The organism is Streptomyces sp. NPDC059816, assembly GCF_042732055.1.
Taxonomy (GTDB): domain Bacteria; phylum Actinomycetota; class Actinomycetes; order Streptomycetales; family Streptomycetaceae; genus Streptomyces.
This window is the reverse complement of the sequence record NZ_JBHWIQ010000017.1, coordinates 114257-168078: the sequence shown is the minus strand read 5'-3', so window position 1 is coordinate 168078 and position 53822 is coordinate 114257. Positions and strand designations below refer to the sequence as shown.

Genomic DNA, 53822 nt, shown 5'->3' with positions numbered 1-53822 from the left:
CAGCGGACCCCGAAGAAGATGAAGGCCGCCGCCCTGCGCGGTGCCCTCACCGACCGGGCCCGCAACAACCGCATCCACGTCGTCACCGGCGTGATCGAGGGCGACAACCCCTCCACGAAGGCCGCCCGGACGCTGTTCGGCAAGATCAGCGAGCGCAAGAACGTGCTCCTGGTCGTCGACCGTGCCGACGAGGCCGCGTGGCTGTCCGCCCGCAACCTGCCCCAGGTTCACCTCCTGGAGCCGGGCCAGCTGAACACGTACGACGTGATCCGCTCCGAGGACGTGGTCTTCACCCAGGCCGCCTTCGAGTCCTTCGTGTCCGGCCCCGCCACGGCCACTGAGACCGAAGGGAGTGACGCCTGATGGCCACGCGTCACCCGAGCATCGCCCCCAAGGCGGCCAAGGCCGCCAAGGCCGCGCGCATCGCCAAGGCGAAGCGTCACGCCACCGAGGGCAAGAACACCGTCGAGACCCCGCTGAGCAAGTCGTTCACGGACCCCCGTGACGTGCTGATCAAGCCGGTCGTCTCGGAGAAGAGCTACGCGCTGCTCGACGAGAACAAGTACACGTTCGTCGTTGACACGCGGGCCAACAAGACCCAGATCAAGCAGGCCGTCCAGGCGGTCTTCGAGGTCAAGGTCACCGGGGTCAACACGATCAACCGCCAGGGCAAGCGCAAGCGCACCCGCACCGGTTTCGGCAAGCGCGCGGACACCAAGCGCGCCATCGTGACCCTCGCCGAGGGCGACCGTATCGACATCTTCGGCCAGGCCTCCTAACGGAGCGCCCTGGTCCGATATCGGACGAGGACTGAGAAATGGGTATCCGCAAGTACAAGCCGACGACTCCGGGCCGTCGTGGCTCCAGCGTCGCCGACTTCGTCGAGATCACGCGGTCCACGCCGGAGAAGTCGCTGGTCCGCCCCCTGCACAGCAAGGGCGGCCGTAACAACGCCGGTCGTGTGACCGTTCGCCACCAGGGTGGCGGACACAAGCGCGCCTACCGCGTCATCGACTTCCGTCGGCACGACAAGGACGGCGTGCCGGCGAAGGTCGCGCACATCGAGTACGACCCCAACCGCACCGCGCGCATCGCGCTGCTGCACTACGCGGACGGCGAGAAGCGTTACATCCTCGCCCCCCGCAACCTGTCGCAGGGTGACCGCGTCGAGAACGGTCCCGGGGCCGACATCAAGCCGGGCAACAACCTTGCCCTGCGCAACATCCCGGTCGGTACCACGATCCACGCGATCGAGCTGCGTCCGGGCGGCGGCGCCAAGTTCGCCCGCTCCGCCGGTGCCTCCGTGCAGCTGCTGGCGAAGGAGGGCGCTATGGCCCACCTCCGCATGCCGTCCGGAGAGATCCGCCTGGTCGACGTGCGCTGCCGCGCCACCGTCGGCGAGGTCGGCAACGCCGAGCAGTCGAACATCAACTGGGGCAAGGCCGGTCGTAAGCGCTGGTTGGGCGTTCGCCCGACCGTCCGCGGTGTGGCGATGAACCCGGTTGACCACCCGCACGGTGGTGGTGAGGGTAAGACCTCCGGTGGTCGCCACCCGGTCTCCCCGTGGGGTCAGAAGGAGGGTCGTACTCGCTCGCCCAAGAAGGCGTCGAGCAAGTACATCGTCCGCCGCCGCAAGACGAACAAGAAGCGCTAGGAGCGGGTTCAGATGCCGCGCAGTCTCAAGAAGGGGCCCTTCGTCGACGACCACCTGATCAAGAAGGTGGACGTACAGAACGAAGCCGGCACCAAGAACGTCATCAAGACCTGGTCCCGTCGCTCGATGATCGTCCCGGCCATGCTCGGCCACACGATCGCGGTGCACAACGGCAAGACCCACATCCCGGTGTTCGTCACCGAGTCGATGGTCGGCCACAAGCTCGGCGAGTTCTCGCCGACGCGCACCTTCCGGGGTCACGTCAAGGACGACCGGAAGTCGAAGCGCCGCTAACAGCGGGTGAACGACCTATGACGAACGTGTCAGACACTGAAGGGACAACCATGGAAGCCAGGGCCCAGGCGCGGTACATCCGCGTCACGCCCATGAAGGCCCGCCGAGTGGTGGACCTGATCCGTGGCATGGACGCCACGGAGGCTCAGGCGGTCCTGCGTTTCGCCCCGCAGGCCGCGAGTGCGCCGGTGGGCAAGGTGCTGGACAGCGCCATTGCCAACGCCGCGCACAACTACGACCACACGGACGCCACTTCGCTCGTCGTGAGCGAAGCGTACGTCGACGAGGGCCCGACCCTGAAGCGGTTCCGTCCGCGTGCTCAGGGCCGTGCCTACCGGATCCGCAAGCGGACCAGCCACATCACCGTGGTCGTCAGCAGCAAGGAAGGAACCCGGTAATGGGCCAGAAGGTTAACCCGCATGGGTTCCGGCTCGGCATCACCACGGACTTCAAGTCCCGTTGGTACGCCGACAAGCTGTACAAGGACTACGTCAAGGAAGACGTCGCCATCCGTCGGATGATGACGTCCGGCATGGAGCGCGCCGGCATCTCGAAGGTGGAGATCGAGCGCACCCGTGACCGCGTCCGCGTCGACATCCACACCGCGCGTCCGGGCATCGTCATCGGCCGCCGCGGCGCCGAGGCCGACCGTATCCGCGGCGACCTGGAGAAGCTGACCGGCAAGCAGGTCCAGCTGAACATCCTCGAGGTCAAGAACCCGGAGACGGACGCTCAGCTGGTGGCCCAGGCCGTCGCCGAGCAGCTGTCCTCCCGCGTCTCCTTCCGCCGTGCCATGCGTAAGAGCATGCAGTCGGCGATGAAGGCGGGCGCCAAGGGCATCAAGATCCAGTGCGGTGGCCGTCTCGGCGGCGCCGAGATGTCCCGCTCGGAGTTCTACCGCGAGGGCCGCGTGCCCCTGCACACGCTCCGTGCGAACGTGGACTACGGCTTCTTCGAGGCCAAGACCACCTTCGGTCGCATCGGCGTCAAGGTGTGGATCTACAAGGGCGACGTCAAGAACATCGCCGAGGTCCGCGCCGAGAACGCCGCCGCCCGTGCCGGCAACCGCCCGGCCCGTGGCGGTGCCGACCGTCCCGCCGGTGGCCGTGGTGGCCGCGGTGGCGAGCGCGGCGGCCGTGGCCGTCGGCCGCAGCAGCAGTCCGGTGGGGCTGCCGAGGCTCCCAAGGCCGAGGCTCCCGCCGAGACCGCCGCTCCGGCCGCTGAGAGCACCGGAACGGAGGGCTGACCCATGCTGATCCCCCGTAGGGTCAAGCACCGCAAGCAGCACCACCCCAAGCGGCGTGGTCAGGCCAAGGGCGGGACGACGGTCGCGTTCGGCGAGTACGGCATTCAGGCGCTTACCCCGGCCTACGTGACGAACCGTCAGATCGAGGCCGCTCGTATCGCGATGACCCGTCACATCAAGCGTGGCGGCAAGGTCTGGATCAACATCTACCCGGACCGCCCGCTGACGAAGAAGCCCGCCGAGACCCGCATGGGTTCCGGTAAGGGTTCGCCCGAGTGGTGGGTCGCGAACGTTCACCCCGGCCGGGTGATGTTCGAGCTGTCCTACCCGAACGAGAAGATTGCGCGTGAGGCGCTTACCCGCGCTGCTCACAAGCTTCCGATGAAGTGCCGCATTGTCCGGCGCGAGGCAGGTGAAGCGTGATGTCGGCCGGTACCAAGGCGTCCGAGCTGCGCGAGCTGGGCAACGAGGAGCTCCTCAACAAGCTCCGCGAGGCCAAGGAAGAGCTGTTCAACCTCCGCTTCCAGGCGGCGACGGGCCAGCTCGAGAACCACGGCCGGCTCAAGGCCGTCCGCAAGGACATCGCCCGGATCTACACCCTCATGCGTGAGCGTGAGCTCGGCATCGAGACGGTGGAGAACGCCTGATGAGCGAGAAGAACGTGACTGAAGAGAACGCCGCCCGCGGCTTCCGCAAGACCCGTGAGGGTCTTGTCGTCAGCGACAAGATGGACAAGACCGTCGTCGTCGCCGTCGAGGACCGCGTGAAGCACGCCCTGTACGGCAAGGTCATCCGCCGTACGAACAAGCTCAAGGCGCACGACGAGCAGAACGCCGCGGGTGTCGGCGACCGTGTCCTCCTGATGGAGACCCGGCCGCTGTCCGCGACGAAGCGCTGGCGCATCGTCGAGATCCTCGAGAAGGCCAAGTAAACAACTCGTCGGGGGTAACCCCACGAGTACCGTTCCGCCAGGCTCGGCGAGCTCCGTAGAACGTTTTACGGAGCTCGCCGGGAACCGGCAGACAAACAGGAGATAGACGTGATCCAGCAGGAGTCGCGACTGCGCGTCGCCGACAACACGGGCGCGAAGGAAATCCTTTGCATTCGTGTTCTCGGTGGCTCGGGTCGTCGCTACGCGGGCATCGGTGACGTCATCGTCGCCACCGTCAAGGACGCGATCCCCGGTGGCAACGTGAAGAAGGGTGACGTCGTCAAGGCCGTCATCGTTCGCACCGTCAAGGAGCGCCGCCGTCCCGACGGCTCGTACATTCGCTTCGACGAGAACGCCGCCGTCATTCTGAAGAACGACGGCGACCCCCGCGGCACCCGTATCTTCGGCCCGGTCGGCCGTGAGCTGCGCGAGAAGAAGTTCATGAAGATCATCTCGCTCGCGCCGGAGGTGCTGTAAGCATGAAGATCAAGAAGGGCGACCTGGTACAGGTCATCACCGGTAAGGACAAGGGCAAGCAGGGCAAGGTCATCGCGGCCTTCCCCCGCGAGGACCGCGTCCTGGTCGAGGGTGTCAACCGGGTCAAGAAGCACACCAAGGCCGGTCCGACGGCCCGCGGCTCCCAGGCCGGCGGCATCGTGACCACCGAGGCCCCGATTCACGTGAGCAACGTTCAGCTCGTCGTGGAGAAGGACGGCACGAAGGTCGTCACCCGCGTCGGGTACCGCTTCGACGACGAGGGCAACAAGATCCGCGTTGCCAAGCGGACGGGTGAGGACATCTGATGACGACCACCACCATCCCGCGTCTCAAGACGAAGTACCGCGAGGAGATCATCGGCAAGCTGCGTGAGGAGTTCTCGCACGAGAACGTCATGCAGGTGCCGGGCCTCGTCAAGATCGTGGTCAACATGGGTGTGGGCGACGCCGCCCGCGACTCCAAGCTGATCGAGGGTGCCATCAAGGACCTCACCACGATCACCGGTCAGAAGCCCGCCGTGACCAAGGCCCGCAAGTCCATCGCGCAGTTCAAGCTGCGTGAGGGTCAGCCGATCGGCGCCCACGTCACCCTCCGTGGTGACCGCATGTGGGAGTTCCTGGACCGCACCCTGTCGCTCGCGCTCCCGCGCATCCGCGACTTCCGTGGCCTGTCGCCGAAGCAGTTCGACGGCCGCGGCAACTACACCTTCGGTCTCACGGAGCAGGTCATGTTCCACGAGATCGACCAGGACAAGATCGACCGCGTCCGGGGTATGGACATCACCGTGGTCACCACGGCGACCAACGACGCTGAGGGCCGCGCGCTCCTCCGTCACCTCGGCTTCCCCTTCAAGGAGGCGTGAGCGAGATGGCGAAGAAGGCTCTGATTGCCAAGGCCGCCCGCAAGCCCAAGTTCGGTGTGCGTGGCTACACGCGCTGCCAGCGCTGCGGTCGTCCGCACTCCGTCTACCGCAAGTTCGGCCTCTGCCGCGTGTGCCTTCGTGAGATGGCTCACCGCGGCGAGCTGCCGGGCGTGACCAAGAGCAGCTGGTAGTTCCCCCTTCGGGGAACGACCGGACGCTCTCGGTAGGCATAGGGCAGGCAGGGGCCCGGCCCTCCATGGCTTAGGCTAGGAGGGTTGGGCGTCTGCCGCCCGTACACACGCGGGCCTCACGGCCCGCTGACAACGCTTACTACGCCGTAGGTCCCCGCGCCGCACCCGTCCCGCCCCTGTGTGGGGAGAGGGATGGCGCATACAGGAAACCCCGGCGAGAGAGGCCGAAGGCCAATTCATGACCATGACTGATCCGATCGCAGACATGTTGACGCGTCTGCGTAACGCGAACTCGGCGTACCACGACTCCGTGGGCATGCCGCACAGCAAGATCAAGTCTCACATCGCGGAGATCCTCCAGCAGGAGGGCTTCATCACGGGCTGGAAGGTCGAGGACGCCGAGGTCGGCAAGAACCTCGTCCTGGAGCTGAAGTTCGGCCCCAACCGTGAGCGCTCCATCGCGGGCATCAAGCGGATCTCCAAGCCCGGACTCCGGGTGTACGCGAAGTCCACCAACCTGCCGAAGGTGCTCGGCGGCCTGGGCGTGGCCATCATCTCCACGTCGCACGGGCTCCTCACCGACAAGCAGGCCGGCAAGAAGGGCGTGGGTGGGGAAGTCCTCGCCTACGTCTGGTAGCGGAAGGGAACGGAGGAAACAGCTATGTCGCGTATTGGCAAGCTCCCCATCACGGTTCCCGCCGGCGTGGACGTCACCATCGACGGTCCCACGGTTCAGGTGAAGGGCCCCAAGGGTTCCCTGACCCACACCGTTGTGGCCCCGATCGCGATCGAAAAGGGCGAAGACGGCACCCTCCAGGTGACCCGCCCCAACGATGAGCGGCAGAACAAGGCCCTCCACGGCCTGTCCCGCACGCTGGTGGCGAACATGATCACCGGCGTGACCCAGGGCTACGTGAAGAAGCTCGAAATCAGCGGTGTCGGTTACCGCGTCCAGGCGAAGGGCTCCAACTTGGAGTTCGCGCTGGGATACAGCCACCCGATCACGGTCGAGGCGCCCGAGGGCATCACCTTCAAGGTGGAGTCCCCGACCCGTCTCTCGGTCGAGGGCATCGACAAGCAGAAGGTCGGCGAGGTCGCGGCCAACATCCGCAAGCTTCGCAAGCCCGACCCGTACAAGGCCAAGGGCGTCAAGTACGAGGGCGAAGTCATCCGCCGCAAGGTCGGAAAGGCGGGTAAGTAAGCCATGGCATACGGAACGAAGATCGCCAAGGGCGACGCCTACAAGCGCGCCGCGATCAAGCGCCGTCACATCCGGATTCGCAAGAAGGTTTCCGGTACGGCCGAGCGTCCTCGCCTGGTCGTGACGCGCTCGAACCGTCACATCATCGCTCAGGTCATCGACGACCTCAAGGGTCACACCCTTGCGTCCGCGTCGACCCTGGACACCAGCATTCGTGGTGGCGAGGGTGACAAGTCGGCGCAGGCCAAGCAGGTCGGTTCCCTGGTCGCCGAGCGCGCCAAGGCCGCCGGCGTTGAGACCGTCGTGTTCGACCGCGGCGGCAACCAGTACGCCGGGCGCATCGCCGCCCTGGCCGACGCCGCCCGCGAGGCCGGGCTGAAGTTCTAGCCAGCCCTCGTAGCTAGCGGAAACAGAGAGAGGTAATTCCAATGGCTGGACCCCAGCGCCGCGGTGGCGGTGCCGGTGGCGGCGAGCGGCGGGACCGGAAGGGCCGTGACGGCGGCGCAGCTGCCGCCGAGAAGACCGCGTACGTTGAGCGCGTCGTCGCGATCAACCGCGTCGCCAAGGTTGTGAAGGGTGGTCGTCGCTTCAGCTTCACCGCGTTGGTCGTGGTGGGCGATGGTGACGGCACCGTGGGTGTCGGATACGGCAAGGCCAAGGAGGTGCCGGCCGCCATCGCCAAGGGCGTTGAGGAGGCCAAGAAGCACTTCTTCAAGGTCCCCCGCATCCAGGGCACCATCCCCCACCCGATCCAGGGCGAGAAGGCTGCGGGCGTCGTCCTGCTCAAGCCTGCTTCCCCCGGTACGGGCGTTATCGCCGGTGGCCCGGTGCGCGCGGTGCTCGAGTGCGCCGGCGTCCACGACATCCTGTCGAAGTCGCTCGGCTCCGACAACGCGATCAACATCGTGCACGCCACCGTGGCGGCCCTCAAGGGCCTCCAGCGTCCCGAGGAGATCGCGGCCCGCCGCGGTCTGCCCCTCGAGGACGTGGCCCCCGCGGCCCTGCTGCGTGCACGTGCGGGAGCGGGTGCGTAATGGCTCGCCTCAAGATCACGCAGACGAAGTCGTACATCGGTAGCAAGCAGAACCACCGTGACACCCTGCGTTCGCTCGGGCTCAAGCGCCTGAACGACGTGGTCGTCAAGGATGATCGTCCCGAGTTCCGCGGCATGGTGCAGACCGTCCGCCACCTCGTGACGGTCGAGGAGGTCGACTGATCATGGCGGAGCAGAACCCGCTGCGGCTCCACAACCTCCGTCCCGCCCCCGGCGCCAAGACCACGAAGACCCGTGTCGGTCGTGGTGAGGCGTCGAAGGGTAAGACGGCCGGTCGTGGTACCAAGGGCACCAAGGCCCGTTACCAGGTTCCGGAGCGCTTCGAGGGTGGCCAGATGCCCCTCCACATGCGTCTCCCGAAGCTCAAGGGCTTCAAGAACCCCTTCCGGACCGAGTACCAGGTCGTGAACCTGGACAAGCTCGCCGCCCTCTACCCCGAGGGTGGGGAGGTCACCGTTGCCGACCTGGTCGCCAAGGGTGCCGTCCGTAAGAACAGTCTCGTCAAGGTCCTCGGACAGGGCGAGGTCTCCGTGGCGCTGACGGTGACGGTTGACGCCGTCTCCGGATCCGCCAAGGAGAAGATCACCGCTGCCGGCGGTACCGTCACCGAGCTCGTCTGAGCCACGATGACCTGATCGATCCCGACCGGGGATACCCCACAAAAGGGGTATCCCCGGTTGGTCGTTCCAAGGGGCGTGCGGTCGCCGGTAAGGTGGCGAGCGTTGTTGTCTATCTGTTCCTTACCCATACGTCGAAACCTCAAGACCGTCACCTCTGACGCACGTGCGCGGGGGTCGCAGGAGGCACCGTGCTCAGCGCGTTCTCCCGGGCGTTCAAGACGCCCGACCTGCGCAAGAAGCTGCTCTTCACGCTCGGCATCATCGTCATCTACCGGATTGGTACACACGTGCCAATTCCCGGCGTCGACTATCAGAGTGTCCAGATCTGTGTAGACCAGGCCAAATCCAGCCAGGGCCTTTTCGGACTGGTCAATATGCTCAGTGGCGGCGCGCTGCTGCAGATCACGGTCTTCGCGCTAGGCATCATGCCGTACATCACGGCGAGCATCATCCTCCAGCTGCTGACCGTGGTCATCCCGCGGCTGGAAGCCCTCAAGAAGGAGGGCCAGGCCGGTACGGCGAAGATCACGCAGTACACCCGGTACCTGACGATGGCTCTGGCCGTCCTCCAGGGCACCGGACTCGTCGCCACCGCGCGCACTGGCACCCTGTTCCAGGGTTGTGCCGTCGCCGGGGACATCGTCCCCGACCAGTCGATCTTCACCACCGTCACGATGGTCATCGTGATGACCGCCGGAACGGCCGTCGTCATGTGGCTCGGTGAGCTCATCACCGACCGCGGCATCGGCAACGGCATGTCGATCCTCATGTTCATCTCGATCGCCGCGACCTTCCCCGGGGCGCTGTGGACGATCAAGGAGCAGGGCAAGCTGGCCGACGGCTGGATCGAGTTCGGCGTCGTCATCCTGGTCGGCCTGGTGATGGTGGCCCTCGTGGTCTTCGTCGAGCAGGCCCAACGCCGCATCCCGGTGCAGTACGCGAAGCGGATGATCGGCCGCCGGTCCTACGGCGGCACCTCCACATACATTCCGCTGAAGGTCAACCAGGCGGGTGTGATCCCGGTCATCTTCGCCTCGTCACTGCTGTACATCCCGGCACTCGTGGCCCAGTTCGCGGGCGGCACGTCGGGTTGGAAGACCTGGATCGAGCGGAACCTCGCGGAGATGGACTCTCCGATGTACATCACCACGTACTTCCTGCTGATCGTCTTCTTCGCCTTCTTCTATGTCGCGATCTCGTTTAACCCCGAGGAAGTCGCGGACAACATGAAGAAGTATGGTGGCTTCATCCCGGGCATCCGGGCTGGCCGACCGACCGCTGAGTATCTGAGCTACGTACTCAACCGGATCACCTGGCCGGGTTCGCTGTATCTGGGGCTGATCGCTCTGGTGCCAACAATGGCGTTGGCGGGCTTCGGTGCCAATCAGAACTTCCCGTTCGGTGGCACCAGCATCCTGATCATCGTCGGCGTGGGCCTCGAGACGGTGAAGCAGATCGAGAGCCAGCTCCAGCAGCGCAATTACGAAGGGTTCCTCCGCTGATGCGAATCGTCCTCGTCGGGCCGCCCGGTGCAGGCAAGGGTACGCAGGCTGCGTTCCTCGCCAAGGACCTGTCGATCCCGCACATCTCCACGGGCGACCTCTTCCGTGCCAACATCAGCCAGGGCACGGAGCTCGGCAAGCAGGCCAAGTCGTACATGGACGCGGGCAACCTGGTTCCGGACGAAGTCACCATCGGGATGGCCAAGGACCGCATGGAGCAGCCGGACGCCGAACGCGGCTTCCTGCTGGACGGGTTCCCGCGGAACGTCTCGCAGGCCGAGGCGCTGGACGAGACCCTCGCGGCCGAGTCCATGAAGCTGGACGCGGTCCTGGACCTTGAGGTCCCCGAGGACGAGGTGGTCAAGCGGATCGCCGGGCGGCGCATCTGCCGCAAGGACTCCAGCCACGTCTTCCACGTGACGTACAAGCAGCCCGCGACCGAGGGCGTCTGCGACGTCTGCGGCGGGGAGTTGTACCAGCGTGAGGACGACAGCGAGACCACCGTGCGCAAGCGGCTGGAGGTCTACCACACGCAGACCGAGCCGATCATCGACTACTACCGGGAGCAGGGGTTGGTCGTGACCATCTCCGCGCTCGGGAAGGTCGAGGAGGTCACTGCGCGGGCGATGTCCGCGTTGACCTCGCGGTAATGCGTTGACGTTTGCTCCGTCCGGGCCCCGGCGCGGGAACCCTCCCAGGTTCCCCCACCGGGGCCCGTTCCGTTCCCGCTGCGGTTGCCTGTGCGCTGTTCTGCGGGGTGCGTCCCGCTGTCGCGCAGTTCCCCGCGCCCCTTGTCGGGTGCGTCCGGATCCCGTGCGTGGTTCGGCTCACGTGCGCGGTGCGATTCGCGCAGTTCCCCGCGCCCCTGAAGGGGCGCTCCTTCCCGCCGCCGTCGTCCGCAGGTTGGGCCCCGACAGGGGCGCGGGGAACTGCGCGAGCAACCCCCACGCACCCGCAGGGGACAGCGCACCCGCGCTGGGTCGGGCCCCGATAGGGGCGCGGGGAACTGCGCGAGCAACCCCCACGCACCCGCAGGGGACAGCGGACCCGCGCCGGGTCGGGTCCCGATAGGGGCGCGGGGAACTGCGCGAGCAAGCACAGCGCACCCGCAGGGGACAGCGCACCGCCAGGTGGAGGTACCGGAGGGGGCGCGGGGAACGGCGCGGGTCACCACAGCGCACCCGCCGACGAGCCCCCCGGAGGGAACTATCGTGGGGAGGGACCGAGAACCGTTGCAGAAAGGCCCCTGCCGCCATGGTGCAGATCAAGACCCCCGACCAGATCGCCAAGATGAGGGCGGCGGGCCTGGTCGTAGCCGCGGTGCACGCGGCCACGCGTGAGGCCGCGGTCCCCGGGGCCACCACCAAGGACCTGGACCAGGTGGCCCGCAAGGTCATCGCCGAGCACGGGGCCACCTCGAACTTCCTCGGCTACGGCGGCTTCCCGGCCACCATCTGCACCTCGGTCAACGAGGTCGTCGTCCACGGCATCCCGAGCGACGAGGTGGTCCTGAAGGACGGCGACCTGATCTCGATCGACGCGGGGGCGATCGTGGACGGCTGGCACGGCGACGCCGCGTTCACCGCGTTCGTCGGGTCCGGACACGCTCCGGAGCTGGTCGAGCTGTCCCGGGTGACCGAGGAGTCCATGTGGGCCGGGATCGCCGCGATGAAGGCGGGGAACCGCCTGGTGGACATCTCCCGGGCGATCGAGACGTACATCCGCCGCCAGCCGCGGGTCGGCGGCGGCAAGTACGGCATCGTCCAGGACTACGGCGGGCACGGCATCGGCACCGAGATGCACATGGACCCGCACCTGCTGAACTACGTGGAGCGCCGCCGGGGCAAGGGGCCCAAGCTGGTGCCCGGGTTCTGCCTGGCCATCGAGCCCATGGTGTCGCTCGGCACGCCGAAGACCGCGGTGCTGGAGGACGAGTGGACGGTGGTGTCCACCGATGGCACCTGGTCCTCGCACTGGGAGCACTCCGTGGCGCTGACCGAGGAGGGTCCGCTGGTGCTCACCGCCCCCGACTGCGGACGGGCGAAGCTCGCCGAATACGGGATCACGGCCGCCCCGGACCCGCTGGCCTGACCGCCCGGCCCGGCCCCGCGGGGGTCGTGACGTGCACGTCCACGGGAGTGGTGGCCCCGTGTCGGTTCGCTTAAGGATCTCCGTCGTGGGGCATCATTCCTCGATTCGTCTTTCCTGGGGCGCTGACGTAGACTGACTCGTCGGCCCTCTTGTACCCGCATGTCTGCATGTCCGCATGTGGTCGCCGGGGGAAGTGGGGCCGGCCAAGGTAGTCGATTCGAAGGGCGAAGCGTGGCCAAGAAGCAAGGTGCCATCGAGATCGAGGGCACTGTCGTCGAGTCTCTTCCGAACGCCATGTTCAAGGTCGAGCTCCAGAACGGCCACCAGGTCCTGGCACACATCAGCGGCAAGATGCGCATGCACTACATCCGCATCCTCCCTGACGACCGGGTCGTGGTGGAGTTGTCTCCGTACGACCTGACGCGTGGCCGGATCGTCTACCGCTACAAGTAGATCTTGCCCTACCCCCGGGATCGGACCGTTCGGTCCGCGTTCGGGGTGATGGCACTGACCCGGAGAACCTCACACCCATGAAGGTCAAGCCGAGCGTCAAGAAGATCTGCGACAAGTGCAGGGTGATCCGCCGTCACGGTCGGGTCATGGTCATCTGCGACAACCCGCGCCACAAGCAGCGCCAGGGCTGACGCACGACCGCACCTTCTGCACCCGCAGAACTCGCGCGACGCAGCAGACATGTACATACGCAGGACCCGGGCCGTCAGCGGTCCGACACCCCCGGTCGGAGGCCGGGGACCCGCTCCGTACCACCCGAAGGGGTCGGCGGAGGGGACCGGTCCTGCGGAAGACCTCCGAATATCAACTGGAGCCATTGAATGGCACGCGTTTCCGGTGTTGACATCCCGCGCGAAAAGCGCGTGGAGGTTGCCCTCACCTACGTGTTCGGCATCGGCCGGACCCTTTCCCAGCAGACGCTGGCCGAGACCGGTGTGAACCCGAACACCCGCGTTCGCGACCTCTCCGAAGAAGAGCTGGTCAAGATCCGCGAGTACGTGGACAACCACCTCAAGACCGAGGGTGACCTCCGTCGCGAGATCCAGGCGGACATCCGCCGCAAGGTCGAGATCGGCTGCTACCAGGGTCTCCGTCACCGTCGCGGCCTGCCCGTCCACGGACAGCGCACCAGCACCAACGCCCGCACCCGCAAGGGCCCGCGTCGCGCCATTGCCGGTAAGAAGAAGCCGGGCAAGAAGTAGTCCTCAGCGGACGCTAGTCAGCGGTCTTCGCTGTAGGACCGACCACCTCCCGTAGGAGAAACAGATGCCCCCCAAGGGTCGTCAGGGTGCCGCCAAGAAGGTGCGCCGCAAGGAAAAGAAGAACGTCGCTCACGGCCACGCGCACATCAAGAGCACGTTCAACAACACGATCGTCTCGATCACGGACCCCACGGGCAACGTGATCTCCTGGGCCTCCGCCGGCCACGTCGGCTTCAAGGGCTCCCGCAAGTCGACTCCGTTCGCCGCGCAGATGGCCGCCGAGTCGGCCGCCCGCCGCGCGCAGGAGCACGGCATGCGCAAGGTGGACGTGTTCGTCAAGGGTCCCGGCTCCGGCCGTGAGACCGCGATCCGTTCGCTCCAGGCCACCGGTCTTGAGGTCGGCTCCATCCAGGACGTCACCCCGACTCCGCACAACGGCTGCCGTCCGCCCAAGCGGAGGCGCGTCTGACCTCAGGTGCGTCACGCATCTGTGGTTGGTGAGGACTTCGGGCGACACGCTGCCTTCCTGGGGCGTGCCGCCCGTACCCTTGTTCTACGCAGTAACCGTCGGACGTCAAATAGCGGGCGTCCACGACAGAAGGATCTGATCACCCCATGCTGATCGCTCAGCGTCCCTCGTTGACCGAAGAGGTCGTCGACGAGTTCCGTTCCCGGTTCGTGATCGAGCCGCTGGAGCCGGGCTTCGGTTACACCCTCGGCAACTCCCTGCGCCGTACGCTCCTCTCCTCGATCCCCGGTGCGGCGGTCACGTCCATCCGGATCGACGGGGTCCTGCACGAGTTCACCACCGTGCCGGGCGTCAAGGAGGACGTCACCGACCTGATCCTCAACATCAAGCAGCTGGTCGTCTCCTCGGAGCACGACGAGCCGGTCGTGATGTACCTGCGCAAGCAGGGCCCGGGCCTGGTCACCGCCGCCGACATCGCGCCCCCGGCCGGTGTCGAGGTCCACAACCCCGACCTCGTCCTCGCCACGCTCAACGGCAAGGGCAAGCTGGAGATGGAGCTGACCGTCGAGCGCGGTCGCGGCTACGTCTCCGCCGTGCAGAACAAGCAGGTCGGCCAGGAGATCGGCCGCATCCCGGTCGACTCGATCTACTCGCCGGTCCTCAAGGTCACGTACAAGGTCGAGGCCACCCGAGTCGAGCAGCGCACCGACTTCGACAAGCTGATCGTCGACGTCGAGACCAAGCAGGCCATGCGTCCCCGTGACGCCATGGCGTCGGCCGGCAAGACCCTGGTCGAGCTGTTCGGTCTCGCCCGCGAGCTGAACATCGACGCCGAGGGCATCGACATGGGCCCGTCCCCCACGGACGCCGCCCTGGCCGCCGACCTCGCGCTGCCGATCGAGGAGCTGGAACTCACCGTCCGCTCCTACAACTGCCTCAAGCGCGAGGGCATCCACTCCGTGGGTGAGCTCGTCGCCCGGTCCGAGGCGGACCTGCTGGACATCCGCAACTTCGGTGCGAAGTCCATCGACGAGGTCAAGGCGAAGCTGGCCGGCATGGGCCTGGCGCTCAAGGACAGCCCGCCCGGATTCGACCCGACCGCCGCTGCGGACGCGTTCGGCGCGGACGACGACGCGGATGCCGGGTTCGTGGAGACCGAGCAGTACTAGTCGCCGTCCGGCGGGGCCCGGGGGTACTCGGGCTTTCCGCCGGTGGGTGGTTCTGTTCCGGCCCGGCCTGCGGCCTTGTCCTCAAGCGCCGGACGGGCTGGAACACACCACCACGCTTCCGTGGGGCGGCCGCCTCGCGGGAACTGTCATCGGTACCTGACACGGCCGGTGCAGCACACAAGGAGAAACACCATGCCGAAGCCCGCCAAGGGTGCCCGTCTGGGCGGCAGCGCCGCGCACGAGAAGCTGCTGCTGGCGAACCTCGCCAAGTCGCTCTTCGAGCACGGCCGCATCACCACCACCGAGGCGAAGGCCCGCCGTCTGCGGCCCTACGCCGAGCGTCTGGTCACCAAGGCGAAGAAGGGTGACCTTCACAACCGCCGCCAGGTGCTCCAGGTGATCACCGACAAGAGCATCGTGCACACGCTCTTCACGGAGATCGGCCCGCGTTACGAGAACCGCCCGGGTGGCTACACCCGTATCACCAAGATCGGCAACCGTCGGGGCGACAACGCGCCCATGGCGGTCATCGAGCTGGTGGAGGCGCTGACCGTGGCGCAGGAGGCCACCGGTGAGGCCGAGGCCGCGACCAAGCGCGCCGTCAAGGAGGACGCCCTGAAGAAGGACGTCGCCGAGACGAAGGCCGACGAGACCGTCGAGGTCGTCGAGGACGCCAAGCCCGCCGAGGGCGAGTCCAAGGACGCCTGACGCTGATGCGTGCCTGAGCGGGTCCGCCCCTTTCCCGGGGCGGGCCCGCTTTCGTCTGTCTTCCGTTCGTACCCCTGTGAGCTGGGAGGATGAGGGTGTGAGTGACGAGGTGGAGCCCGGGTTCGTCCGGGTGCGGCTGGACCTGTCGTACGACGGTGCGGAGTTCTCGGGGTGGGCCAAGCAGGCCGGCGGGCGGCGCACCGTACAGGGCGTCGTCGAGGACGCCCTGCGGACCGTTACCCGGTCGGGGGACGCCTCCTACGAGCTGACCGTCGCCGGCCGTACCGACGCCGGGGTGCACGCGCGGGGCCAGGTCGCCCACGTGGACCTGCCGGTCGGGGTGTGGGAGGAGCACCGCGAGAAGCTGCTGAAGCGGCTCGCCGGGCGGCTCCCGAAGGACGTGCGGGTGTGGCGGGTCGCGCCGGCCCCCGCCGGGTTCAACGCCCGGTTCTCGGCGATCTGGCGGCGGTACGCGTACCGGGTGACCGATCACCCGGGCGGGGTGGACCCGCTGCTGCGCGGGCACGTGCTGTGGCACGACTGGCCGCTGGACGTCGAGGCGATGAACGAGGCGGCCCGCGGACTCGTCGGGGAGCACGACTTCGCCGCGTACTGCAAGCGGCGTGAGGGGGCCACCACCATCCGCACCCTCCAGGAGCTGCACTTGGAACGGGACGCCGAGGGCATCGTCACCGCGACGGTGCGGGCCGATGCGTTCTGTCACAACATGGTGCGCTCGCTGATCGGGGCGCTGCTGTTCGTCGGGGACGGGCACCGGGGCCCCGAGTGGCCCGCGAAGGTGCTGGCGGCCGGGGTGCGGGACTCCGCGGTGCACGTGGTCCGTCCGCACGGGCTGACCCTGGAGGAGGTCGCCTACCCCGCTGACGACCTGCTCGCCGCACGCAGTCGGGAGGCCCGCAACAAGCGGACGCTGCCGGGTGCGGGCGCCGCGGGGTGCTGCTGACCCCGCGGCGGTGCGTCACAGCGGCTTCTCGGCGGCGGCGGACGCCTGGGCCTCCCCGCGGCGGATGATCTGCCGGAAGGCGAACTCGGCGAGGTCGTCGCCGGTGCGGTAGACCGCGCGGTCCTGCGGGGTCACGTTCTTGCCGCTGGTGTACCCGGCGACCGTGAAGTACGCGTACCGGCCGTACGCGTTCACGGTCGTCCGGCAGATCGTGGTGTTGCAGAAGCCGGAGACGCCGGAGCCGCTGAGGGAGAGCAGGTTGCCCCGGTCGGTCTGGTCCTTGGCCCTGGTCGCCTTCGCCGTGTCCTCGAACAGGGCGACACCGACGGTGACGGCCATGCCGTCCCTGGTGTAGGTGGCCCGCATCAGCCGGGTGCAGCCGTTGCCGGTGAGGACCTTGCCGAGGTCACCGCGGGTGACGCTGGCGCAGCTGTCGGTGCTGCTGGTGGCACCCTTCTCGTAGACCAGGGGCCCCACGGTCAGCCGGGAGTCGGGGAAGAGGGTGTCCGCGCTGATCGGTGCCTTGTCCTTGTCCGCGCTGGAGATGAAGTCCTTGGGGTCCGGCGGGGGCGGGGGCGTGGTCGCCTCGAAGGAGGGGCCGGGGCCGCTGCTGTCGCTCGCCGGATCGGAGACGGAGGGCGGCAGCGAGCTGGGGCGCGCGTCACCCGTGTCGTCCCCGTCCGCGTTCACGACCGCCGCCGCGACGGCCGCGCCGACCGCCAGGGTGGCGAGGACCGCGCCGCCCACGAGGAGCAGGCGCTTGCGGCGGTTGCGGCTGGCGGAGGCGTCCGCGAGGGCCGCCCAGTCCGGGGTGTCCGGTTGCTGTGGTGTGTTCGGGTTGCCGGAGTCCCACGAGGGTCCCCCCTGCCCCTGCCCAAAACTCATGGGCCGCAGTGTACTGGCGGGATTCGGGGGCCGTCCGGGCCGTCCGGGACGGTCATCGACCACGATCGTTTTGACCCGTCCGGGTGGGGGTGGGTATTCTTCTGCTTCGTTATGTGTATTGGCTTGCTCATTCTCACGTGAGGGGCCCTTACACCGGTCCACCGGGCTGATGACCAGCGGCAAGCACTCGGTTGCGTCACCGATGTGCGGCCATGGCTGTCGTGATCGTTTTCGGTGGCCTTGTCAGGACCCACTCACTGAAGAAGCGAAGGCTACGAACCGTGCGTACGTACAGCCCCAAGCCCGGCGATGTCACCCGCCAGTGGCACGTCATCGATGCCCAGGACATCGTCCTGGGCCGTCTGGCGTCGACCGCCGCGTCCCTTCTCCGGGGCAAGCACAAGCCGATCTACGCGCCCCACGTCGACACCGGTGACTTCGTCATCATCATCAACGCGGACAAGGTGCACCTGTCCGGCAACAAGAAGACCCAGAAGATGGCGTACCGCCACTCTGGCTACCCGGGTGGTCTGCGCTCCGTCCGTTACGACGAGCTGCTCGCCAAGAACCCCGAGAAGGCCGTCGAGAAGGCCGTCAAGGGCATGCTGCCGAAGAACACCCTCGGCCGTCAGATGCTCTCGAAGCTGAAGGTCTACTCGGGCGACCAGCACCCGCACGCTGCCCAGCAGCCGGTGCCGTTCGAGATCACCCAGGTCGCGCAGTAGTTCCGGCCACCCCTAAGACTGAACAGAATCTGAGGAGAATCGTGGCCGAGACCACCGTTGAGCAGCCTCTCGACGAGACCGAGGTTGTTGACGTAGAGCAGTACACCACCGAGACGGAGATCCCCGTCGAGGGCGACTACACGTCCGAGAGCCTGGCGGGCCGCTTCGGCGACCCGCAGCCGGCTGCGGGCCTGGGCCGTCGCAAGAACGCCATCGCCCGCGTCCGGATCGTTCCGGGCACCGGCAAGTGGAAGATCAACGGTCGCACCCTTGAGGACTACTTCCCCAACAAGGTGCACCAGCAGGAAGTCAACGAGCCGTTCAAGGTTCTGGAGCTGGACGACCGCTACGACGTCGTCGCCCGCATCTCCGGCGGCGGTGTCTCCGGTCAGGCCGGTGCCCTGCGCCTCGGCGTGGCCCGTGCGCTGAACGAGGCCGACGTGGACAACAACCGCGGCGCCCTCAAGAAGGCCGGCTTCCTGCGTCGCGACGACCGCGCGGTCGAGCGGAAGAAGGCCGGTCTGAAGAAGGCCCGCAAGGCTCCGCAGTACAGCAAGCGCTAGACCCCGGCGGAGCCATCCGCTCGCACCACCCGTTCGCCCCGGCGGCACGCCTCTGTGCAGCCGGGGCGTTCGTTTTACGGCCGTTTCGGGCGTATACAGGTGTCGGGAACTCCGGGCCGATAAACGTACCGGCGGCTCCGTGTGTTCGGATGTGCGCACACGCTTTCTCCGGTTCGTCCCGGCGGCCCGGGTGGTGCGTGCGGTGTGGGGTGCGGGGCAGACGTCCGCTGCGCCCAGGGTTTGTATGTTCGGATGATTTCCGGTGCCTCTTGGGTGAGGGGCGCGAATGTTCGGAGGACACCAGTGGGACGACTCTTCGGCACGGACGGCGTGCGCGGCGTCGCCAACGCGGATCTGACGGCCGAGCTCGCGCTCGGACTCTCCGTCGCCGCGGCGCACGTGCTCGGCGAAGCGGGCGGGTTCGAGGGCCATCGCCCGGTCGCGGTGGTCGGTAGGGACCCGCGGGCGTCCGGGGAGTTCCTGGAGGCCGCCGTCGTCGCCGGTCTCGCCAGCGCGGGAGTCGACGTGCTGCGGGTCGGGGTGCTGCCCACGCCCGCCGTCGCGTATCTGACGGGGGTGCTCGGCGCCGACCTCGGGGTGATGCTCTCCGCCAGCCACAACGCCATGCCCGACAACGGCATCAAGTTCTTCGCCCGTGGCGGGCACAAGCTCGCCGACGAGCTGGAGAACGCCATCGAGGCCCGTTACACCGAGTACACGGCGTACGCGGCCTGTGCCGGGGAGCGCGGGGAGGGCGCCGGCTGGGCGCGGCCGACCGGGGCCGGAGTCGGCCGGGTGCGCAGCTACGACGAGGGCTTCGACCAGTACGTGGCGCATCTGATCGGGGTGCTGCCCAACCGGCTGGACGGGCTGAAGGTCGTCCTGGACGAGGCGCACGGCGCCGCCGCCCGGGTCTCCCCGGAGGCGTTCGCCCGGGCCGGTGCCGAGGTCGTCACCATCGGCGCCGAACCCGACGGGCTCAACATCAACGACGGCTGCGGCTCCACCCACCTCGGGCTGCTGCGGGCCGCCGTCGTCCAGCACGGCGCCGACCTGGGCATCGCCCACGACGGGGACGCCGACCGCTGCCTGGCCGTCGACCACACGGGCGCCGAGGTGGACGGGGACCAGATCCTCGCCGTGCTCGCGCTGGCGATGCGGGAGCGGGGCGCGCTGCGCTCCGACACGGTCGTGGCCACCGTCATGTCGAACCTCGGCTTCAAGCTCGCCATGGAACGCGAAGGGCTGGAGTTCGTCCAGACCGCGGTCGGCGACCGCTACGTCCTGGAAGCCATGAAGGAGCACGGCTACGCCCTCGGCGGCGAGCAGTCCGGGCACGTCATCATCCTCGACCACGCGACCACCGGGGACGGCACCCTGACCGGTCTGATGCTCGCCGCGCGGATCGCCAGCACCGGGCGCACCCTCGCGGACCTCGCCGCCGTCATGGAGCGCCTGCCGCAGGTCCTCATCAACGTGCCGGACGTCGACAAGTCCCGGGTCGGCACCTCCGCCGAACTGGCCTCCGCGGTCGCCGAGGCGGAACGCGAACTGGGCAGCACCGGACGGGTGTTGCTGCGCCCCTCGGGCACCGAGCCGCTGGTGCGGGTGATGGTCGAGGCCGCCGACATCGACCAGGCGCGTTCGGTCGGAGGCCGACTCGCGGACGTCGTCAAGTCCTCCTTGGGCTGAACCCCGCCGCCGGAAGGTACGACTTCCGGCACCCCTCGTCGCGGTGGCGGTCCGTCCGTCGGCTTCGATCCGGAACCACTCCGTCACCGCTCTCAACCCCAGGGCCCCTCCACGCACTCTTTTCCCCTGAAGGCCAGGGAAAGAACGCGAACAAGGAGGGGCCCTCTTGGGTACTCGACGCTGGAGAACCACGGCCGTGGCCACCGGAGTTGCCGGGGCACTGCTGGGGACCATGAACACCCAGGCGGTCGCGGCGCCCGCGGAGCCGGCACCGCGCGCCGACCTGCGGGCGGACGTCAACCGGGACGGCACGGTGGACGTCGGGGGCGACTCGGACGTCCCGGGCGAGAACACCTGGACCCGGGCCCGTGGCGCGGTCGTCCTGCCGAACGTCGACGACGACGACCGTCGTTGCAAGCTGCGCGACGGTCAGGGCCGCCCCCTGCCGGACGCCAAGCTGGCGGCCTGTCACGACGCCGCGGACACCGTGCTGAACGGGGCCCGCGACGCCGACGACCTCGCCCGGCTGCGGACCGTGCCCCAGCCCGGGGTGGCCGACGCCACCACCGGCACGGTCACCGTACGGGGCGACGCCTCCCGCGCCCGGCTGTTCGTCAAGCGGTCGAACGGCTGGAAGCACCTCAAGCCCACCACCAAGCTCACCGCCGCGGAACTGCGGCGCGGGGTCGAACTCGGCGTCGAGGCCACCGACGTGGTGCGCGACGCCGCCCGCTGGGACGGCACGGTACGCGTGCGGTTCGCCCTCAGCGGGGGCGGCGCCAGCGCCAGCGATCACGTCATGCTGCGCACCGCGCCCGTGCTGACCCACCACCACCTCCAGAAGGCCAAGGAGGTGTTGGTCTCCAAGACCAGGGAAGCCTTCATGCCCGGCATGGTGGCGGAGCAGCACAAGTTCATCGCGCGGCTCGAACGCGAGGTGAAGGCGGCCGGGATCACCAAGCCGGTGCGCAAGTTCGACACCGACGACGTGTGGGCACAGGACTTCGTGGAGCCCGGGTACGTCAGCATGACCGGGTCGAACGGCCGCGCCCACGCCCTGCGGGTGATGATCCGCTCCGCGCAGCCCGACCGTGACGCGGGACGAGAGCTGTACGCGAAGCTGCGCGGCCCGGGCATTGGGGTCGTCGAGGTGGCGCGGCCCGCCGCGGGCGACGAGTGGACCCTGAACTCCATGGGCAACCTGGAGACCATCCCGCCGTACACCCACGGCGGCACCTCGTACCCGGCGGGGCGGATCATCATGGGGCACCGGCCCGATGTGAACGCGCGCCCCGCGAAGTCGATGACCACGTTCCTGAAGTCGCAGGGCCAGCAGTCGCCCCTCATGCTGGACACCTCGTGGCTTGAGGTCGGCCACGTCGACGAGTTCGTCCAGTTCCTGCCCGCGGACACCCCGCGCGGCTGGCGCCTCGGGCTCGCGGACCCCACGGCCGGCGTGCAGTTGCTGAAGGACGCGAAGGCCGCGGGCAACGGGGCCAAGCGACTGTTCTCGGCGCCCGACCGGCTGGGCATCAAGGTGTCCCGGACCACCATCAACAAGGTGCTCGCCGACCCGAAGTTCCTCGCCGGCAACGAGCGGGCCGCCGCGAAGATCGACGAGAACCTCCGGGTGCTCAAGCGCGAGACGGGCATCACCGACGCGGAGATCGTCCGGGTGCCGGCGCTGTTCGCGCAGTACGAGATGCCCGAGGGCATCGGTGTGCGGGCGGGTCTGAGCCGGCTCGGCCAGGGCGATTCGCCGTTGGTGCGGCCCGGACTCGGCACGAACGAGGGGCCCGGCGCGTTCGCGCCCGGGGCGCCGCCGCGCACCATCGCGTACCTGCCCGGGGCCGTGAACGGTGTCGTCCTCAGCAACGACCGGTACCTCGCGCCCCAGCAGTGGGGGCCCGTGATCGGTGGCAAGGACCTGTTCGGTGAGGCGGTGCGGCGGGCCTACGCCGGCGCCGGCTTCACCACCGCCTACATCGACGACTACTACTCGTACCACCTGTGGGGCGGGGAGGTGCACTGCGGCACGAACGTGCTGCGGGACGTCTCCCGGGCCTGGTGGCGGTAGTCACGGGTGAGCCGGTGAGCCGGTGAGCTAGTGGGCGCGGGGGCCGTGCGGCTCCCGCGCCCTTCGTCGTCCGGGGCGGGGCCAGACGGGGCGGGGCGGTTCAGCGCGGGCCGAGCGCCCGGTGGCGCTGCCAGGCCAGGAAGGACCTCTGCGCGATCAGGGTGAGGCTGCCGGCGAGGACGATCCCGCCGAGGTTGGCGAGCAGTTGCAGCGCCGAGCCGCTGGTCTGGCCGAAGTCCCGGTAGCTCAAGGCCACCGCCGCGTTCGCCGCCGCGGGCACCGTGGTGACGGAGATCGCGACCCCGATCAGCGCACCCGACTTCGCCGAGGTCAGCGAGAGGGTGCCGGCGATCCCGGCGAGGAAGGCGACCACGAAGGACATCCAGTCCGGTTGCCAGATGAACGCGGTGTTGGGCCGGGGCGCTTCGATCATGTCCTCGGTGAAGAGCCCGAAGGCGTCCATCAGCCAGGCGAACCCGGCGGTGGCGACCATCGCGAGGGCGAAGCCCGCGAGCAGTGCCCACAGGGAGCGCGCCACGAGCCGGGGAGCGCGCTGCACCAGCGCCGTGGACACCCCGGCGAGCGGCCCGAACTCGGGGCCCACGGCCATCGCGCCCACGATGAGGATGGCGTTGTCCAGCATCACCCCGCAGGCCGCGATCATCGTCGCCACGGACAGGAACGCCACATAGGTGACGGTGAGCGTCGACTCCTCGTGGGTCAGGTCGGTCAGCTGTTCCCAGAGCACCGCGTCGGCGCCCTCACCGGGTGCGTCGTCCTCCGCGCGGTCGGCCCGCTTGGACAGGGACAGGTCGATCGTCTCCACGGCGATCGAGCCGCAGTCGTCGATGCCGGCCGCGCGCAGCGCACCGATCAGTTCGTCCCCGGCCTCCCGGGCGACGTCGCACATCACCACATCGCCCTCGGGGTCGCGGGCGGCGCCCTTGACCACGGCCAGGTGGGCGGTGCCGACGGTGCCCTCGATCAGCTTGACCACCTCGTCGGTGCGGTCGGCCGGGGTGATCAGTCGCAGATGGAGCATGCCCCACCCTAACCAGGCGCCCCTTCAGTGCGCTCGGGTCACAACTTCCGCAGGCTGAGCCGCTGCACCTTGTGGTCGGGGCCCTTGCGCAGGATCAGGGTCGCCCGGCCCCGGGTGGGCGCCACGTTCTCCACCAGGTTGGGCTTGTTGATGGTCCGCCAGGTGGTGGCCGCGTACTGAAGGGCCTCCGTCTCGGACACCTGGGTGTACTTGCGGAAGTACGAGGACGGGTCCTGGAACGCGGTCGCCCGCAGGGTGCGGAACCGGTCGAGGTACCAGCGCTCGATGTCCTCCACCCGGGCGTCGACGTACACGCTGAAGTCGAAGTAGTCGGCGAGCCCGACCCTGGTCCGCCCGTCCCGACCGGGCAGCGCGGGCTGGAGCACGTTCAGGCCCTCCACGATCAGCACGTCCGGGCGGCGCACGACCAGCCGTTCCCCGGGCACGATGTCGTAGATGAGGTGGGAGTACACCGGCGCGGTGACCTCGGCCTTGCCCGCCTTGACGTCGGCCACGAACCGGGTGAGCGCCCGCCGGTCGTACGACTCGGGGAACCCCTTGCGGGAGGTCAGCCCGCGGGCCCGCAGCTCGCGCATCGGCAGCAGGAACCCGTCGGTGGTGACCAGCTCGACGCGCGGGTGCTCCGGCCAGCGGGCCAGCAGTGCCTGCAACAGGCGGGCGACGGTCGACTTGCCGACGGCGACCGAACCGGCGACCCCTATGACGAAGGGCGTGCCGGACTGCGAGCCCTGCTCCCCGAGGAAGGTGTTCAGCGCGCCCCGCAGCCCGTCGGTGGCGCCCACGTACAGGTTCAGCAGCCGGGACAGCGGCAGATAGACGTCCCGCACCTCGTCCAGGTCGATGACGTCGCCGAGGCCGCGCAGCCCCTCCACCTCCGCCGCGCTCAGCGGCAGCGGGGTCTTGTCGCGCAGCGCGCTCCACTCGGCTCGGGTGAGGTCGAGGTACGGGCTGGCCTCCGGTCGGGACCGGGGACCGTGCGGCGGCGAGGAGACCGGAGAGATCACCCTGCAATTGTTGCGGCTGTGTGGCCGGTGTGGAGGGTGGGGTGCGTCACCCCGGGCCTGCCCGAATGGCCGCATGGTCGCATTCGTCCACCTCGAACCCGCGCGTAGGCTGCGCCGCATGGACGTGAGCGTGGGGTGCGCGGGGCCGTCGGGGCCGTGGTGGCTGGGTACGGTGACCGGGTGATCATCGGGGTGGGGATCGACGTGGCGGAGATCGACCGGTTCGCCGCGTCGCTGGAGCGGACGCCGGGGCTCGCGCAGCGCCTGTTCGTACCCGGGGAACTGTTGCTGCCCAGCGGGGACCGCCGCGGGGTCGCCTCGCTGGCGGCCCGGTTCGCGGCGAAGGAGGCCCTGGCGAAGGCGTTGGGCGCGCCGCCGGGCCTGAACTGGACGGACGCCGAGGTGTGGGTGGAGGACAGCGGTCGGCCCCGGCTGCGGGTGTCCGGTACGGTCGCCGCCCGCGCCGAGGCCCTGGGGGTCCGTGCGTGGCACGTCTCGCTGAGCCATGACGCGGGCGTGGCCTCCGCGGTGGTCGTCGCGGAGGGCTGACGGCGTGTGTGCGTCAAGACCGGTCCGTGGCGGGCCCGGTCCCGCCCTCCACGCGGCCATGCGGCGCAGTTCCCCCGTCCGACCGCCGTCCGCTGCGGCAGACTCGACCGCATGCGCACCGCTCACCACGTGGAGACCGTCAGGAACGCCGAGGCCGCGCTGATGGCGCGGCTCCCGGCCGGGGAACTGATGCGGCGGGCCGCCACCGGGCTCGCCGCTGCCTGCGCCGATCTGCTCGGCCGGGTCTACGGGGCCCGGGTCGTCCTGCTCGTCGGCAGCGGTGACAACGGCGGGGACGCCCTCTACGCGGGGGCCCGGTTGGCCCGTCGGGGCGCGGGCGTCAGTGCCGTGCTGCTCGCCCCCGGGCGCACCCACCCGGGCGGGCTCCGCGCGTTCACCGGGGCGGGCGGCCGGGTCGCCGAGGACCCGTTCGAGGTGCTCGCCGCGGCCGACCTCGTCCTCGACGGGATCACCGGCATCGGCGGCAAGGGCGGGCTGCGCCCCGACGCGGTTCCGCTGGCGCGGGCGGCGCGCGGTTCGAACGCGGTGGTCGTCGCCGTCGACCTGCCGAGCGGCGTCGAGTCCGACAGCGGCGAGGTGCGCGGCGAGGTGCTGCGCGCCGACGCGACGGTCACCTTCGGGACGTACAAGCCGGCGTTGTTGATCGACCCCGCCCACGAGCAGGCCGGCACCGTACGGCTGGTGGACATCGGGCTGGGCCCGCACCTGCCCTCCGTGCCCCCGCTGGAGGCGCTCCAACACCCGGACGTGGCACGACTGTTGCCGGTGCCCGTCGGGGAGAGCGACAAGTACCGGCGCGGGGTCGTCGGGGTGGTCGCCGGGTCCGCCCGCTACCCGGGGGCGGCGGTGCTCGCGGTGGCCGGGGCGCTGCGGGGCGGGGCCGGCGCGGTGCGGTACGTGGGGCGGGGGACCGATGCGGTGATCGCCCGGTTCCCCGAGGCGCTGGTCCACGAGGGGCCGCCGACCCGGGCGGGGCGGGTGCAGGCGTGGGTGGTCGGGCCGGGGATCGGCGACGACTCCGACCGCACGGGCGGCACGGGCAGCACGGACGTGGTCCACGAGGTGCTGGACGCGGACGTGCCGGTGCTGGTGGACGCGGACGGGCTGCGGGCGTTGGACCCGGCCGTGGTGCGGGACCGGGGGGCGCCGACGCTGCTCACTCCGCATGCCGGGGAGGCGGCGGCGATGCTCGGGGTGCCCCGGGGGCGGGTGGAGGCGGCTCGGCTCGCGTCCGTGCGGGAGCTGGCTTCCCGGTTCGGTGCGACGGTGCTGCTCAAGGGGTCGACGACGTTGGTCGCGGACCCCGATCCCGGGCGGCCGGTGCGGGTGAACCCGATGGGGACGCCCTGGCTGGCCACGGCGGGCAGCGGTGACGTGTTGTCCGGGCTCGCCGGGTCGTTGCTGGCCGCGGGGTTGGGGCCGCTGGATGCGGGGGCCGTTGCGGCCTATCTGCATGGGTTGGCTGCGCGGGGGGTGGCGGCTCGGGGGGTTCCGCTCACCGCGTTCGAGGTCGCGGAGGCGTTGCCCGTCGCCTGGGCCCACGTCATCGCGACTCCCATGTGACCCTGCGGGTTCGCTCGGCCCCACTGTCCCCTGCGGTGCGCTGTCCCGTGCGGGTGCGCTGCGGTTTCGCGCAGTTCCCCGCGCCCCTATCCGGTGCGTCCACCTGGCGGTGCGCTGTTCTGCGGGGTGCGTCCCGCTGTTGCGCAGTTCCCCGCGCCCCTATCGGGGTCCGTCCTGGCCGGGGTGCGCTGTCCCGTGCGGGTGCGCTGGTGGTTTGCGCAGTTCCCCGCGCCCCTGATCGGGTGCGTTCATCTGGTGGTGCGCTGTTCTGTGGGGTGCGTCCCGCTGTTGCGCAGTTCCCCGCGCCCCTGGATCTCGGGCGCTCCTCGCCGCCGTCGTCCGCCCCGCACCCGTACGCCCGCCGTAACCCGCGCCGCGGTGACCTCCGCCAGCACCCGGTCCCCGCCGGCGGAGACGTCCGTGAGTTCCCGCGCCGGAGAAGCCGCAGACAGGCCCCGACCAGTCAGCCCCGACAGGGGCGCGGGGAACTGCGCAAATCCCACCACGCACCCGCACAGCCCAGCACACCCCGGCCGGCACGGGCCCCGATAGGGGCGCGGGGAACTGCGCGAAACAGCAGCGCACCCGCACAGGGCAGCGCACCCGAGCCAGGACGCACCGGATCAGGGGCGCGGGGAACTGCGCGAAACCGCACCGCACCCACACGGGACAGCGCAGCGCACCCGCAGGGAACCGCACACCGCCAGGTGCGACAATCGGCGCGATGACTCAGACACCACCGCAGCCCGGCCGAGCCCGCGCAGAGATCGACCTGAACGCCCTGCGCGCCAACGTCCGCGCCCTACGCGCCCGCGCGCCCAAGTCCGCCCTGATGGCCGTCGTGAAGTCCGACGGCTACGGTCACGGCGCACTCCCCTGCGCCCGCGCGGCGATCGAAGCGGGCGCGACCTGGGTCGGCACGGCCACCCCGCAGGAAGCGCTCGCGCTGCGCTCCGCGGGCATCGGCGGCCGGATCATGTGCTGGTTGTGGACCCCGGGCGACCCGTGGCGCGAGGCCATCGAAGCGGACCTCGACATGTCGGTGAGCGGGATGTGGGCGCTCGCGGAGGTCACCGCCGCCGCCCGGGAGGCGGGCCGCCCCGCCCGCATCCACCTGAAGGCCGACACGGGCCTCGGCCGCAACGGCTGTCAGCCCGCCGACTGGCCGGAACTGGTCGCCGCCTCGCTCGCCGCCGAGGCCGCCGGCACCGTCCGGATCGCCGGCCTGTGGTCGCACCTCGCCTGTGCCGACGAGCCGGGGCACCCCTCGGTCACCGCACAGCTCGAAACGTTCCGGCGGATGGTCGGGTACGCGGAGGGCGAGGGGGTGCGCCCCGAGGTGCGGCACCTCGCCAACTCCCCCGCCACGCTGACCCTGCCGGAAGCCCACTTCGACCTGGTCCGCACGGGCATCGCGATGTACGGGGTGTCACCCGCGCCCGAGCTGGGGACGTCCGCGGCGCTCGGGCTGCGCCCGGTGATGACGTTCAGCGCCTCGGTGGCCCTGGTCAAGCACGTACCGGCCGGGCACGGCGTCAGCTACGGACACCGGTTCGTCACCGACCGGGAGACCACCCTCGGGCTGGTCCCCGTCGGCTACGGCGACGGCGTCCCCCGGCACGCCTCGGGCCGGGGCCCGGTCCTGGTCGGCGGTGCGTGGCGGCGGGCCGCGGGGCGGATCGCGATGGACCAGTTCGTGGTGGACCTCGGCGGCGAGAAGCTCCAGGAGGGCGCCGAGGCCGTGCTGTTCGGACCGGGTGACCGGGGCGAGCCCACCGCCGAGGACTGGGCCGAGGCCGCCGACACCATCGCGTACGAGATCGTCACCCGGATCGGCGCCCGGGTGCCCCGGGTCTACCGGGGCGTGCACGACACCGGGGGCGCGGGGACGGACACCGGGGGCGACGAGTGAGCGGCGACGCGACGCCCGGCGTGACGGAAGCCGTGACGGACGTCGTGGCGGAGGCCGTGACGGGCGCCGTGTCGGCCGTGAGCTGGCGCCGGGGCGCGGGCATCGCCGGCATCGCCATCGGCGTGGTCGCGGCAGCCGCCGCGACCGGGGTGGCCGTGGAGCGGCTGACCGTGAGCCGCAGCGTGCGCCGCAAGGCCAGGACCGCCCTCGACGCGGCCGGCCCGTACGGCGAACTGCGGGGCACCTCCGGGACCGCGGTCGCCGACGACGGCACCGCGCTGTCCTACGAGGTGGACGAGCCCGCCGACTTCGGCGGCACCGGCGAACCGGGACCAGGTCCGGGGGCGGGCCGGCGCGGACCGTTCCGGCGCCGCACCGCCGCGCCCACCACGGTCGTGTTCAGCCACGGCTACTGCCTCAACCAGGACGCCTGGCACTTCCAGCGGGCCGCCCTGCGCGGGCTGGTGCGCACCGTCTACTGGGACCAGCGCGGGCACGGCCGTTCCGCCCGGGGCCCGGTGGCCTCGGCGGCCGGCGAACCCGTCAGCATCGACCGGCTCGGCCGCGATCTGTCGGCGGTCATCGACGCCGCCGCCCCCGAGGGCCCGCTCGTCCTGGTCGGCCACTCGATGGGCGGCATGACGGTGATGGCCCTCGCCGCCGAGTTCCCCGAGCTGGTCCGGGAGCGGGTCACCGGGATCGCCTTCGTGGGGACGTCCGCCGGACGGCTCGCCGAGGTCAGCTTCGGACTGCCCGCGGTCGGGGTCAACGCGGTGCGGCGGGTGCTGCCCGGGGTGCTGCGGGTGCTGGGGCCGCGCGCCGAACTGGTGGAACGCGGCCGGCGCGCCACGGCGGACCTCTTCGCGGGGGTCGTCAAGCGGTACTCCTTCGCGAGCCGTGACGTGGACCCGGCCGTCGCCCGGTTCGCCGAGCGGATGATCGAGGCCACGCCCTTCGAGGTGGTGGCGGACTTCTACCCGGCGTTCGCCGAACACGACAAGAGCGAGGCGCTCGCCGGTCTGGACGGGCTGCCGGTGCTGGTGCTCGCCGGCGAGCAGGACCTCATCACCCCCGCCGGACACAGCGAGGCCGTCGCGGAACGGCTCGACGGCGCGGATCTCGTCCTGGTGCCCGACGCCGGTCACCTGGTGATGCTGGAGCACCCCGGCACGGTCACGGACCGCATCGTCGAGCTGTTGGTCCGCGCGGGAGCCCTGCCGGCAGGCACTACCGTGAACGGTTATGGAACCGAGCGCGCACCGAGCAGGACCACGGCCGACGGCGGCTGAGCCCGTCACCGCGTCGATCACCGTCACGTCCCCGGAGCGCATGCGGGAGCTGGGCCTGCGGCTCGCCGGACGGCTGCTCCCCGGAGACCTGGTGATGCTCACCGGGGAACTGGGCGCGGGCAAGACCACCCTGACCCGCGGCATCGGCGAAGGGCTCGGCGTGCGGGGCGCCGTCACCTCGCCGACCTTCGTGATCGCCCGGGTGCACCCGAGCCTGGTCGGTGGCCCCGCGCTGGTGCACGTGGACGCCTACCGGCTGGGCGGCGGGCTCGACGAGATGGAGGACCTGGACCTCGACGTGTCGCTGCCCGAGTCCGTGATCGTCGTGGAGTGGGGCGACGGCAAGGTCGAGGAACTGTCCGAGGCGCGGCTGCACGTGCTCATCGACCGGGCGGTGGGGGACACCACGGACGAGGTCCGGACGGTGACCCTGCGCGGCTACGGGGAGCGGTGGGCCGCGGCGGGGTTCGAGGGGCTCGTCGCACCTGTGGGTGACGGTTCCTGACACGTTCCGACAAGCTGTCGGGAAGATGTTGCGCGGGGGTGCCCGTCCGTGGTCACATGGAGCGGAGAGGTTAGGTCTGCCTAACCATTTTGCCCCCGGAGCACCAGGAGGCGCCCATGTCGGCGACCGAGCGGGTCGAGCCGCCGAGCGCGGCGGTGCCGATGGACGTGCTGCTCGCGGCCTGCGCCGCGGCGCGTGCGGTCTCCACCCCGCCCACTGCGGATACGGGTGCGGGCGCGGACCCGGGGATCGTCTCCCGACCGGGTCCGGTGCGCGAGCGTCACGAAGGCCCCCGGGCCGCCTAGTCGGGACCCGTCGGAGCGGCCGTCGGGCGTTCGCCCGCGGGTGTGCCGTGGTTGCACGGACACCGCCCCGCGCCCCCGGTGCACGCCGCCGCGTGCGTGCTCGCGGGACGCGCACTCAGGGGATGACCACGACCGGCGTGTTGATCACCGCGAACTGCCACATCGCATCGCCGTCCGGGCGCGTGGAGCGGATGCCCCCGGTGCGACGGGTGCGGTCGGGCGGCCGGACGGAACCGTTCACGGCCGCGCTGAACCCGATGCTCACCCCGTCCTGCGAGGTGAACCGCACCACGTGCTCGATGCCCACCCCGTCCGACCCGGCGGTGTTCCCCGTACGGGACGTGACGAAGTACGAACCGGGCTCCGGATCGACCGTGCTGGGCGTCACCCGGTACGTACGCCGCACCTTCTCGCGCTCGCCGACCAACCAGACCCGGTCGTCCGACAGCGCGTAGACGACCCGCGGCCCGGTGCCCGCCCCGGAGGGCAGCGCGGTCGGACGGTTGCGGTCGCGCTCCACGGCGGGCGCGGTCGCGGCGGCCGAGGCGTCAAAGGAGGCGGCGAGCCCCTCGGGCACGGTCGCCGACGCCTGGTAGGCGAGGAAGCCGACCGCGGTGAGCGCCACCCCGGTGAGCCCGGCCACGATTCCCGCGCTGCTCCCTGCCACCACGTCACCTCTCGTCCACCAGCCGGCCGGGCCACCGCCCCGCGCGGGACGGTCACCGTCCGTGAGGGGTCGTACCGCGACCGTAGCAGCAACTGCGGAGCTGACCGGGACGGCCGTGCCCCGGCCGCCGGAGCCGTACGCTGTTTGTGTGCTGCTGCTCGCTCTCGATACCGCCACCCCCGCCGTCACCGTCGCGCTCCACGACGGCTCCGCCGTGGTCGCCGCGTCCTCGCAGGTGGACGCCCGTCGCCACGGGGAACTGCTGCTTCCCGCGGTCGACCGGGTGCTCGCCGAGGCCGGGGTGAAGCTCCCGTCCGTCACCGCGCTCGTCGTCGGCACGGGCCCCGGCCCGTACACCGGGCTGCGGGTCGGGCTGATGACCGCCGACACCCTGGGCCTGGCCCTCGGGGTGCCCGTGCACGGAGTGTGCACGCTCGACGGACTGGCCCACGCGGCCGGGCTCGACGGCCCGTTCGCCGTGGCGACCGACGCCCGCCGCAAGGAGGTCTACTGGGCCCGGTACGCGGACCCCCGCACCCGGGTGTCCGGTCCCGCCGTCGACCGGCCCGCCGACATCGCGGACGAGTTGGCCGGGCTGCCCGTGGTCGGCGCCGGCGCCCGGCTGTACCCCGACGCCTTCCCCGACGGGCGCGACCCCGAGCACGTCAGCGCCGCGGCCCTGGCCTCGGTGGCCGCCGAACGGCTGCGGGCGGGAGTGGCACTCGATCCGCCCCGCCCCCTCTATCTGCGCCGGCCCGATGCGCAGGTCCCCAAGAACTACAAGGTGGTCACCCCCCAGTGACCGCCGCACTGCGCGAGATGCGCTGGTGGGACATCGACCCCGTGCTCGCGCTCGAACGCGAGCTGTTCCCCGAGGACGCCTGGTCCCGGGGCATGTTCTGGTCCGAGCTGGCCCACGCCCGGGGCCCCGGGGCGACCCGCCACTACGTGGTGGCGGAAGACGACTTTGGACGGCTCGTCGGGTACGCGGGACTGGCCGCGGCCGGCGGGGTGTCCGACGAGCCGGGCACCGAAGCCGCCGGCCCCGCCGGCCCCACCGCCGATGGAGCGGTGGGCGACGTGCAGACCATCGCCGTCGCCCGGGACCAGTGGGGCACCGGGCTCGGCGCCCGGCTGCTCACGGACCTCCTCAAGCACGCCACGGCGTTCGAGTGCCGGGAGGTGATGCTGGAGGTGCGGGTCGACAACGTACGGGCCCAGAAGCTGTACGAGCGCTTCGGCTTCGCCCCCATCGGCGTGCGGCGCGGCTACTACCAACCGGGCAACGTCGACGCCCTGGTGATGCGCCTGGAGATGCAGGGGCCCGCCGGTCGGGGCACCCCCGCCCCCGCCCCATCGGCAACACCGCACGGAACAGAAGGAACCGGGACCACCCATGGCTGACGAACCCCTCGTCCTCGGCATCGAGACCTCCTGCGACGAGACGGGCGTCGGCGTCGTCCGGGGCACCACCCTCCTCGCGGACGCCATCGCCTCCAGCGTCGACGAGCACGCCCGCTTCGGCGGGGTCGTCCCGGAGGTCGCCTCCCGGGCACACCTGGAGGCGATGGTGCCCACCATCGAGCGCGCGCTCAAGGAGGCCGGGGTCGCCGCCAGCGACCTCGACGGCATCGCGGTCACCGCGGGCCCCGGCCTGGCCGGCGCCCTGCTCGTCGGCGTGTCCGCGGCCAAGGCGTACGCCTACGCCCTCGGCAAGCCGCTGTACGGGGTGAACCACCTCGCCTCCCACATCTGCGTCGACCAGCTCGAACACGGTCCGCTGCCGGAGCCGACGATGGCCCTGCTGGTCAGCGGTGGCCACTCCTCGCTGCTGCTGTCCTCGGACATCACCTCCGACGTCCGGCCGATGGGCGCCACCATCGACGACGCGGCGGGGGAGGCGTTCGACAAGATCGCCCGGGTGCTGAACCTCGGTTTCCCCGGCGGCCCCGTCATCGACCGCTACGCGCGCGAGGGCGACCCGAAGGCCATCGCCTTCCCCCGCGGACTGACCGGGCCGCGGGACGCCCCGTACGACTTCTCGTTCTCCGGGCTGAAGACGGCGGTGGCCCGCTGGATCGAGGCCAAGCGCGCCGCGGGCGAGGACGTGCCGGTGCGTGACGTGGCCGCCTCGTTCCAGGAGGCGGTGGTCGACGTGCTGACCCGCAAGGCCGTGCGGGCCTGCAAGGACGAGGGCGTGGACCATCTGATGATCGGCGGCGGGGTCGCCGCCAACACGCGACTGCGGGCGCTGGCCGCCGAGCGCTGCGAGGCCGCGGGCATCCGGCTGCGGGTGCCCCGGCCGAAGCTGTGCACCGACAACGGGGCGATGGTCGCCGCGCTCGGCGCGGAGATGGTCTCCCGGAACCGGGCCGCCTCCGACTGGGAGCTGTCCGCCGACTCCTCGCTGCCGGTCACCGATCCGCACGTGCCGGGCCGGACCGCGGACGAGGAGCAGCCGGCCGCCCACGGACACGGTGGCGGGCACGCCCACGCCCATGACCACGACCACGTGCACGAGCTGGCGAAGGACAACCTGTACTCATGACCCTCGCGTTGATGTGGGAGGCGGCGGCGGTCACCGGGCGCGGCGCCGAACTCCTGGCCTGGGCCCGGGAGGCCCGCCCGGCCGGGCGCCCGCTGCGGCGCGAGACGTTCACCGCACCCGGCGACCGGGTCCTCGTCATCACCTGGTGGCCGGCCGACACCGCCAACGGCACCGCTGACGGCACCGACGGCGCGCCGGGGGAGCTGCCCGACCCCCCGGCCGACCTGGTCCGACGGCCCGTCCACCGGTGGCGGTTCACCTCGGTGGGCGTCGAGTAGCGACCGGGTTCCGGCCCCGCCGGGTCTACGTCCCGTTCGGCACCGGGTGGCCGATCAGCATCGTCGGGGCGCCGGCCACCCGGGTCAGGAACACCGTGGCCGAGTGCGGACCTTGGGGCCGCACCTTGCGCCGCAGTTCCTCGGGTTCGACGGCGGACCCCCGCTTCTTGACGGTGAGGACGCCCACCCCCCGTTCCCGCAGCAGTGCCTTCAACCGCTTGACGTGGAAGGGGAGATGGTCGGTCACCTCGTACGCGGTGGCGAACGGCGTGGGGCGCAGCACGTCGGAGGTGACGTACGCGATGGTCTCGTCCAGCAGGCCGCCGGACACCTCCGTGGCCACCGAGGCGACGAGCCGGGCCCGGATCACCGCGGGGTCGGGCTCGTACAGGTACCGTCCGACCTCCCGCACCGCCGGGTCCGGGGGCATCGCGGCCAGGGACGCCGTGAGGGAGTCGCCGCCGGGCAGCAGGGTGGAGCGGCGGGAGTCGGGCGCGCCCGTCCCGAACCACAGCACCGCCTCCTTGAGGTCGCCCCGGTCGGAGATCCACTCGGTCTCCACGCCGTCCGGCACGGCCTCGTGCGGGATGCCCGGTGCGATCTTCAGCGCCCCGCGGCCGGCCGCCCGCACCGCGTCGACCGCCCAGCTCAGCGGGGGCGAGTACGCCTCCGGGTCGAAGATCCGGCCCCGTCCGCCCCGGCGCGCCGGGTCCACGAACACCGCGTCGTAGCCGTCGGTTGCCACCTCGGTCACGTCCGCCTCGCGGACCTCGATCAGCTCCGTGAGCCCCAGCGCCCGGGCGTTGGCGCGGGCCACCGCGCAGGTCAGCGGGGAGCGGTCGACGGCCAGGACCCGGATGCCCGCCCGGGCCAGGGCGATCGCGTCCCCGCCGATCCCGCAGCACAGGTCGGCGACCGAGGTCACCTCCGACTCCCGCATCCGGCGCGCCCGGTAGGCGGCCACGCTGGTGCGGGTGGCCTGTTCGACCCCGTCCGGGGTGAAGAACATCCGCGCCGCGTCGACCGCCCCGAACTTCGCCACCGCCCGTTGCCGCAAGCGGGCCTGACCGAGTGCGGCGTTCACCAGTTCGGCGGGGTGCTCGCGGCGCAGCCGGGTGGCGACGGCGAGTTCCCGTGCGGGTTCGGTGTCGCGGACCTCCTCCAGGAGGGCGCGGCCCTCGTCGGTGAGGAGCGCGGCGAACTGCGCCTCGGGCGCGGGGTGCGGATCGGTGGTGCTCACCGGGCCATTGTGGGCCAGTCGGTGGACGGTCCGGTGCCGGTGGGCGGTGTCGGCGCCGGGCGCGCCGGGGGCGCTGACAGGATGCGGCCCCATGCGACTAGTACGACAAAACGAACAAAATACGAAACCGGATCCCCGCGGGGATGGCGAGCGGGACGGGCGAGTCGGTCGCGCGGGGCGCGGGTCCGCACGCCCCGGGGCCCTCACCCGGTCCCTCGTCACCGCCCTCGCCCTCACCGTCGCCACGACCGCCCTCGCGGGCTGCGGCGCGGAGGCCGAGCCGACGAAACCCGCCGCCTCCGGCCGGGCGGGCGGCGCCCCGGGCGAACGCGCCGAGCAGGGAAAACAAGCCAAACAGGCCAAGGGGGCCAAGGAGGCGAAGGAAGCCGCGGAGGCCGCCGCCGCCCGGAAACGGACGATCGCCGCCGCCCGGCTCGCCACCGCCAAGCGCTGGGGACTCGCCAAGGCCCCGCTGACCGCGCCGCCCCCGCCCGCCGTCAAGCCGAAGATCACCACCAGGGCCGGCTTCGAGGTCGAGGGCCACGAGGACCTGCCGCCGGTCTTCACCACGATCCCCACCAAGGACAAGGTCGTCTTCCTCACCATCGACGACGGCGCCGACAAGGACCCGGCGCTGATCAAGATGCTGGAGGAACTCGACGTCCCGTACACCGCGTTCCTCAGCGACTACCTGGTCAAGGAGGACTACGGCTACTTCCGCAAGATGCGCGACGCCGGGGTCACCCTCAACAACCACTCGCTGACCCACCCGTACCTGCCGGGCCTGTCCTACGCACAGCAGAAGCACCAGATCTGCGGGATGCAGGACGTCATCCAGAAGCAGTACGGGACCCGCCCCACCGTCTTCCGCCCGCCCTACGGCAACTACAACGAGGACACCCTGCGCGCCGCGAAGGCGTGCGGCATCGCCCAGGTGCCGCTGTGGAACGAAGAGGTCTTCGTCGACCGCTGGGAGTACCGCGAGTACGACAAGAGCCTGCGGCCCGGCGACATCGTCCTCACCCACTTCCGCGGTCGCAAGGACTGGGACGGGACCATGCCCGACACCATCCGCCGGTTCCTGGGGCTCATCACCGACCAGGGCTACGCCGTGGCGAAGTTGGAGGACTATCTGTGAGTGCCCGCGGGCGGTCCGCGCGACGCGTTCCGCCGCGCCGGCTGGCCGCCCTGCTGGTCGTCGGGGCCCTCGCCCCGGCCCTCACCGGCTGCGCGCACCCCGCTGACCGGGCCGACCCGGCCGACGGGGTGCGCCGGACCGCCTCGCGCGAGGGCGACCCGGCACCGAACCCGGCGCCGGACGCGCACCGCCGCTGGGGGCTGACCGCACCGCTCACCCCCGCCCCGCTCACCCCCGCACCGCGGCCCGCGCGCCCGGGCGGGGCGAGCGCCCCCGGCGCACCCCCGGCCACCGACCTCGCGCCCGTGATCGACCGCGTCCCCACCCGGGACCCGGTCGTCTTCCTGATCTACGGCGACGGCGTGGGCCAGGACCCCCGGTTCGGTGAACTCGTCCGGGACCTGCGCCTCCCGGTCACCGTCTTCCTCACCGACCGGGCCCCGGGCCCCGGCCACGCCGAACTGGCGCGGCTGCGGCCCTTCGGCGTGGACGTGCAGAACCACACCCTCGACCACCCCTACCTGCCCGGCCTGCCCTACGCCGGACAGCGCGCCGAGATCTGCGGCCAACGCGACAAACTGCACGGCCGCTTCGGCGTCCGGCCGGACCTGCTGCGCCCGCCCCACGGGGCCCATGACCGCGAGACGCTACGGGCCGCCGCCGACTGCGGCATGGCCGCCGTGGTCACCGGTCGACCCGTCCCCGCCCCGGACGCCCGGCCGAACCCCGGGGACGTCCTCGTCGCCGACCCCCCGGCGGGCACCTCCGCCACCACCGCGACCCTCCGGCTGCTACGCCGCGTCCAGGCCCTGGGCCTCGCCGTCGCCCGGCTCACCGACTACGTCTGAACCCCCGCGGACCCGGCCCGACGGCTGCCTTCCGAGGTCCGTTCCGAGGTCGTTCCGGGGTCGTTCAGGGGGGCTTTCCGGACGCTCGGACGGAGGGCGCGTTGGCACTCCGCTTGACCGAGTGCTAATCGCGGTCATAGTCTCGGCCCTGGCACTCTCCACTGGTGAGTGCCAGCAGCGACAGGCAGGTCCGGCACCCGCGACGACGGATCCACCTGGTCGCCACCTCAGACAGTTAACCCCGTGAGATCTCCGAAGGGGGAGGTCGGATCGTGACGACCACCAGCTCCAAGGTTGCCATCAAGCCGCTCGAGGACCGCATTGTGGTCCAGCCGCTCGACGCCGAGCAGACCACGGCTTCGGGCCTGGTCATTCCGGACACCGCCAAGGAGAAGCCCCAGGAGGGCGTCGTCCTGGCCGTGGGCCCGGGCCGTGTCGAGGACGGCAAGCGCGTCGAGCTCGACGTAGCCGTCGGCGACGTCGTTCTCTACAGCAAGTACGGCGGCACCGAGGTGAAGTACAACGGCGAGGAGTACCTCGTCCTCTCGGCCCGCGACGTGCTCGCGATCATCGAGAAGTAGTTCACCGAGCGCAACGAATCTTGTTGTGTGCTGCGCCCCTGGCCCCCCGCGAAGCTGAGCCGGGTGCCGGGGGCGCGGTCCGTTTACCGCTTTCCTGCAGTTTCTGAGAGGGCTGAACCGCTCCCATGGCGAAGATCCTGAAGTTCGACGAGGACGCCCGTCGCGCCCTTGAGCGCGGCGTCAACAAGCTTGCCGACACCGTCAAGGTGACGATCGGCCCCCGTGGCCGCAACGTCGTCATCGACAAGAAGTTCGGTGCCCCGACCATCACCAACGACGGCGTCACCATCGCCCGTGAGGTGGAGATCGAGGACCCCTACGAGAACCTCGGCGCGCAGCTGGTGAAGGAGGTGGCGACCAAGACCAACGACATCGCGGGTGACGGCACCACCACCGCCACCGTGCTCGCCCAGGCCCTGGTCAAGGAGGGCCTGCGCAACGTTGCCGCCGGTGCCTCCCCGGCCTCCCTGAAGAAGGGCATCGACGCCGCGGTCAAGGCCGTCTCCGACGAGCTGCTCGCCACCGCGCGCCCGATCGACGAGAAGTCCGACATCGCGGCCGTCGCCGGGCTCTCCGCCCAGGACCCGCAGGTCGGCGAGCTGATCGCCGAGGCCATGGACAAGGTCGGCAAGGACGGTGTCATCACCGTCGAGGAGTCCAACGCGTTCGGCCTCGAACTGGACTTCACCGAGGGCATGGCCTTCGACAAGGGCTACCTGTCGCCGTACTTCGTGACGGACCAGGAGCGCATGGAAGCCGTCCTGGAAGACCCGTACATCCTCATCAACCAGGGCAAGGTCTCCTCCATCCAGGACCTGCTGCCGCTGCTGGAGAAGGTCATCCAGGCGGGTGGCTCCCGGCCGCTGCTGATCATCGCCGAGGACGTCGAGGGCGAAGCCCTGTCGACCCTGGTGGTCAACAAGATCCGCGGCACGTTCAACGCCGTCGCCGTGAAGGCCCCCGGCTTCGGTGACCGCCGCAAGGCGATGCTCGGCGACCTCGCCACCCTCACCGGTGCCCAGGTCATCGCCGAGGAGGTCGGCCTCAAGCTCGACCAGGTCGGCCTGGACGTGCTGGGCACCGCCCGCCGCGTGACGGTCAGCAAGGACGACACCACCATCGTCGACGGTGGCGGCAACTCCGAGGACGTCGCCGGTCGCGTGGCGCAGATCAAGGCCGAGATCGAGAACACCGACTCCGACTGGGACCGCGAGAAGCTCCAGGAGCGCCTCGCCAAGCTCGCCGGCGGCGTCTGCGTGATCAAGGTCGGTGCCGCGACCGAGGTCGAGCTCAAGGAGAAGAAGCACCGTCTGGAGGACGCCATCTCCGCGACCCGCGCCGCGGTCGAGGAGGGCATCGTCTCCGGTGGTGGCTCCGCGCTCGTCCACGCCTCCAAGGTGCTGGAGGGCAACCTCGGCAAGGAGGGCGACGAGGCCACCGGTGTCGCCGTCGTCCGTCGCGCCGCCGTCGAGCCGCTGCGCTGGATCGCGGAGAACGCCGGCAAGGAGGGCTACGTCATCGTCTCCAAGGTCGCCGAGCTGGAGGCCGGACACGGCTACAACGCGGCCACCGAGGAGTACGTCGACCTGGTCAAGGCCGGCGTCATCGACCCGGTCAAGGTGACCCGCTCCGCGCTGGAGAACGCCGCGTCCATCGCTTCGCTGCTGCTCACGACCGAGACGCTGGTCGTTGAGAAGCCGGCGGAGGACGAGGGTGACGCTGGGCACGGTGGTCACGGCCACTCGCACTAAGTCTGACGCTGCACAGTGACGGGCCCCGGTCCGGCCCCCTCCCCAGGGGTGCCGGCCCGGGGCCCGCCTGCGTCGTCCCGTGCGGGTGCGTCCAGGCGGGGGTTCGCTGTCCTGCGGGGTGCGCTGTGGTTGCTCGCGCAGTTCCCCGCGCCCCTATCGGGGCCCGTCCCGGCCGGGGTGCGTTGTTCTGTGGGGTGCGTTCCGCTGTTGCGCAGTTCCCCGCGCCCCTGGATCTCGGGGGCTTCTCGCCGTCGTCGTCCGCCCAGCAGCGCACCCGCACAGGCCAGCGGACCCCGGCCAGGACGGGCCCGATAGGGGCGCGGGGAACTGCGCAAATCACCAGCGCACCCGCACGGGCCAGCGCACCCGAGCCAGGACGCACCCGATCAGGGGCGCGGGGAACTGCGCGAAACAGCAGCGCACCCGCACGGGACAGCGAACTAACGGGGACCGTACTTGCGGCCGGTCGAGGAGGTGATCCCGCCCAGCAGGGGCCGCGGCGCCAGCTTCGCGAGCCCCATCAACGCCTTGTACCGGGGATCGGGAACGGAGACGACCTTGCCCCGGGAGAGGTCGCCCAACGCCGCAGCGACCACCTTGTCCGCGTCCAACCACATCCACCCGGGGATGTTGTCCGTGCCCATCCCCGCCCGCTCGTGGAACTCCGTACGGACGAACCCGGGGCACAGCGCCATCATCCGCACCCCCGAACCGGCGAGGTCCTTCGCCGTGCCCTGGGTGAACTGCACGACCCACGCCTTGGACGCGCCGTACGTGCCGCGCGGCAGGAACGCCGCGACGGAGGCCACGTTCACAACCGCCCCGCGCCCCCGCTCCCGCATCGCGCCCGTCGCCGCGGCCGTGAGCCTGAGCACCGCCTCGCAGTGCACCTTGAGCATCGTCAACTCGTCGGCGACCGGCACGTCCAGGAAACGGCCCTTGTTCCCGAAGCCGGCGTTGTTCACCAACAGGTCCACCGGCCGCCGTTCGTGGGACGAGCGGGCGGCCACCGCTTCGATCCCCTCGTCCGTGGCGAGGTCGGCGCGGAGCACCTCGGCCTCCACCCCGTGCCGGTCGTGCAGTTCGGTGGCCTGCGCGCGCAGCCGCTCGACGTCGCGCGCCACGAGTACCAGGTCGTGGCCGTCCGCAGCGAGGCGGCGGGCGAACGCCGCGCCGATACCGGCGGTCGAACCCGTGATCAGAGCCGTAGTCATGGGGCAAGGTTAGTGATCGCCCGGCCCGGCCCGGTGGCCCACCCGCTTCACTGCGCGTACTTCTCCCGGTACGCCAGGGCCAGTTCCCGGGTCTCCGGGTGCAGCGCGTCCCCGGCGACGAGCACCCGGGGCAGCAGTTCGCGCCGGGTGGTGAGGGCACGGAACTCCGTCAGCACGGTGATGTCGTGGTCGGGCCGGTGCACGACCTCCACCGGGTCGCCCGCGCGGACTTCGCCGGGGGTGATCACCCGCAGGTACGTGCCCGGGGCGCCCTTCTCGGTGAACCTGCGGACCCAGCCGCGTTCCCCCAGGAACCCCGCGAACGTCCGGCACGGTATGCGGGCCGAGGACACCTCCAGCAGCAGCTCCCCGCCGACCCGCCAGCGCTCGCCGATCAGCGCGTGCGTGATGTCGACGCCCTCGGTCGTGAAGTTCTCGCCGAAGCAGCCGGCGGGCAGCGCGCGGCCCAGGTCGGGTTCCCAGTCGTCGAGGTCCTCGCGGGCGAAGGCGTACACGGCCTGGTCGTTGCCCCCGTGGTGGCGGAGGTCGCACACCGCGTCCCCCGCGAGCCCGCTGCCGCCGATGCCCTTGGGCCCCGGCGCGGCCACCCGCAGCGGACCCGTCACCGGGCGTTTGTCGATGCCGGTCACCCCGTCCAGCTGCTTGGTGTACGGGACGGCCTTCGGCCTGCTGGCATTCAGTGACAGAAGCTTCATGCTGCGCACGGTAGGCACCCCGAGCTGAAAGTGTCGAAGCATTATTCCGCTGGACACCCAAGGGGTGCTTATGCTCGCGTACCATGGCGGGGTGATCGAGGCCCGTCATCTCCGTGTCCTGCGTGCGGTCGCCGCCACCGGTTCCTTCTCCGCGGCGGCCCGCGAACTGGGCTGCACCCAGCCCGCCGTCAGCCAGCAGATGAAGGCCCTGGAGGCGTCCTCCGGCACCCCGCTGATCGTCCGCGCCGGCCGTGAGATGCGGCTGACCCAGGCCGGCGAGGCCCTGGTGCGGCACGCCGCCGGCATCCTCGCGGGGCTGACCGCCGCCGAGGAGGAGGTCGCCGCGATCGCGGGGCTGCGGGCGGGCCGGGTCCGGCTGGTGTCCTTCCCCAGCGGTAGCTCGACCCTGGTCCCGGCGGCCCTCGCCGCCCTGCGCGCCGCCCACCCCGGCACCCGGGTCTCCCTGGTGGAGGCGGAGCCGCCGCGCTCGGTGGAGATGCTGCGCGAGGGCGACTGCGACGTGGCGCTCGCCTTCCACTACGCGGACCCGGCCGGACCGGAGGGCGCGGACGCCGCGGTCGACGGGGCCGGCGGACGGCTGCCGCAGGAGTGGACCGACCTGACGGTACGGCCGCTCTTCGCGGACCGGCTGGTCGGTCTGGTCCCGGAAGGGCACCCGCTCGCCGACGCGGGGACGGTCCGGATCGAGGAGTTCGCCGACGACCCGTGGATCGCGGGGTGTCCGCGCTGTCGCCGCCAGCTCGTGGACGTGTGCGAGAACGCCGGGTTCACGCCCCGGATCGACTTCGCCACCGACGACTACCCGGCGGTGACGGGGCTGGTCGGCGCGGGGCTCGGCGTGGCGGTGCTCCCGGCACTGGCCCTGGAGTCGGTGCGGCCCAAGGGGGTGCGCACCGTGACGGTGGAGCCCGCCGTACGGCGGCAGATCGTGGCGCTCACCCTGCCGGACCTGGCGCAGGTCCCGGCGGTCGCGGCCACCCTCGACCACCTCGCACGGGTCGCCCGGCACTGACGGCGTACGGGGTCGAGCCCTCCGTGCGCGCCATCCCCACCGTCCGCGCGCACGATGCCCGGGGCGGGTGGCCGGCTCGCCCGTCCGGGTGGAGAGGAAACGTTCCCTCAGTGGGGGCGGGGTGCGCCGGGCGCCGCGGGCGCCGCGCTCGCCGGGACCAGCCGGTTGCGGGCCCGTCCCATCAGTTCCTCGCGTTCGTCCTCGGTGAGTCCGCCCCAGACCCCGTAGGGCTCGCGCACCTGGAGCGCGTGCGCGGCGCACTCGGCCCGCACCGGGCAGCGCATGCAGACCTCCTTGGCCGAGTTCTCGCGCGCACTGCGTGCCGCACCGCGCTCGCCCTCCGGGTGGAAGAAGAGCGAGCTGTCCACCCCGCGGCAGGCCGCGAGGAGCTGCCAGTCCCACAGATCGGCGTTCGGTCCGGGAAGGCGGGAGAAATCTGCCATTGCGTGTCCCCTTCAGCGTGCGTACAGCTGGTGGCCGTGCCGACGCGGACAGCGCCCACGACGCTACAACTACTGTCGAAGAAGATGAAAATATGACTCTTTGCGAATCTAGCCTCAGACACCGGTGAAAGTGAAGAAAAGCCGCTAAATGGGGCATCGGTCTTGACGAAAGCTTTCTCATCACGCGCCGTGCCGAGGGAGTGTCGGACCCCTCACGTAGAGTGCCGAAGGTGGCTGAGTGACCCGTAACTCTTTCGGGTGACCATCGTTGAGAGGTCCGGAGGCGGTTGAGCAAACAAGCGCTCGGGCACACGTCCGGGAGCGTCAACCGCACAGGTGACGATTCGTACCAGCCTGGAGGCTCAAGGTGACGCGCATCAGCTGCGGAGGGCGGTCATGACTTCCGTCCTCGTCTGCGACGACTCCCCGCTCGCCCGGGAAGCACTCCGCCGTGCGGTGGCGACCGTGCCCGGCGTCGAGCGGGTCACGACGGCGGCCAACGGCGAGGAAGTCCTCCGCCGCTGGGGTGCCGACCGCTCGGATCTGATTCTGATGGACGTGCGCATGCCCGGACTGGGCGGTGTGGAAACGGTGCGGCGGCTGCTCTCCGCCGACCCGGGCGCCCGGATCATCATGCTCACGGTCGCCGAGGACCTCGACGGGGTCGCCCTCGCGGTGGCCGCCGGGGCCCGCGGCTACCTGCACAAGGACGCCTCGCGCGCCGAACTGCGCGCCACGGTCACCCAGGCACTGGCCGACCCCACTTGGCGGTTGGCCCCCCGGCGCCTCAGGTCGGCCGAGATGGGCGCCGCGCCCACCCTCACCGCCCGGGAGATCCAGGTGCTCGAAGGCATGAGCCACGGCCGCTCCAACGCGGAGATCGGTCGCGAGCTGTTCCTCTCCGAGGACACGGTGAAGACCCACGCCCGGCGGCTGTTCAAGAAGCTCGGCGCCTCGGACCGCGCGCACGCCGTGGCGCTCGGATTCCGGTGGGGCCTGGTCCGCTAGGAGGATCGGTGCCGCCCCACGGGTACGGCGATCCCCGCCCGCCCACGGCGGGCGGGGCGGGGCGCGCCGTGGTGCGCCGACCCCTCCTGACCACGGCGAAGGTCATCGACGGGCCCCCTCCGGGGCCCGTCGGAACCGGTGCATATGGTGGGGTGGACGGGCCCGTTCGCGCGGTGTGTACGACGCGCGTCCCCCGTTTCGCGGCCGATGCCGCATCCTTGAGGTGTGGAGTTCCTCGGGGACGGGTCGGCCGAGCGGAAGGGGAGGGACCGGGATATGAGCACCGGCGCACCTACTCATAACGCTTCGGTGCACAACAATGGACGCGGTGCCACGGACGGCGGAGCGGCAGGGCACCATGGACCGATGCGCGAAGACGAGCCCACGGTGATCGGTGCGCTCGTCCACCGTGCCGTCGACGGTGACGCGCAGGCCACGCACGACCTGCTCGCCCGCGTGCATCCGCTGGCGCTGCGCTACTGCCGCACCCGGTTGTCCCGGTTGCCCGGTGACGCACGGCACTTCGTGGAGGACCTCGCCCAGGAGGTCTGCGTGGCGGTGCTCCTCGCACTGCCGCGTTACAAGGACACCGGGCGGCCCTTCGAGGCGTTCGTCTTCGCGATCGCCGCGCACAAGGTCGCCGACCTCCAGCGGGCCGCGATGCGGCACCCCGGTTCGACGGCGGTCCCCTCCGACGAGATGCCCGAGCGGCCCGACGACTCGCTCGGACCCGAGGAGCGCGCGCTGTTGAACAGCGACGCGGCCTGGGCGAAGAAGCTGCTGGCCAACCTCCCCGAGAACCAGCGGGAGCTGTTGCTGCTGCGGATCGCGGTCGGGCTCACGGCCGAGGAGACGGGGCAGATGCTCGGGATGTCCCCCGGCGCGGTCCGGGTCGCCCAGCACCGCGCCCTCAGTCGCCTCCGCGCCCTCGCCGAGCAGTAGTACCCGTTCCGTCGGACGGCCCCGGACACCCGCACGTGTCCCGCCGGACCCGCCCGACGGACGTCCACCGGCTCGGCGCACGTCCGGTCACCCTCCGTCGAGCGCACGCGAACGGGGAATGGGAGCCGTCCGCTTCCCGTTAGCATGGACATCCCGCACGGACAAGGCCATCTGGAAGGTGTCATGACTGCCAACGTCGACGGAGTACCCGGGAAATTCGCGACACTCGGGCTGACCTACGACGATGTGCTGCTCTTGCCGGGCGCCTCGGACATGGCGCCGGACCAGATCGACACCTCCTCGCTGATCTCCCGCAACGTCCGCGTGAACATCCCGCTGCTCTCCGCGGCGATGGACAAGGTCACCGAGTCCCGCATGGCCATCGCCATGGCCCGCCAGGGCGGCGTCGGCGTCCTGCACCGCAACCTGTCGATCGCCGACCAGGCGAACCAGGTGGACCTCGTCAAGCGCTCCGAGTCGGGCATGGTCACCGACCCGATCACCGTGCACCCGGACGCCACCCTCGGCGAGGCCGACGCGATCTGTGCCAAGTTCCGGATCAGCGGCGTCCCCGTCACCGACGGCAACGGCAAGCTCCTCGGCATCGTCACCAACCGTGACATGGCCTTCGAGACGGACCGCTCGCGCCAGGTCCGCGAGGTCATGACCCCGATGCCGCTGGTCACCGGCAAGGTCGGCATCTCCGGCGGCGACGCGATGGAGCTGCTGCGCCGCCACAAGATCGAGAAGCTGCCGCTGGTGGACGACGGCGGCGTGCTCAAGGGCCTCATCACCGTCAAGGACTTCGTCAAGGCCGAGAAGTACCCGAACGCCGCCAAGGACGCCGAGGGCCGGCTCATCGTCGGTGCCGCGGTGGGCGTCGCCGGGGACGCCTTCGAGCGTGCCCAGGCCCTGATCGAGGCCGGCGTCGACTTCATCGTCGTGGACACCGCGCACGGTCACTCCCGGCTGGTCGGCGACATGATCGCCAAGATCAAGTCGAACTCCTCGGGCGTGGACGTCATCGGCGGCAACATCGCCACCCGTGACGGTGCGCAGGCCCTGATCGACGCCGGCGCGGACGCGGTCAAGGTCGGCGTCGGCCCCGGCTCCATCTGTACGACCCGGGTGGTCGCCGGCATCGGCGTTCCGCAGGTCACCGCCATCTACGAGGCGTCGCTCGCGGCCAAGGCGGCCGGGGTCCCGGTCATCGGGGACGGCGGCCTCCAGTACTCCGGTGACATCGCCAAGGCGCTGGTCGCCGGCGCCGACACCGTGATGCTGGGCTCGCTGCTCGCCGGGTGCGAGGAGTCCCCGGGCGAGCTGCTGTTCATCAACGGCAAGCAGTTCAAGTCGTACCGCGGCATGGGCTCGCTCGGTGCGATGCAGTCGCGCGGCGACCGCCAGTCCTTCTCCAAGGACCGCTACTTCCAGGAGGGCGTCGCCTCCGACGAGAAGCTGGTGCCCGAGGGCATCGAGGGCCAGGTGCCGTACCGCGGTCCGCTCTCCGCGGTCGTCCACCAGCTCGTCGGCGGACTGCGCCAGTCCATGTTCTACGTCGGCGGCCAGACCGTTCCCGACCTCCAGGACAAGGGCCGGTTCGTGCGGATCACCTCCGCCGGGCTCAAGGAGAGCCACCCGCACGACATCCAGATGACCGTCGAGGCACCGAACTACAGCCGCAAGTAACCCGCCACCGCAGGCAGCGGCCCGACGAGGGCGGCTCCGGGAGACTCCGGAGCCGCCCTCGTCGCGCGTGTCGGGGATACTGGAAGGCGCTGGAACGCAAAGGGAGAGGCCACACACGTGACTGAGATCGAGATCGGGCGCGGCAAGCGCGGGCGCAGGGCGTATGCCTTCGACGACATCGCCGTCGTGCCGAGCCGTCGCACGCGCGACCCGAAGGAGGTCTCGATCGCCTGGCAGATCGACGCCTACCGCTTCGAGCTGCCGTTCCTGGCGGCCCCCATGGATTCGGTGGTCTCCCCGCAGACCGCGATCCGCATCGGTGAGCTGGGCGGCCTGGGCGTACTGAACCTCGAAGGGCTGTGGACCCGCTACGAGGACCCGCAGCCGCTGCTGGACGAGATCGCCGAGCTGGACTCGGTGACCGCGACCCGCAGGCTCCAGGAGATCTACGCGGAGCCGATCAAGGAAGAGCTGATCGGGCTCCGCATCAAGGAGGTGCGGGACTCCGGCGTGGTGACGGCCGCCGCGCTGTCCCCGCAGCGGACCGCGCAGTTCTCCAAGGCCGTCGTGGACGCCGGGGTCGACATCTTCGTCATCCGGGGCACGACCGTCTCCGCCGAGCACGTCTCGGGCGCCGCGGAGCCGCTGAACCTGAAGCAGTTCATCTACGAGCTGGACGTGCCGGTCATCGTCGGCGGCTGCGCCACGTACACGGCGGCGCTGCACCTGATGCGGACCGGCGCGGCGGGCGTGCTCGTGGGCTTCGGCGGCGGGGCCGCGCACACCACCCGCAACGTGCTGGGCATCCAGGTCCCGATGGCGACGGCCGTCGCCGACGTGGCCGCGGCCCGTCGCGACTACATGGACGAGTCCGGCGGCCGGTACGTGCACGTCATCGCCGACGGCGGGGTGGGCTGGTCCGGTGACCTGCCGAAGGCGATCGCCTGCGGCGCCGACGCGGTGATGGTCGGCTCGCCGCTGGCCCGTGCCACCGACGCGCCCGGCAAGGGGCTGCACTGGGGCATGGAGGCGGTGCACGAGGACGTGCCCCGCGGCAAGCTGGTGGACCTCGGGGCGGTCGGGACCACGGAGGAGATCCTCACCGGTCCCTCGCACATCCCCGACGGGTCCATGAACTTCTTCGGCGCGCTGCGTCGGGCCATGGCCACGACCGGCTACAGCGAGCTCAAGGAGTTCCAGCGGGTCGAGGTCACGGTGGCCGACGCGCAGCACAAGCGGTGAGGTAGCCGCCCGGGAGCGTGCGCGGCCCGGGCGGTGTGGGGGTGCTTCGGCCCGATGAACGGGTCCGGGGCACCCCCCTTTTTTCGTGGGCGGGGACGGGTGGAGGCGGGTCCGTGCGGGTGCGCTGTGTTCGCTCGCGACGGTCTCCGCGCTCCTCCGGCCGAGGGCTGGTGGCCCTCCGTCAGAGGCGGTGGGCCGTTCCGGTGGGGGTGGCGCCCGTGGTGTCCAGGAGCAGTTGGGCCTTGACCGCGAGGCCCTGGAGGTCGTAGGTGCGGTGGTGCTGGAGGAGCAGGGTGAGATCGGCGTCGGCGGCGGATTCGTAGAGCGAGTCCGCGCGCGGAACCGGGCGGTCCAGGACGCTCCACGCGGGGACGTAGGGGTCGTGGTAGCTGACCGAGGCGCCCAGTTCCATCAGGCGGACGGCGATCTCCCGGGCGGGGGAGCCCTGCCGGTCGGGGACGTCGGGCTTGTAGGTGACCCCGAGCAGGAGCACCCGGGCGCCCCGCGCCGACTTCCCGTGTTCGTTCAGGAGCGTCGCGGCCCGCTGGATGACGTACCGGGGCATCTGGCCGTTCACCTGCTGGGCGAGTTCGACCATCCGGAGCGGGCGGACCGCGTACTGGGGGCCGGAGAGGTCCTGCGGCACCCCGTGGCCGCCCACTCCGGGTCCGGGGCGGAACGCCTGGAACCCGAAGGGTTTGGTCTCGGCGCAGCGCACGACGTCCCAGAGGTCGACGCCGAGGTCGTGACAGAGCACGGCCATCTCGTTGACGAGGGCGATGTTGACGTGCCGGAAGTTGGTTTCCAGCAGCTGTACGGTCTCGGCCTCCCGGGTGCCGCGCGCGCGGACCACCTTGTCGGTGAGGCGTCCGTAGAACGCGGCGGCCGACTCGGTGCAGGCGGGGGTGAGGCCGCCGATGACCTTGGGGATCGCGGTCCAGGGGTGGGTGCGGTTGCCGGGGTCCACCCGGCTGGGGGAGTACGCGAGGTGGAAGTCGCGGCCGGCGCGCAGTCCGGAGCCCTCCTCCAGCAGGGGGCGCAGGTACTCCTCGGTGGTGCCCGGTGGGACGGGCGATTCGAGGATGACGGTGGTGTGCGGGCGCAGCCGACCGGCGAGGACGCGCGCCGCCTCACCCAGGGGGGTGAGGTCGGGCGATCCGTCCGCGCCGCGCGGGGCGGGCACGCAGATCACGGCGGTGCGGACCCGGCCGAGGCCCTTGGAGTCGGTGGTGGGGGTGAATCCCCCCGCGAGCATCCGGCGCAGCTCGGCCGTGCTGAGGACGCCGCCGTCGAGCAGCGGGGCGGGCCCGTGCCAGCCGTCCGGGGCGGGACGGAGGTCATGGCCGAGGGTGGGGATCCCGGCGGCCACGGCGGCCTGGGCGAGGGGCAGTCCGAGCGGGCCGAGGCCGATGACGGCGAGGTCTGCGGGCATGACGGGGGCGTCCTTCCCAGTAGCAAGGAACGGGAGGGTCGCGCAAGCCCTGTGGACAAAGTGGACCAGCGCACTGTCAGACTAGGAGTAAATATGACCGTTTTGCGGTATTGGGCGCCGTGACGCACCGAGTGTTGTCCACAGGTGGACGGTGGGTGGTGGTGGAAGCGCGGTCGCGCGGCGAGAATCGGTGCACGGGGTGACGATGGCACCAGAGGGTAGGCGTGAGGTGTGCGGTACGGGGGGCACGGGCACCCGCCGGATGTGCGGGACCGGCCCCGGACGTGACGGGAGGCAGCGGTGAGGACAGCGACACTGGGCCCGGCGGAGCGCGCCGAGTCGCTCGCGGGCATGGCCGAGCGCGAGTTGGACATCCTGGTCGTGGGCGCCGGGGTGGTCGGAGCGGGCACCGCGCTGGACGCGGTGACCAGAGGGCTGTCCACCGGCCTGGTGGAGGCCCGCGACTGGGCCTCGGGCACCTCCAGCCGCTCCAGCAAGCTGATCCACGGCGGGCTGCGCTACCTGGAGATGCTGGACTTCGCCCTGGTGCGGGAGGCGCTGAAGGAACGCGGCCTGCTGCTGGAGCGGCTCGCCCCGCACCTGGTGAAACCGGTGCCGTTCCTCTACCCCCTCCAGCACAAGGGCTGGGAACGCCTCTACGCCGGCTCGGGCGTCGCCCTGTACGACGCGATGTCGATGGCCAAGGGGCACGGCCGGGGCCTGCCGCTGCACCGGCACCTGAGCCGGCGTCACGCCCTCCGAGTGGCCCCCTGCCTGAAGAAGGACGCCCTCACCGGCGCCCTCCAGTACTACGACGCCCAGATGGACGACGCCCGCTACGTGGCCACCCTGGTCCGCACCGCCGCCGCGTACGGGGCGAAGGTCGCCAACCGCGCCCGGGTCATCGGCTTCCTGCGCGAGGGCGAACGCGTCGTCGGGGCGCGGGTCCAGGACGTCGAGGGCGGCGGCGAGTACGAGGTGCGCGCCAAACAGGTCGTCAACGCCACGGGCGTGTGGACCGACGACACCCAGGCACTGGTGGGGGAGCGCGGCCAGTTCCACGTCCGCGCCTCCAAGGGCATCCACCTCGTTGTCCCCAAGGACCGCATCAACGCGACGACCGGCCTCATCCTGCGCACCGAGAAGAGCGTCCTGTTCGTCATCCCCTGGGGCCGCCACTGGATCGTCGGCACCACCGACACCGACTGGGACCTCGACAAGGCCCACCCCGCCGCCTCCAGCGCCGACATCGACTACCTGCTGGAGCACGTGAACTCGGTGCTCGCCGTCCCCCTCACCCGGGACGACGTGCAGGGCGTGTACGCGGGGCTGCGCCCCCTGCTCGCCGGGGAGTCGGACGCCACCAGCAAGCTGTCCCGTGAACACACGGTCGCCCACCCGGTGCCCGGTCTGGTCGTCGTCGCGGGCGGCAAGTACACGACCTACCGGGTGATGGCCAAGGACGCGGTGGACGAGGCGGTGCACGGCCTCGACCAGCGGGTCGCCGACTGCGTCACGGAGGACGTCCCGCTGGTCGGCGCCGAGGGGTACCGGGCGCTGTGGAACGCCCGTGCCCGCACCGCCGCGCGCACCGGCCTGCACGTGGTCCGCGTCGAGCACCTGCTCAACCGGTACGGGTCGCTCAGCGAGGAACTGCTCGACCTCGTCGCCGGTGACCCCGGCCTCGGCGCACCCCTCACCGGGGCCGACGACTACCTGCGCGCCGAAGTCGTCTACGCCGCCTCCCACGAGGGCGCCCGCCATCTGGACGACGTCCTCACCCGGCGCACCCGCATCTCCATCGAGACCTTCGACCGGGGCACCCGCTGCGCCCGGGAGGCCGCGGAGTTGATGGCCCCGGTGCTCGGCTGGGACGAGGGACAGATCGAGCGCGAGGTGCAGCACTACGAGAAGCGGGTGGAGGCCGAGCGGGAGTCCCAGCGCCAGCCGGACGACCTCACGGCGGACGCGGCGAGACTCGGCGCCCCCGACATCGTCCCGCTCGGCTGACCGCCCCGGCCCGTAGGGCGCTGCGGGGCACGGGGGCTGACCCCCCGTGAGGGGAGGGCGGCCCGTCGTGCCGCCGCCCTCTCCTCGGCGGGCGTGACGATCCCGCGCTCTTCGCCCACCCCGGAGCGTTTCCCGCCCCGTACGGCAACTCGCCGTGCACGGAAGGTCGCTGGAGCGTCACCGTGGGGGCGCCGCGCCGATACGGGACTTGCCCTTACCGGACAACGGGGAGAGGCTGTCGCACAGGGCCGGGACCTTCCCCGGAGCCGGGGCGTGTGCTGCCCTGCTCCGAAGCCGCCGGCGCGGCTCCCGCCGTGCCGGCACGGCGCGGGACACGGACCAGGTGACGGCCACCCCCGATGCGTTCGTCATGGGTGACGGACGCCCCCGGGGCACCGGGCGATCCCCCGGTGGGGGACAATGAAGGCTCTGTCAGGGCGGGTTGCAGAGGGGACGCATGTCGGACGCGGAACAGAGGGGCGGGGCCCGTCGCGACGTCACGGCCGCCCTGACCGGGGAGCGGAGCGACGAGAAGTCCGGCACGCGGTCGGGAACGTCCCGGGCCACCGAGCCCCGCAAGGGAACCGGTGCCGGATCGGCGGACCTGCCGGGCCGGGAACCCGATGCGGGGGAGCCCGGCAAGTCCGGTGCGCACCAGGGCGATTCGACCGGTGCACGGGGTGCGGCCCGTGCCGGCGCGACCAGCCCCCCGCGGGACGCCCAAGACGCAGGGGACGCCGGGGACCCCGGGCCCGCCGCCTCGGAACGGGCACCGGCCGACCGGTCGGCGCCAGCCGCCGACCGCTCCGCCGGCAGCAGGGCGCGCGGCGGCCGAACCACCCCGACCGCGACCGGCGAACGCCTGCTCGCGGGCCGGTACCGGCTCGGTGACGTGCTCGGCCGGGGCGGCATGGGCACGGTCTGGCGGGCCAAGGACGAAACCCTCGGCCGGACCGTCGCCGTCAAGGAACTCCGCTTCCCCCACACCATCGACGAGGAGGAGAAGCGCCGCCTGATCACCCGCACCCTGCGGGAGGCGAAGGCGATCGCCCGCATCCGCAACAACAGCGCGGTGACCGTCTACGACGTGGTCGACGAGGACGACCGCCCGTGGATCGTGATGGAACTCGTCGAGGGCAAGTCCCTGGCCGAGGCGATCAAGGAGGACGGCCTCCTCACCCCCCGCCGGGCCGCCGAGGTCGGCCTCGCGGTGCTGAACGTGCTGCGCGCCGCGCACGGCGAGGGCATCCTGCACCGGGACGTGAAGCCGTCCAACGTGCTCATCGCCGACGACGGCCGCGTGGTGCTCACCGACTTCGGCATCGCCCAGGTCGAGGGCGACCCGTCCATCACCTCGACCGGCATGCTCGTCGGCGCCCCCTCGTACATCTCGCCCGAGCGCGCCCGGGGCCACCGCCCCGGACCGGCCGCCGACCTCTGGTCGCTCGGCGGGCTGCTGTACGCGTCGGTGGAGGGCATCCCGCCGTACGACAAGGGCTCCGCGATCGCGACCCTCACCGCCGTCATGACCGAACCCCTGGACCCGCCGCAGAACGCGGGCCCGCTGGAGGAGGTCATCTACGGGCTGTTGGCGAAGGACCCCGAACAGCGGCTCGACGACGAGGGCGCCCGCGCCCTGCTGACCGACGTGCTCAACGCTCCTGACGGACCGGCAGCCGCGCCCGCCGACCCGACGGTCGTCATCGCGATGCCCGTGGTGACGGAGGCCGCCCTCGCGGAGCAGCGCGCCCAGCGCACCCGGGGCCGGGGGGCCGAACGCAAGAAGTGGTCCACCCGCAAGCCGGGCGCCGCGGGTGCTGCCGCGGCCGGGTCCGCCGCGGCGGCCGGTGCGGGTTCCGCGCGGGCCGCCGCGGCGCCGCCGGTCCCACCCCCCGCGCCGCCGCCTCCCCCGGGTCGTCCGGGTCGCCCCGGTGCGCGGACCGCCCCGGGCGCCACCGGCGCCCTCCCGGGCGCCGTCTCCCCGGCCGTCGCGCCGAAGGCCGGGGCCGGCGCCGGGCGTCCGGCACCGATCGGAGCCGCCCACGGTCGGGCGGGCGCCCCGCAGTCGGGCCCGCCCGGTGCGGCGACCGGCGCACCGGTCGTGACCCGCAGCAGTGGTTCCCGCGGCCCCGGGGCCGCGCTGACCGATGTGATGCCCCGCCGCACCCTGGTGGTGATCGCCGTGGTCGTGGCCCTCGCCGTGGTGGCGGGCATCGTGGCC

General features: G+C 71.2%; 63 protein-coding genes (2 of these 63 running past the window's edge). 54 read left to right on the top strand and 9 right to left on the bottom strand.

The window, feature by feature from the left end:
* From rplD to truA, 29 genes are all read left to right on the top strand, one after another.
* A protein-coding gene (gene rplD / locus ACFV88_RS22935; protein ID WP_385493614.1) for a 50S ribosomal protein L4 crosses the window boundary here: on the top strand, positions 1–363 show its 3' portion. Its footprint begins 294 nt before the window's first position; 363 of the gene's 657 nt are visible here — the last part of the coding sequence; the start codon falls outside the window, past its left edge; its stop codon occupies positions 361–363.
* Positions 363–779, top strand: a complete 417-nt coding sequence (gene rplW / locus ACFV88_RS22930; RefSeq protein ID WP_385493613.1) for a 50S ribosomal protein L23 — start codon at positions 363–365, stop codon at positions 777–779. Before rplD ends, rplW begins: the two co-directional genes overlap by 1 nt.
* A gap of 38 nt (positions 780–817) precedes the next feature.
* The gene (gene rplB, locus ACFV88_RS22925) at positions 818–1654 is read left to right on the top strand and encodes a 50S ribosomal protein L2 (RefSeq protein WP_385493612.1); all 837 of its coding nucleotides are present in this window, start codon (positions 818–820) and stop codon (positions 1652–1654) included.
* Between the two features lie 12 nt (positions 1655–1666).
* Positions 1667–1948 carry a 30S ribosomal protein S19 gene (gene rpsS, locus ACFV88_RS22920; RefSeq protein ID WP_003948639.1) on the top strand — a complete coding sequence of 94 codons (282 nt, stop codon included), beginning with the start codon at positions 1667–1669 and terminating at the stop codon, positions 1946–1948.
* Between the two features lie 50 nt (positions 1949–1998).
* The gene (rplV, locus tag ACFV88_RS22915; protein WP_385493610.1) at positions 1999–2346 is read left to right on the top strand and encodes a 50S ribosomal protein L22; all 348 of its coding nucleotides are present in this window, start codon (positions 1999–2001) and stop codon (positions 2344–2346) included.
* On the top strand, positions 2346–3194 hold the full coding sequence (rpsC, locus tag ACFV88_RS22910; RefSeq protein ID WP_385493609.1) for a 30S ribosomal protein S3: 849 nt from the start codon (positions 2346–2348) through the stop codon (positions 3192–3194). The genes rplV and rpsC overlap by 1 nt, the downstream gene beginning before the upstream one ends.
* Before the next feature lie 3 nt (positions 3195–3197).
* Complete coding sequence (gene rplP / locus ACFV88_RS22905; protein ID WP_033319640.1) at positions 3198–3617, top strand: 50S ribosomal protein L16; 420 nt, start codon at positions 3198–3200, stop codon at positions 3615–3617.
* Positions 3617–3841 carry a 50S ribosomal protein L29 gene (rpmC, locus tag ACFV88_RS22900; protein WP_059079052.1) on the top strand — a complete coding sequence of 75 codons (225 nt, stop codon included), beginning with the start codon at positions 3617–3619 and terminating at the stop codon, positions 3839–3841. Before rplP ends, rpmC begins: the two co-directional genes overlap by 1 nt.
* Positions 3841–4125 (top strand): 30S ribosomal protein S17, encoded by a 285-nt coding sequence (gene rpsQ / locus ACFV88_RS22895; RefSeq protein WP_073792871.1) that lies wholly within the window; start codon positions 3841–3843, stop codon positions 4123–4125. The genes rpmC and rpsQ overlap by 1 nt, the downstream gene beginning before the upstream one ends.
* Positions 4126–4233: 108 nt before the next feature.
* The gene (rplN, locus tag ACFV88_RS22890; protein WP_003998823.1) at positions 4234–4602 is read left to right on the top strand and encodes a 50S ribosomal protein L14; all 369 of its coding nucleotides are present in this window, start codon (positions 4234–4236) and stop codon (positions 4600–4602) included.
* A 2-nt stretch (positions 4603–4604) separates the two neighbouring features.
* Complete coding sequence (rplX, locus tag ACFV88_RS22885; RefSeq protein ID WP_055622535.1) at positions 4605–4928, top strand: 50S ribosomal protein L24; 324 nt, start codon at positions 4605–4607, stop codon at positions 4926–4928.
* Positions 4928–5485 carry a 50S ribosomal protein L5 gene (rplE, locus tag ACFV88_RS22880; RefSeq protein WP_385493607.1) on the top strand — a complete coding sequence of 186 codons (558 nt, stop codon included), beginning with the start codon at positions 4928–4930 and terminating at the stop codon, positions 5483–5485. Before rplX ends, rplE begins: the two co-directional genes overlap by 1 nt.
* 5 nt (positions 5486–5490) lie before the next feature.
* Complete coding sequence (locus ACFV88_RS22875; protein ID WP_003948630.1) at positions 5491–5676, top strand: type Z 30S ribosomal protein S14; 186 nt, start codon at positions 5491–5493, stop codon at positions 5674–5676.
* Between the two features lie 238 nt (positions 5677–5914).
* Complete coding sequence (rpsH, locus tag ACFV88_RS22870; RefSeq protein ID WP_043443042.1) at positions 5915–6313, top strand: 30S ribosomal protein S8; 399 nt, start codon at positions 5915–5917, stop codon at positions 6311–6313.
* 24 nt (positions 6314–6337) lie between these two features.
* Positions 6338–6877, top strand: a complete 540-nt coding sequence (gene rplF / locus ACFV88_RS22865; protein WP_385493606.1) for a 50S ribosomal protein L6 — start codon at positions 6338–6340, stop codon at positions 6875–6877.
* Between the two features lie 3 nt (positions 6878–6880).
* Entirely contained in the window at positions 6881–7264 is a 384-nt protein-coding gene (gene rplR / locus ACFV88_RS22860; RefSeq protein ID WP_385493605.1) for a 50S ribosomal protein L18, read from the top strand.
* 41 nt (positions 7265–7305) lie between these two features.
* Complete coding sequence (rpsE, locus tag ACFV88_RS22855) at positions 7306–7911, top strand: 30S ribosomal protein S5 (protein ID WP_016645168.1); 606 nt, start codon at positions 7306–7308, stop codon at positions 7909–7911.
* On the top strand, positions 7911–8093 hold the full coding sequence (rpmD, locus tag ACFV88_RS22850) for a 50S ribosomal protein L30 (protein WP_031096390.1): 183 nt from the start codon (positions 7911–7913) through the stop codon (positions 8091–8093). The genes rpsE and rpmD overlap by 1 nt, the downstream gene beginning before the upstream one ends.
* 2 nt (positions 8094–8095) lie before the next feature.
* Complete coding sequence (gene rplO / locus ACFV88_RS22845) at positions 8096–8551, top strand: 50S ribosomal protein L15 (protein WP_385493604.1); 456 nt, start codon at positions 8096–8098, stop codon at positions 8549–8551.
* A gap of 188 nt (positions 8552–8739) precedes the next feature.
* Positions 8740–10053: a preprotein translocase subunit SecY gene (gene secY, locus ACFV88_RS22840; protein WP_385493602.1), complete on the top strand. Its 1314-nt coding sequence runs from the start codon at positions 8740–8742 to the stop codon at positions 10051–10053.
* Positions 10053–10703 (top strand): adenylate kinase, encoded by a 651-nt coding sequence (locus ACFV88_RS22835; RefSeq protein ID WP_385493601.1) that lies wholly within the window; start codon positions 10053–10055, stop codon positions 10701–10703. Before secY ends, ACFV88_RS22835 begins: the two co-directional genes overlap by 1 nt.
* 604 nt (positions 10704–11307) lie before the next feature.
* The gene (map, locus tag ACFV88_RS22830; protein ID WP_385493600.1) at positions 11308–12144 is read left to right on the top strand and encodes a type I methionyl aminopeptidase; all 837 of its coding nucleotides are present in this window, start codon (positions 11308–11310) and stop codon (positions 12142–12144) included.
* 231 nt (positions 12145–12375) lie between these two features.
* Positions 12376–12597, top strand: a complete 222-nt coding sequence (infA, locus tag ACFV88_RS22825; RefSeq protein WP_003948620.1) for a translation initiation factor IF-1 — start codon at positions 12376–12378, stop codon at positions 12595–12597.
* Between the two features lie 77 nt (positions 12598–12674).
* Positions 12675–12788 carry a 50S ribosomal protein L36 gene (gene rpmJ / locus ACFV88_RS22820; protein ID WP_003974245.1) on the top strand — a complete coding sequence of 38 codons (114 nt, stop codon included), beginning with the start codon at positions 12675–12677 and terminating at the stop codon, positions 12786–12788.
* A gap of 189 nt (positions 12789–12977) precedes the next feature.
* Positions 12978–13358, top strand: coding sequence for a 30S ribosomal protein S13 (gene rpsM, locus ACFV88_RS22815; RefSeq protein WP_385493598.1), 381 nt, complete (start codon positions 12978–12980; stop codon positions 13356–13358).
* 64 nt (positions 13359–13422) lie between these two features.
* Complete coding sequence (gene rpsK / locus ACFV88_RS22810; protein ID WP_003948617.1) at positions 13423–13827, top strand: 30S ribosomal protein S11; 405 nt, start codon at positions 13423–13425, stop codon at positions 13825–13827.
* A gap of 146 nt (positions 13828–13973) precedes the next feature.
* Positions 13974–14996 (top strand): DNA-directed RNA polymerase subunit alpha, encoded by a 1023-nt coding sequence (locus tag ACFV88_RS22805; protein WP_003966937.1) that lies wholly within the window; start codon positions 13974–13976, stop codon positions 14994–14996.
* Between the two features lie 192 nt (positions 14997–15188).
* Positions 15189–15704: a 50S ribosomal protein L17 gene (gene rplQ, locus ACFV88_RS22800; RefSeq protein WP_385493597.1), complete on the top strand. Its 516-nt coding sequence runs from the start codon at positions 15189–15191 to the stop codon at positions 15702–15704.
* Between the two features lie 97 nt (positions 15705–15801).
* Positions 15802–16668: a tRNA pseudouridine(38-40) synthase TruA gene (gene truA / locus ACFV88_RS22795; protein ID WP_385493596.1), complete on the top strand. Its 867-nt coding sequence runs from the start codon at positions 15802–15804 to the stop codon at positions 16666–16668.
* Positions 16669–16683: 15 nt separating this feature from the next.
* Here the strand turns inward: truA and ACFV88_RS22790 are convergent, their stop codons facing one another.
* The gene (locus ACFV88_RS22790) at positions 16684–17553 is read right to left on the bottom strand and encodes a hypothetical protein (RefSeq protein WP_385493594.1); all 870 of its coding nucleotides are present in this window, start codon (positions 17551–17553) and stop codon (positions 16684–16686) included.
* Positions 17554–17834: 281 nt separating this feature from the next.
* Between ACFV88_RS22790 and rplM the strand changes: the two genes are divergently transcribed.
* The 4 genes from rplM (at position 17835) to ACFV88_RS22770 (ending at position 22610) form a co-directional block, all read left to right on the top strand.
* Complete coding sequence (rplM, locus tag ACFV88_RS22785) at positions 17835–18278, top strand: 50S ribosomal protein L13 (protein WP_385493593.1); 444 nt, start codon at positions 17835–17837, stop codon at positions 18276–18278.
* A 41-nt stretch (positions 18279–18319) separates the two neighbouring features.
* A complete protein-coding gene (gene rpsI, locus ACFV88_RS22780; RefSeq protein WP_385493592.1) occupies positions 18320–18841 on the top strand; it encodes a 30S ribosomal protein S9 in 522 nt (173 codons plus the stop codon).
* Between the two features lie 303 nt (positions 18842–19144).
* On the top strand, positions 19145–20533 hold the full coding sequence (gene glmM / locus ACFV88_RS22775; protein WP_385493591.1) for a phosphoglucosamine mutase: 1389 nt from the start codon (positions 19145–19147) through the stop codon (positions 20531–20533).
* Positions 20534–20765: 232 nt separating this feature from the next.
* On the top strand, positions 20766–22610 hold the full coding sequence (locus tag ACFV88_RS22770; RefSeq protein WP_385493664.1) for a protein-arginine deiminase domain-containing protein: 1845 nt from the start codon (positions 20766–20768) through the stop codon (positions 22608–22610).
* 100 nt (positions 22611–22710) lie between these two features.
* On the opposite strand, the gene ACFV88_RS22765 is transcribed toward ACFV88_RS22770, so the two are convergent.
* On the bottom strand, positions 22711–23652 hold the full coding sequence (locus tag ACFV88_RS22765) for a DUF389 domain-containing protein (protein WP_385493590.1): 942 nt from the start codon (positions 23650–23652) through the stop codon (positions 22711–22713).
* Positions 23653–23690: 38 nt separating this feature from the next.
* A complete protein-coding gene (gene coaA / locus ACFV88_RS22760) occupies positions 23691–24677 on the bottom strand; it encodes a type I pantothenate kinase (protein WP_385493589.1) in 987 nt (328 codons plus the stop codon).
* A gap of 180 nt (positions 24678–24857) precedes the next feature.
* Here coaA and ACFV88_RS22755 point away from each other — a divergent pair, with 180 nt between their 5' ends.
* The 6 genes from ACFV88_RS22755 (at position 24858) to ACFV88_RS22730 (ending at position 30821) form a co-directional block, all read left to right on the top strand.
* Positions 24858–25226, top strand: coding sequence for a holo-ACP synthase (locus ACFV88_RS22755; protein WP_385493587.1), 369 nt, complete (start codon positions 24858–24860; stop codon positions 25224–25226).
* 111 nt (positions 25227–25337) lie between these two features.
* A complete protein-coding gene (locus ACFV88_RS22750) occupies positions 25338–26810 on the top strand; it encodes an NAD(P)H-hydrate dehydratase (protein ID WP_385493586.1) in 1473 nt (490 codons plus the stop codon).
* Between the two features lie 724 nt (positions 26811–27534).
* The gene (gene alr, locus ACFV88_RS22745) at positions 27535–28722 is read left to right on the top strand and encodes an alanine racemase (protein WP_385493584.1); all 1188 of its coding nucleotides are present in this window, start codon (positions 27535–27537) and stop codon (positions 28720–28722) included.
* The gene (locus ACFV88_RS22740) at positions 28719–30011 is read left to right on the top strand and encodes an alpha/beta fold hydrolase (protein WP_385493583.1); all 1293 of its coding nucleotides are present in this window, start codon (positions 28719–28721) and stop codon (positions 30009–30011) included. The genes alr and ACFV88_RS22740 overlap by 4 nt, the downstream gene beginning before the upstream one ends.
* Complete coding sequence (tsaE, locus tag ACFV88_RS22735; RefSeq protein ID WP_385493582.1) at positions 29965–30516, top strand: tRNA (adenosine(37)-N6)-threonylcarbamoyltransferase complex ATPase subunit type 1 TsaE; 552 nt, start codon at positions 29965–29967, stop codon at positions 30514–30516. The genes ACFV88_RS22740 and tsaE overlap by 47 nt, the downstream gene beginning before the upstream one ends.
* A gap of 116 nt (positions 30517–30632) precedes the next feature.
* On the top strand, positions 30633–30821 hold the full coding sequence (locus ACFV88_RS22730) for a hypothetical protein (RefSeq protein WP_385493581.1): 189 nt from the start codon (positions 30633–30635) through the stop codon (positions 30819–30821).
* A 115-nt stretch (positions 30822–30936) separates the two neighbouring features.
* On the opposite strand, the gene ACFV88_RS22725 is transcribed toward ACFV88_RS22730, so the two are convergent.
* A complete protein-coding gene (locus tag ACFV88_RS22725; RefSeq protein WP_385493580.1) occupies positions 30937–31488 on the bottom strand; it encodes a hypothetical protein in 552 nt (183 codons plus the stop codon).
* Positions 31489–31636: 148 nt separating this feature from the next.
* Here ACFV88_RS22725 and tsaB point away from each other — a divergent pair, with 148 nt between their 5' ends.
* Genes tsaB through ACFV88_RS22705 form a run of 4 tightly spaced genes read left to right on the top strand, consistent with a single transcriptional unit; the run spans position 31637 to position 34314 of the window.
* Positions 31637–32290: a tRNA (adenosine(37)-N6)-threonylcarbamoyltransferase complex dimerization subunit type 1 TsaB gene (tsaB, locus tag ACFV88_RS22720; protein ID WP_385493578.1), complete on the top strand. Its 654-nt coding sequence runs from the start codon at positions 31637–31639 to the stop codon at positions 32288–32290.
* Between the two features lie 17 nt (positions 32291–32307).
* Entirely contained in the window at positions 32308–32892 is a 585-nt protein-coding gene (locus ACFV88_RS22715; RefSeq protein WP_385493663.1) for a GNAT family N-acetyltransferase, read from the top strand.
* Complete coding sequence (tsaD, locus tag ACFV88_RS22710) at positions 32885–34036, top strand: tRNA (adenosine(37)-N6)-threonylcarbamoyltransferase complex transferase subunit TsaD (RefSeq protein WP_385493577.1); 1152 nt, start codon at positions 32885–32887, stop codon at positions 34034–34036. The genes ACFV88_RS22715 and tsaD overlap by 8 nt, the downstream gene beginning before the upstream one ends.
* Entirely contained in the window at positions 34033–34314 is a 282-nt protein-coding gene (locus tag ACFV88_RS22705; protein WP_385493575.1) for a hypothetical protein, read from the top strand. The genes tsaD and ACFV88_RS22705 overlap by 4 nt, the downstream gene beginning before the upstream one ends.
* 25 nt (positions 34315–34339) lie before the next feature.
* Here the strand turns inward: ACFV88_RS22705 and ACFV88_RS22700 are convergent, their stop codons facing one another.
* Positions 34340–35647 carry a methyltransferase domain-containing protein gene (locus ACFV88_RS22700; RefSeq protein WP_385493573.1) on the bottom strand — a complete coding sequence of 436 codons (1308 nt, stop codon included), beginning with the start codon at positions 35645–35647 and terminating at the stop codon, positions 34340–34342.
* Between ACFV88_RS22700 and ACFV88_RS22695 the strand changes: the two genes are divergently transcribed.
* The 4 genes from ACFV88_RS22695 to groL all read left to right on the top strand — a co-directional run bounded on the left by ACFV88_RS22695 (position 35646) and on the right by groL (position 39872).
* Positions 35646–36692, top strand: a complete 1047-nt coding sequence (locus tag ACFV88_RS22695) for a polysaccharide deacetylase family protein (RefSeq protein ID WP_385493572.1) — start codon at positions 35646–35648, stop codon at positions 36690–36692. The two genes, ACFV88_RS22700 and ACFV88_RS22695, sit on opposite strands and share 2 nt — an antisense overlap.
* Positions 36689–37540: a polysaccharide deacetylase family protein gene (locus ACFV88_RS22690; RefSeq protein ID WP_385493571.1), complete on the top strand. Its 852-nt coding sequence runs from the start codon at positions 36689–36691 to the stop codon at positions 37538–37540. Before ACFV88_RS22695 ends, ACFV88_RS22690 begins: the two co-directional genes overlap by 4 nt.
* Before the next feature lie 272 nt (positions 37541–37812).
* Positions 37813–38121 carry a co-chaperone GroES gene (groES, locus tag ACFV88_RS22685; RefSeq protein ID WP_073792836.1) on the top strand — a complete coding sequence of 103 codons (309 nt, stop codon included), beginning with the start codon at positions 37813–37815 and terminating at the stop codon, positions 38119–38121.
* Positions 38122–38246: 125 nt separating this feature from the next.
* On the top strand, positions 38247–39872 hold the full coding sequence (groL, locus tag ACFV88_RS22680) for a chaperonin GroEL (RefSeq protein ID WP_385493570.1): 1626 nt from the start codon (positions 38247–38249) through the stop codon (positions 39870–39872).
* 440 nt (positions 39873–40312) lie between these two features.
* Here the strand turns inward: groL and ACFV88_RS22675 are convergent, their stop codons facing one another.
* Complete coding sequence (locus tag ACFV88_RS22675) at positions 40313–41086, bottom strand: SDR family NAD(P)-dependent oxidoreductase (RefSeq protein ID WP_385493568.1); 774 nt, start codon at positions 41084–41086, stop codon at positions 40313–40315.
* A gap of 47 nt (positions 41087–41133) precedes the next feature.
* Positions 41134–41802, bottom strand: a complete 669-nt coding sequence (locus ACFV88_RS22670) for an MOSC domain-containing protein (protein WP_385493567.1) — start codon at positions 41800–41802, stop codon at positions 41134–41136.
* Between the two features lie 91 nt (positions 41803–41893).
* On the opposite strand from ACFV88_RS22670, the gene ACFV88_RS22665 reads away from it, so the two are divergent.
* On the top strand, positions 41894–42835 hold the full coding sequence (locus ACFV88_RS22665) for a LysR family transcriptional regulator (protein ID WP_385493566.1): 942 nt from the start codon (positions 41894–41896) through the stop codon (positions 42833–42835).
* 107 nt (positions 42836–42942) lie between these two features.
* On the opposite strand, the gene ACFV88_RS22660 is transcribed toward ACFV88_RS22665, so the two are convergent.
* Positions 42943–43278, bottom strand: coding sequence for a WhiB family transcriptional regulator (locus ACFV88_RS22660; RefSeq protein ID WP_385493565.1), 336 nt, complete (start codon positions 43276–43278; stop codon positions 42943–42945).
* Positions 43279–43674: 396 nt separating this feature from the next.
* On the opposite strand from ACFV88_RS22660, the gene ACFV88_RS22655 reads away from it, so the two are divergent.
* From ACFV88_RS22655 to ACFV88_RS22640, 4 genes are all read left to right on the top strand, one after another.
* Positions 43675–44286, top strand: a complete 612-nt coding sequence (locus ACFV88_RS22655; RefSeq protein WP_003948568.1) for a response regulator transcription factor — start codon at positions 43675–43677, stop codon at positions 44284–44286.
* Between the two features lie 366 nt (positions 44287–44652).
* A complete protein-coding gene (locus tag ACFV88_RS22650) occupies positions 44653–45228 on the top strand; it encodes a sigma-70 family RNA polymerase sigma factor (RefSeq protein WP_385493564.1) in 576 nt (191 codons plus the stop codon).
* A 183-nt stretch (positions 45229–45411) separates the two neighbouring features.
* Complete coding sequence (guaB, locus tag ACFV88_RS22645) at positions 45412–46917, top strand: IMP dehydrogenase (protein WP_385493562.1); 1506 nt, start codon at positions 45412–45414, stop codon at positions 46915–46917.
* A gap of 117 nt (positions 46918–47034) precedes the next feature.
* Entirely contained in the window at positions 47035–48159 is a 1125-nt protein-coding gene (locus ACFV88_RS22640; protein WP_385493561.1) for a GuaB3 family IMP dehydrogenase-related protein, read from the top strand.
* A 181-nt stretch (positions 48160–48340) separates the two neighbouring features.
* On the opposite strand, the gene ACFV88_RS22635 is transcribed toward ACFV88_RS22640, so the two are convergent.
* Positions 48341–49591 (bottom strand): nucleotide sugar dehydrogenase, encoded by a 1251-nt coding sequence (locus ACFV88_RS22635; RefSeq protein WP_385493560.1) that lies wholly within the window; start codon positions 49589–49591, stop codon positions 48341–48343.
* Between the two features lie 300 nt (positions 49592–49891).
* Between ACFV88_RS22635 and ACFV88_RS22630 the strand changes: the two genes are divergently transcribed.
* Entirely contained in the window at positions 49892–51601 is a 1710-nt protein-coding gene (locus tag ACFV88_RS22630; RefSeq protein ID WP_385493559.1) for a glycerol-3-phosphate dehydrogenase/oxidase, read from the top strand.
* A gap of 457 nt (positions 51602–52058) precedes the next feature.
* Positions 52059–53822: the 5' portion of a protein kinase gene (locus ACFV88_RS22625; RefSeq protein WP_385493557.1), read on the top strand. 744 nt of this gene lie beyond the right edge of the window; 1764 of the gene's 2508 nt are visible here — the first part of the coding sequence; it begins with the start codon at positions 52059–52061; its stop codon lies beyond the right edge, outside the window.

Excerpts from the sequence above, each read along its gene's own strand:
- rpmC (WP_059079052.1), top strand. The coding sequence starts at position 3,617 with ATGTCGGCCGGTACCAAGGCGTCCGAGCTGCGCGAGCTGGGCAACGAG.
- groL (WP_385493570.1), top strand. The coding sequence starts at position 38,247 with ATGGCGAAGATCCTGAAGTTCGACGAGGACGCCCGTCGCGCCCTTGAG.
- rpsE (WP_016645168.1), top strand. The coding sequence starts at position 7,306 with ATGGCTGGACCCCAGCGCCGCGGTGGCGGTGCCGGTGGCGGCGAGCGG.
- rplF (WP_385493606.1), top strand. The coding sequence starts at position 6,338 with ATGTCGCGTATTGGCAAGCTCCCCATCACGGTTCCCGCCGGCGTGGAC.
- rplQ (WP_385493597.1), top strand. The coding sequence starts at position 15,189 with ATGCCGAAGCCCGCCAAGGGTGCCCGTCTGGGCGGCAGCGCCGCGCAC.
- ACFV88_RS22650 (WP_385493564.1), top strand. The coding sequence starts at position 44,653 with ATGCGCGAAGACGAGCCCACGGTGATCGGTGCGCTCGTCCACCGTGCC.
- ACFV88_RS22635 (WP_385493560.1), bottom strand. The coding sequence starts at position 49,591 with ATGCCCGCAGACCTCGCCGTCATCGGCCTCGGCCCGCTCGGACTGCCC.
- rplB (WP_385493612.1), top strand. The coding sequence starts at position 818 with ATGGGTATCCGCAAGTACAAGCCGACGACTCCGGGCCGTCGTGGCTCC.
- rpsQ (WP_073792871.1), top strand. The coding sequence starts at position 3,841 with ATGAGCGAGAAGAACGTGACTGAAGAGAACGCCGCCCGCGGCTTCCGC.
- ACFV88_RS22835 (WP_385493601.1), top strand. The coding sequence starts at position 10,053 with ATGCGAATCGTCCTCGTCGGGCCGCCCGGTGCAGGCAAGGGTACGCAG.
- ACFV88_RS22660 (WP_385493565.1), bottom strand. The coding sequence starts at position 43,278 with ATGGCAGATTTCTCCCGCCTTCCCGGACCGAACGCCGATCTGTGGGAC.
- ACFV88_RS22790 (WP_385493594.1), bottom strand. The coding sequence starts at position 17,553 with ATGAGTTTTGGGCAGGGGCAGGGGGGACCCTCGTGGGACTCCGGCAAC.
- rplW (WP_385493613.1), top strand. The coding sequence starts at position 363 with ATGGCCACGCGTCACCCGAGCATCGCCCCCAAGGCGGCCAAGGCCGCC.
- ACFV88_RS22705 (WP_385493575.1), top strand. The coding sequence starts at position 34,033 with ATGACCCTCGCGTTGATGTGGGAGGCGGCGGCGGTCACCGGGCGCGGC.
- guaB (WP_385493562.1), top strand. The coding sequence starts at position 45,412 with ATGACTGCCAACGTCGACGGAGTACCCGGGAAATTCGCGACACTCGGG.
- alr (WP_385493584.1), top strand. The coding sequence starts at position 27,535 with ATGACTCAGACACCACCGCAGCCCGGCCGAGCCCGCGCAGAGATCGAC.
- rpmD (WP_031096390.1), top strand. The coding sequence starts at position 7,911 with ATGGCTCGCCTCAAGATCACGCAGACGAAGTCGTACATCGGTAGCAAG.
- tsaE (WP_385493582.1), top strand. The coding sequence starts at position 29,965 with ATGGAACCGAGCGCGCACCGAGCAGGACCACGGCCGACGGCGGCTGAG.
- ACFV88_RS22670 (WP_385493567.1), bottom strand. The coding sequence starts at position 41,802 with ATGAAGCTTCTGTCACTGAATGCCAGCAGGCCGAAGGCCGTCCCGTAC.
- rplR (WP_385493605.1), top strand. The coding sequence starts at position 6,881 with ATGGCATACGGAACGAAGATCGCCAAGGGCGACGCCTACAAGCGCGCC.
- rplX (WP_055622535.1), top strand. The coding sequence starts at position 4,605 with ATGAAGATCAAGAAGGGCGACCTGGTACAGGTCATCACCGGTAAGGAC.
- ACFV88_RS22700 (WP_385493573.1), bottom strand. The coding sequence starts at position 35,647 with ATGGGGCCGCATCCTGTCAGCGCCCCCGGCGCGCCCGGCGCCGACACC.
- ACFV88_RS22655 (WP_003948568.1), top strand. The coding sequence starts at position 43,675 with ATGACTTCCGTCCTCGTCTGCGACGACTCCCCGCTCGCCCGGGAAGCA.
- ACFV88_RS22875 (WP_003948630.1), top strand. The coding sequence starts at position 5,491 with ATGGCGAAGAAGGCTCTGATTGCCAAGGCCGCCCGCAAGCCCAAGTTC.
- ACFV88_RS22770 (WP_385493664.1), top strand. The coding sequence starts at position 20,766 with ATGAACACCCAGGCGGTCGCGGCGCCCGCGGAGCCGGCACCGCGCGCC.
- rpsK (WP_003948617.1), top strand. The coding sequence starts at position 13,423 with ATGCCCCCCAAGGGTCGTCAGGGTGCCGCCAAGAAGGTGCGCCGCAAG.
- ACFV88_RS22805 (WP_003966937.1), top strand. The coding sequence starts at position 13,974 with ATGCTGATCGCTCAGCGTCCCTCGTTGACCGAAGAGGTCGTCGACGAG.
- ACFV88_RS22695 (WP_385493572.1), top strand. The coding sequence starts at position 35,646 with ATGCGACTAGTACGACAAAACGAACAAAATACGAAACCGGATCCCCGC.
- rpsM (WP_385493598.1), top strand. The coding sequence starts at position 12,978 with ATGGCACGCGTTTCCGGTGTTGACATCCCGCGCGAAAAGCGCGTGGAG.
- ACFV88_RS22765 (WP_385493590.1), bottom strand. The coding sequence starts at position 23,652 with ATGCTCCATCTGCGACTGATCACCCCGGCCGACCGCACCGACGAGGTG.
- rplO (WP_385493604.1), top strand. The coding sequence starts at position 8,096 with ATGGCGGAGCAGAACCCGCTGCGGCTCCACAACCTCCGTCCCGCCCCC.
- map (WP_385493600.1), top strand. The coding sequence starts at position 11,308 with ATGGTGCAGATCAAGACCCCCGACCAGATCGCCAAGATGAGGGCGGCG.
- rpmJ (WP_003974245.1), top strand. The coding sequence starts at position 12,675 with ATGAAGGTCAAGCCGAGCGTCAAGAAGATCTGCGACAAGTGCAGGGTG.
- ACFV88_RS22675 (WP_385493568.1), bottom strand. The coding sequence starts at position 41,086 with ATGACTACGGCTCTGATCACGGGTTCGACCGCCGGTATCGGCGCGGCG.
- rplE (WP_385493607.1), top strand. The coding sequence starts at position 4,928 with ATGACGACCACCACCATCCCGCGTCTCAAGACGAAGTACCGCGAGGAG.
- rplV (WP_385493610.1), top strand. The coding sequence starts at position 1,999 with ATGGAAGCCAGGGCCCAGGCGCGGTACATCCGCGTCACGCCCATGAAG.
- ACFV88_RS22715 (WP_385493663.1), top strand. The coding sequence starts at position 32,308 with ATGCGCTGGTGGGACATCGACCCCGTGCTCGCGCTCGAACGCGAGCTG.
- ACFV88_RS22730 (WP_385493581.1), top strand. The coding sequence starts at position 30,633 with ATGTCGGCGACCGAGCGGGTCGAGCCGCCGAGCGCGGCGGTGCCGATG.
- rpsH (WP_043443042.1), top strand. The coding sequence starts at position 5,915 with ATGACCATGACTGATCCGATCGCAGACATGTTGACGCGTCTGCGTAAC.
- rplP (WP_033319640.1), top strand. The coding sequence starts at position 3,198 with ATGCTGATCCCCCGTAGGGTCAAGCACCGCAAGCAGCACCACCCCAAG.
- ACFV88_RS22750 (WP_385493586.1), top strand. The coding sequence starts at position 25,338 with ATGCGCACCGCTCACCACGTGGAGACCGTCAGGAACGCCGAGGCCGCG.
- rpsS (WP_003948639.1), top strand. The coding sequence starts at position 1,667 with ATGCCGCGCAGTCTCAAGAAGGGGCCCTTCGTCGACGACCACCTGATC.
- rpsC (WP_385493609.1), top strand. The coding sequence starts at position 2,346 with ATGGGCCAGAAGGTTAACCCGCATGGGTTCCGGCTCGGCATCACCACG.
- tsaD (WP_385493577.1), top strand. The coding sequence starts at position 32,885 with ATGGCTGACGAACCCCTCGTCCTCGGCATCGAGACCTCCTGCGACGAG.